Below are 57671 nucleotides of genomic sequence, written 5' to 3'. Positions count from 1 at the left end.
CGTCGCTGGTCGAGGCGTTCGGCGAGGACATCCTGCAATCGGACGGATCGCTGGATCGTCCGGCTTTAGCCGCCAAGGCATTTCGGGATGACGACGCCCGCAAGAAGCTGAACGGGATCGTCCACCCGCTGGTGGGTAAGCGCCGCGCCGAGATCATTGCGTCGGTGCCCGGGGATTCCGTTGTGGTCGAGGACATTCCGCTGCTGGTTGAATCCGGGATGGCGCCGCTGTTCCCGCTGGTCGTCGTGGTGCACGCCGACGCCGAGATGCGGGTGCGTCGGCTGGTCGAACAACGCGGCATGCCCGAGGAGGACGCCCGCGCCCGCATCGCCGCGCAGGCCTCCGACGAGCAGCGCCGCGCCGTCGCCGACATCTGGCTGGACAATTCGGGCAGCCCCGGCGAGTTGGAGCAGCGGGCACTTGACGTGTGGCACAACCGGATCCTGCCGTTCGCCCACAACCTGAGCGCGGGTGAGATCGCCCGGGCGCCGGCGCGGCTGGTGCCGCCCGATCCGAGTTGGCGCGACCAGGCGCGGCGGATCATCAACCGGATTCGGACCGCGTGCGGTCATAGGGCGTTGCGCGTCGACCACATCGGTTCGACCGCGGTGCCCGACTTCGCCGCCAAGGACGTCATCGACGTTCAGATCACCGTCGAGTCGCTCGCGGTCGCCGAAGCGCTCGCCGAGCCCCTGTTATCCGCCGGCTACCCCCGCATCGACCGCCTCACCGAAGACGTCCCCAAGCCCGATGCCCGCAGCACCGTGGAACGCTACAACCACAGTGACGATCCCTCATTGTGGCACAAGCGGATTCACGCCTCGGCCGATCCGGGACGGCCCACCAACGTGCACATCCGGGTGGACGGCTGGCCCAATCAGCAATTCGCGCTGCTGTTTGTCGACTGGCTGGCGGCCAACCCCACCGCCCGCGCCGACTACCTGGCCGTCAAGCGCGAGGCCGAACGGGGCGCGGACGGTGAGACCGCGGCCTATGTGGTCGTCAAGGAAGCTTGGTATCCCGACGCTTACCGGCGGGCGTGGGAGTGGGCCGACTCGACCGGCTGGAAGCCCGAGGGCGCGCTGTCACAATAGTCACACCAGCCGCCGCCCGATTCGGGTGGTCTTTTGTCCGCCTACGAGCGACAAATCCCTTGGGCAACTGCGTATGTCGCTGCTAGGCGGACAAAAACGTGTGGTGGTTGGAGCCAGTGGCAGCTGTGACGGATGTGATTCCACCGCTCGAGACACGCCTAGGGCAAGGGCGCTCCGCATTGCAGCGCACCGTTATTGGGATCGGAATTACCGAGCGCCGGCCTGACCATTTGGTCGGTTTGCGCGAAAACGTTGTCGTCGACGTCGATTTCGCAGTGCACGTTCGCCGCGTAAGGGAAACGAAGCACAATTCGGAGACCGGCCTGCTGCGGATCGGGCAACACGGTGTTGGCCTCGAACACGTTGCCCGGCATCGAAGGAAGGCCGGTGGTGTTCGTCTGCCCGCCGTTGATGATGAAGGTGGCCTGGCTGCCGGTGGTCACTGCGTCGACTCGGGCGCGGTAGGTGATGTTGTGGAGGTCCGCGCGCGCCGTGGCCGGGCTTAGCTGAGAGCCAGCCGCGAGGGCTATCGTGGCGGCGATCGGCATCCACGTGTGGTTGCTGGGACTCATGAGATCGAGATTACTCGTTTTGATTGCCCGGCTCCTCCACGCTCCGCCTGCGGACCGCATCGTCGTCGGGCTAAGTTTGATTGCCCGGCTCCTCCACGCTCCGCAGGCGGACCGCATCGTCGCCGAGCTAGCCCTGGCAGGACGGACACCACCACGACGTCCGGCCGCCCACCCGGGCCCGCGCGAGACGGGTGCCGCAGCGCGGGCAGTGCGGGTCGGGTTCGTCGCGCACCCCGGTGAGCCACCGCGGCAGGCCGGGCACCCGGCCGTGTCGCACCGAGGTGCGCAACACCTGGGTCATCGCGGTGTGCAGACGCTTGACGTCCTCGGCGCCCACGTCGGCGACCGGACGGGCCGGCGCAACCCGGGCGCGCCAGCAGATCTCGTCGGTGAGCAGGTTCCCCAGACCCGCAATCACCGACTGGTCCATCAGCGTGGGTTTCAGCCGGCCCCGGCGTCCCACCAGCACGCCGCGGAACTCCGGCAGGCCGAGGCCCAGCGCGTCGGGACCCTGCGGACCCGTCACGTGGGCGATGTCGTCGGCGGCGTCGGCCAGCCACACCCCGCGCAGCTTGCGGAGGTCGGCGTAGCGCAGTTCGCCTCGATCGAGCGACAGCACCAGCCGCTCATAGCCCAGCGGCTCGGCGCCGTCGGCGGCGTAGTACGGGTGGCCCGTCATGCCGCTGTGGATCAAAAGCGCCGGGCCGTCGGTGGGCAGGATCAGCCACTTGCCGTGCCGGCGCGGGGAACCGAAGCGCCGGCCTTCAAGCCGGCGCGCGAGCACTTGCGCGGTGGCGTTGCGCAGGATGCCGGCGTCGCGGACCTCCGCGCGCCGAATCCGCCTGCCGGGCAAGGGCACCGCCAAAGCGCGCCGAAACCCCTCAACGTCGGGCAGCTCAGGCACGAAGCTTCGCCAGGCGCCGCGCCGGGCCGGCCAGGGAGCGTGCGTGCCGATACATGTCGGCCCATGGATCCGGTTGTTTGGCAAGCCGTTTTGCGATGTCGCGGATGGTGAATCGGTCGGCCCGCAGCCCGCGCGTGTCCAGTTCGTCCCACTCCAGCGGGGTCGCCACCGGCGCGCCGCTACGGGCCCGGACCGCATAGGGGGCAACGGCGGTCTGCGCGTACGCGTTTCGCATGATGTCGAGATAGACCCGGCTGCCGCGTTTGTCCTTGCGTGCCTCCACCGTTCGGTGCGCGGCGTCGTCGGCCGCCACCACCTCGGCGACGTCGCGGGCGAATTGGCGGACGGTGTCGAAATCGGCGTCGCCGCGCAGCGGCGCCACCACGTGCAGCCCGCGCGACCCGGTGGTCTGCACGTAGCGCGCAAGCCCGAGGTCATCCAGCACCCCGGCCACCGCGCGGGCGGTCGCCCGGACCACGGCGAAGTCGCTGTCGGAGGGGTCGAGGTCGAAGACCAGTCGGTCGGGGTTGTGCAGCCGGCTTTTCCGCGACTGCCACACGTGCAGCGTGATGCAGTTCTGGTTGGCCAGCCAGCGCAACGCCTGCGGGCGTTCGGCCACCGGATGCACCACGGTACCGCCGGTCCCACCCTCCCTGGCGACCACTGCGCTGTCGATCCAGTCGGGCAGCGAATCGGCGAAATCCTGCTGCACGAACCCTTGTTCGCCGATGCCGCGCGGGAACCGTTGCACCGTGAGCGCCCGGCCCTTGAGGTGCGGCAGCATCGTGTCGGCCACCTCGCCGTAGTAGTCGACAACTTCGCCCTTGGTGATCCGCTTTGCAGGCGAGGGCCCGGGAAACATCACCCGCTCCGGGTGGGTGACCTCGACCTCGATGCGGGCCATCAGCGTGTCTCCCGCACGACCTCGCCGGGATCCTTGTCGGTGCGAAGGCCAAGGTAGCGCGGGTGGCGCAGCCTGCCGTCGCGGGTCCACTCGCTGAACCCGATCTGGACGACGAGCTCCGGACGCACCCAGCGGGCGCCGTTCTCGCGCACCAGGCCCCGGGTGAACGGGGCCTGGTCCTGCTCGATCGCCGCCAGCCGGGTGTGCAGGCGGCGCAGGGTGTCCTCGTCGAACCCGGTGCCCACCTTCCCGGCGTAGACCAGGTCGCGTCCGTCGTGGTAGCCGAGCAGCAACGCGCCCAACTCGATTCGGCTGCCCTTGGGGCCGGTGTAGCCGCCCACCACGAATTCCTGGTCGCGCACACATTTGAACTTCAGCCAATGCGGCGAGCGGCGACCGTCGTACGGCGAGTCGGCGAGCTTGGCGATCACCCCTTCGTCGCCGCGCTCGCATGCGGCCCGGTAGGCCGCGATGCCGTCCCGCAGCCGGTGGGTGGCGAAACGCAGCGGACCGCCGAACTGAATGGCCTTGCGCAGTAACCTCTTACGCCAGAGCAGCGGCACGTCGGTGGTGGATTTGCCGTCGAGGTGCAGCAGGTCGAAGACGTAGTAGAAAACGCGGACCGGCGACGCCCGCGCGACGTCGGGGTCGGTGATGCCCAGACGGCCCTGTAGGCGCTCGAAGCTGGTGCGCCGTCCCTCGAACGCCACCACCTCGCCGTCCACCACGAACCGGCTGGTGTGCTGGGCGGCGAGCGCGTCGACCAGCTCGGGATAGGTTCCATTGAGCGGCAGGCGATTTCGCGACAGCAGCCGCACCCGGTCGCCGTCGCGAAACGCCAGGCAACGCATCCCGTCGAATTTGCGCTCGAAGATCCAGTCCGGATCGGAAAACCGCTTCTCGGTGAGCGTGGCCAGCGTGGGGGCGCGCCAGTCCGGCACCGGCTCGTCGCGCAGCGCCGCGCGCACCGGCCCGGGCAGACCGGAAAAGTCCGTCACGGGAACCCGCACAGCTCGTCCTCGGTGCCGCCGTTCGGCACCTGTTCACCGCGCGCGGCGCCCTCGTCCTTGCGTTTGATCAGCAGCCACGTTTCGTCCTGACCTTCCCGGACCCGGGTGAGTGAGTAGCCGCCGCTCACCCGCTCGCCGCACAGGCGGAACGAAAGGTGACCGCCCCTGAGGCCGTCGGTCATCTCGTGGGTGGTCGCGTTGGTGTACGTGCCGCTGTCGCCGACGATGACGTCGTCCGGGACGCGGTCGAGCGGGCAGTCGTCGGTGCGGCGGACGATTCGGCTGCCCTCGCGGAGCGCCCAGCGCACCAGGACGCCACCGATCTCCAGGCCGAACTCGCAGTGGTCAGCGTCGGCAGCCGGGCGCTGGACGACGAAATGGGCGTCGCGGCCGCGCCGTCGGCGCCGGTACTCGCTCAAGCGCATTCCAAAGGGATACCCGCACGTCACGTGCGGAAACGCGGCTACGGGGCCCGCCGGGGAGCGCTACCCGCCGCGCCACGTCAGCTCCATCTGGTGGGTGGCCAGCCACCGCGACAGGTCATAGTCGTTGCGGGCCAGGCCGTCGATCGCCGCGACGGCGCGTCGCACCGCCCGCTCGGCGACCTCGGCGCCCAGCAGTCCGTCGCGCACTGCGTCCAGCAGCTCGTCGACGTCGGTCAGCGCCGCCCCGATGCCGGTGCGGACCACGATGTCCAGGTAGTGGTCTTCCGAATGCCACACCTTTGGGCCGGGTGCGTATTCGCCGACGTCGAGGTAGTAGTCCTGGTCGCGTTCGTGACCCGCATTGAAGTGAAAGACGGTGGCGCGCAAGCCCAGTGACGGCAGTAGCCACGATTCGAGGTAATGGAACTGGGCCCGGCCCGGGGTGGGGCGCGCGACGTAGAGCCCCCACGGTTGCACGACGTACTCGTCGACGGCCCGCACGATGCCCTTCGGGTCGGTGTTGGTGCGGGCGACCAGGTCGAACGTTTCGTGCTTGGGCGGATGGATGACGCCAGCCTATCGGCCCTTAACGTCGGAGCCGGATTCTCCACCGGACAAACCCGGCGTAGAACAGCGACAACGCGGCCAGCATGCCCATGTCCAGGAGCCAGACCTTCGATGTGTGCTGCCAGAACCGGTCCTGGGACAGCAGCGAATCGGGCACCAGGTGGCGCAGGTCGACCGTCGACGCCGCCGCGGCGTAACCCCAGCGCGCGGGCATCGCGAAGGACAGCTGATCGAGCCCGAGCCGGCCGGTCACCGGGACCATGCCGCCGCACAGCACCAGCTGCGCCATCACGGTGACCACGAACAGCGGCATGATCTGCTCGCTGGAGCGGACCAGCGACGAGATGGCCAGCCCGAGGATGGCCGAGGCGACACACGTCGCCGCGACGGTGGCGAACAGTTCGACGGTGGCCCCGAAGGTCGAATGGCCGAGCAGCACGGCGCCGCGGGTCGGCGCGCTCTTGCCGATCACCACGATCGCGGTGATGATCGCCGACTGCACGATGGCGAACCCGCAGTACACCGCGGTCTTCGCGAGCAGGTAGGCGGTGGTCGACAGCCCGACCGCCTGCTCGCGCTGAAAGATCGCCCGTTCGCCGACCAGGTCGCGGATCGTCAGCGCGGTGCCCATGAATGCCGCGGCGGGCATCAGCAGCGCCAGTATCTGCGCGGCCTCGTCGGGCGTGCCAGCGTTCGCGCCCGGCACCTGAAACCCATGGTTGCCCGGAACGGTCAGCGACAGCGAACCCAGGATGAACGGCAGCAGCGCCAGGAAGATGAAGTAGGCGCGGTCGGCGACGACCAGGCGGACCTGCCGGCGGGCGACGGTCGAGATCTGGCGCCGCACGCTGGTGTGGACCGGTTCACCCAGGTCGCCCGGCTCGTCGGTCTTGTCCGGCAGCAGTTTCTGGGGTCGCTTCTGCGCCTCGGCCTGCGCCAGGAACCGCCGGTTGGCCTCCTCGGGGTCGGCGCCCACCTTGGTGAAGATCTTGGCCCAGTTGCTGGTGCCCATCGCCTCACCGATCTGGTCGGGCGGGCCGCAGTAGGCCGTCTTGCCGCCCGGGGCCACCAGCAGCAGCTGGTCGCACACGTCGAGGTAGGAGAGCATGTGCGTCACGACGATCACCACGCGGCCGGCGTCGGCGAGCTGCCGCAGCATCGTCATGACCTGGTGGTCCAGCGCGGGGTCGAGGCCGGAGGTCGGCTCGTCGAGGATCAGCAGCGAGGGCCCGGTCAGCAGCTCCAGCGCGACCGAGGCGCGCTTGCGCTGGCCGCCGGACAGCTTGTCGACCCGGGTGTCGGCGTGCTTGGTCAGGTCGAGCTCGTCGAGCACCTGGCTGACCACCTTGGCGCGGTCGGCCTTGCTGGTGTCCGGCGGCAGCCGCAGCTCGGCGGCGTAACCCAGCGCCTGGTTGACCGTCAGCTGGCGGTGCACCACGTCGTCCTGCGGGACCATGCCGATCCGGCTGCGCAACGAGGCGTAGTCGGCGTGGATGTTGTGGCCCTCGAAGGTGACCGAGCCGGAGCTGGGGGTGGTGTAGCCGGCGATCAGCCTGGCCAGCGTGCTCTTTCCGGCGCCCGACCCGCCGATCACGGCGGTCAGTGTGCCGGGGCGGGCGGTCAGCGAGATGTTGTCCAGCAGCTGCTTGCCGTTGTCGACGACGTACTTGACGTTGCGCACCTCGAGGCCGCCGGTGCGCGTCGCGGCGTCGCCGCGCTCGATCAGCGTGCCGTCGCGGTACACCAGGTCGACGTTGCCGATGGTGACCACGTCGTCGTCGGTCAGGATCGCCGACCCGACCCGGGTGCCGTTGACGAACGTCCCGTTGACGCTGTTGTCCCTGATTTCGAGGCCCAGCGGCGTGGGGACCAAGGTGGCGTGGTGACGCGAGGCCAACACGTCGGGGACGACGATGTCGTTCTCGGCCGCGCGGCCAATGGTCTTGGCGCCGACGGTGCCGGCGGCCGACGATGCGCGCGGCGAGAGCAGCTTCACGAAGCGCGTCGCCAGGTTCGACACGTCGGCCGTCTTGGCGTCGATGACGGTGGACTCCGCCGGCGGTGTCGAGTCCACCCGGGCCGGCGCCCCGCCGTCGCCTACCTCGTCCAAGGCCGGCGGCGCCACCTTCGCCGCGTGGACCACCGTAAGCGGGTCGGGCGGCGGCGGCCGTAGCGGCGGCCGCGCTTGGCGAGGCTGCGAGACCGGCTGGCGGGGCGGCGGTGGGCCCGGCGGCCGCGCGGGCTGCCTGGGCGGTGCATTGGATGGCATGGGGCGCGGCGGCGCTGCATTTCTCGGCCGGCTGGGTGCCTGGCGGCGCGGCGGCGCGGTGGGATTCGTTTGCTCCGGTAGCGCGTTCCAGGCCAGGGTCGGCGGCCCGGAGTCGCGCTGCGGCCTCGGCTGCGCCGGCCGGCTGGCGTGGGCCTGCTGCGGTCCGATCGCGAAGGTCAGCCGCGGTCCCTGCGGGTTGCCGACGTTGATGCTCTGGCCGTCGTGGATGTCGATGACCGGCATCCGGTAGCCATTGACGTAGGTCCCGTTCAGCGAGCCGTTGTCGATTGCCAGCCAACGGCCCTGATCGAACCGCACGATCAGGTGCGCACGGGAGATCCGCGGGTCCGGGATGCGCAAGTCGGCGTTGACATCACGCCCGACGACCACCTCGTGGCCCGCGGCGAAGGAACGTTGGGACCCGTCGTGCCGGATTGTCAGGACAGGCGGGGCGGGTCGATTCACCACTCAAGTATCGGCCGCCGGTTTGAGTGCTCTCCATGGGACTCGCCTGTGATTTGTCTTTATTTCGATTTGGCGACTCATAGCTGCCTCATAGCCTGCGGAGACCAATCACCCACCGAGATCCGGCATGATTCGAGCGTGAGGGGAGGCCAGGCGACAGCGTCCCGATGCGAAACCGGCAGGTAATGCCGAAAAAACCAGGGGGCAAACGGTTGACGGACGACGAACACAAGGGGACAACCCGGCGCATTGACGCCGGGCGACGGCTGCTCAGCAACCCGCGGCTGGGGTTCCGCGCGGGCTTCCACTCGCTGCCCTCGGCGACCGTCGCGCACCTGTTTCGCCGCATTCCGCCGGTCAACTCGACGCCGAACGCGGAGCCGTCGCCGGTGGAGCAACCCGCCGAGGTCAGCGGATCGCGCCTCGCGTTGAGCAGTGGCGCGCCGTTTGCCGGCTACACGATCCTGCGGCAGCTCGGCGCCGGGGGCATGGCGGAGGTCTATCTGGCTCTGCATCCCCGGTTGCCGCGTCGCGACGTGATCAAGGTCCTCGCCGAGGCGGTCACCGCCGACCCGGAGTTCCGCGAGAGGTTCAACCGGGAGGCCGACCTCGCCGCCACCCTGTGGCACCCGCACATCGTCGGCGTCCACGATCGGGGCGAATTCAATGGCCAGCTCTGGATTTCCATGGACTACGTCGAGGGCACCGATGCCGCGCGACTGGTCAAAGAGCGCTACCAGGACGGGATGCCGATCGACGAGGTGTCCGACATCCTGCACGCCGTCGCGGGCGCGCTCGACTACGCGCACGACCGCGGGTTGCTGCACCGCGACGTCAAACCGGCCAACATCCTGCTCACCCACCCCGAGTACGGGGAACGCCGAATCCTGTTGGCCGACTTCGGCGTAGCGCGCCACCTCGCCAACATCAGCGGGATCACCGAGACCAACGTCGCCGTGGGAACGGTGGCTTACGCCGCACCCGAACAGCTGACGGGTTCCAACATCGACGGCCGTGCGGACCAATATGCGTTGGCCGCCAGCGCCTTTCATCTGCTTACCGGCGCGCCGCCGTTCCAGCACTCCAACCCGATCGCGGTCATCAGCCAGCACCTGCACGAGGATCCGCCGCGGCTCAGCGATCACCGCCCGGATTTGGCGCACCTCGACGACGTGTTCTTCAAGGCCCTTGCCAAGAAACCTTCGGACCGGTTCGACCGCTGCCGCACGTTCGCCGACGCCGTCAGCGAGCGGCTCGACGACGAGGTTCCCGACACCGCTGTGGTGACGCCGCCGCGGCCGCGCGGGGCCCGCGGCCTGGTCGCCGCGGTGAATCACCGGTTTTCGTCGCGCACCCGGTGGGCGACCGCGTTGGTCTGCGCGGTGCTGATGGCCGTGGCGGCGACGTGGTCGCTCCTGTACTCGTTTCAGCCGCAGAGCCCTTCGCCCAATGTCCCGGCGCTGGCGTCCAGGCCGTCCGTCCCGGCGCCCAGCGCCGCGCCGGTGAGACCGGGCGGTCCTGCGCTCAACGGCACCTACAAGTTGACCTACGACCGCAGCAAGCAGACGACCAACGGCATTCCGATCCGCCATGACGGCCCGGCCACCAGCTGGTGGGCGTTCCGCTCGGTGTGCACGACCAAGGGGTGCGCGGCGACCGGAACCCAGCTCGACGACGCCAACCACCAGGTCGCCAGCACCACCGATGGCGGTCACACGTACACGCTGCGCTTCATCGGTGGCTATTGGCAGGGCGGGTTCCAGCAGGAGCGCGCGGGCTGCACCCAGCCGAACGGACAAGTGACGGCCACCCAGCAGGAAAGCGTCGCGGGGTCATTGGCGCCGCAATCCGACGGAACGCTGCGCGGCACGGTGACGCAGACCGCTCTCTCCGATGAGTGCGGCGCGCAGGGAGCCGTGGTGCGGGTGCCGGTGGTGGCTACCCGGGTCGGCGACGCCCCGGCGTCCGTGCCCGTGGCCGATCCCGCCCAGGTGATCAGCGCCTCGACCACGCCGTCGCCGCCGTCGGCGCCGGTCCTGGGCGGGCCGTGCAGCGACATCGACAAGCTCGCCTACGACCCGACGAATAGCGAGCAGGTCGTCTGCGAGGGCAACACCTGGGCAAAGGCGCCCATCACGATGGGGGTGCATGCCACCGGTAGCTCGTGCAACCGGCCGAGCACCTCGGTGTACGCCATGTCCACGTCGAGCGACGGCTACCTGCTGGAATGCGATCCGGTCACGCGGACCTGGACCCGGCCGGGGGCGTAGTGGGCTTTCGTTGCCGCGAGCGTGCGCGTTGGTACGCCGACACGCCGTGTGGCGTGTCATTCTGCGCACGCTCGCGCACCACCGCTTGTCGGTGCGGGCCTCTACCCTGGTGGCATGGCTTTCGCCACTGAACATCCGGTAGTCGCACACTCGGAATACCGCGCCGTCGACGAGGTCGTGCGCGCCGGCGGCCGTTTCGAGGTCGTCAGCCCGCACGACCCAGCCGGCGACCAGCCCGCGGCCATCGAAGAACTGGAACGGCGCATCAGGGCGGGGGAGCGCGACGTCGTGCTGCTGGGCGCCACGGGCACCGGCAAGTCGGCCACCACCGCGTGGCTGATCGAGCGCCTGCAGCGGCCCACCCTGGTGATGGAGCCCAACAAGACGCTGGCCGCGCAGATCGCCAACGAGCTGCGAGAGATGTTGCCGCACAACGCCGTCGAGTACTTCGTGTCGTACTACGACTACTACCAGCCCGAGGCGTACATCGCGCAGACCGACACCTACATCGAGAAGGACAGCTCGATCAACGACGACGTGGAGCGGCTGCGGCACTCCGCCACGTCGTCGCTGCTGTCGCGCCGCGACGTGGTGGTGGTGGCCTCGGTATCGTGCATCTACGGCCTGGGCACGCCGCAGTCCTACCTGGACCGCTCCGTCGAACTGCGAGTCGGCATCGAGGTGCCCCGCGACGGGTTGCTGCGCCTGTTGGTCGACGTGCAATACACCCGCAACGACCTGTCCTTCACCCGCGGTTCGTTTCGGGTGCGCGGCGACACCGTGGAGATCATCCCGTCCTACGAAGAGCTGGCGGTGCGCATCGAGTTCTTCGGCGACGAGATCGAGGCGCTGTACTACCTGCACCCCCTGACCGGTGAGGTGATCCGCCAGGTCGACTCGCTGCGGATCTTCCCGGCGACCCACTATGTGGCCGGCCCCGAGCGGATGGCCCACGCGATCTCCACCATCGAGGAAGAGCTCGCCGAGCGGCTCGCCGAGTTCGAGCGCCAGGGCAAGCTGCTGGAGGCCCAGCGGCTGCGGATGCGCACCAACTACGACATCGAGATGATGCGTCAGGTCGGGTTCTGCTCCGGCATCGAGAACTACTCCCGGCACATCGACGGCCGGGGGCCCGGCTCGCCGCCGGCGACCCTGCTCGACTACTTCCCTGAGGACTTCCTGCTGGTCATCGACGAGTCGCACGTCACCGTGCCGCAGATCGGCGGCATGTACGAGGGCGACATGTCCCGCAAGCGCAACCTCGTCGACTACGGGTTCCGGCTGCCATCGGCGTGCGACAATCGCCCGCTGACCTGGGAAGAGTTCGCCAACCGGATCGGGCAGACGGTGTACCTGTCGGCTACCCCGGGCCCCTACGAACTCAGCCAGTCCGGCGGCGAGTTCGTCGAGCAGGTGATCCGCCCGACCGGCCTGGTTGACCCCAAGGTGGTGGTCAAGCCGACCAAGGGGCAGATCGACGACCTGATCGGCGAGATCCGCAAGCGCGCCGACGCCGACGAACGGGTGCTGGTGACGACGCTGACCAAGAAGATGGCGGAGGACCTCACCGACTACCTGCTGGAGATGGGCATCCGGGTGCGCTACCTGCACTCGGAGGTCGACACGCTGCGCCGGGTGGAGCTGCTGCGCCAGCTGCGGCTCGGCGAGTACGACGTGCTGGTCGGTATCAACCTGCTGCGCGAGGGCCTCGACTTGCCCGAGGTGTCGCTGGTGTCGATCCTCGACGCCGACAAGGAGGGCTTCCTGCGTTCGACCCGCAGCCTGATCCAGACCATCGGCCGCGCCGCCCGCAACGTGTCCGGCGAAGTGCACATGTACGCCGACTCGATGACCGACTCGATGAAGGAGGCCATCGACGAGACCGAGCGGCGCCGCGCGAAGCAGGTCGCCTACAACCAGGCCCACGGCATCGACCCCAAGCCGCTGCGCAAGAAGATCGCCGACATCCTCGACCAGGTCTATCGCGAGGCCGACGACAGCGAAACCGTCGAGATCGGCGGGTCGGGACGCAACGCCTCCCGCGGCCGGCGCGCCCAGGGCGAGCCCGGGCGTGCCGTCAGCGCGGGAGTGTTCGAGGGCCGCGACGTCACCAGCATGCCGCGCGCGGAGCTGGCCGACCTGATCAAGGACCTCACCGCGCAGATGATGGCCGCCGCGCGCGACTTGCAGTTCGAGCTGGCGGCGCGGTTCCGCGACGAGATCGCCGACCTCAAGAAGGAACTGCGGGGAATGGACGCCGCCGGCCTGAAGTGACGCACGCCGCCGCCACGACCGGCAGCTGGCGCGAGCTGCTGGGCGCCAAGTATCTGGGGACGTCGGTCGTGCTGGCCGGCGGCGTCGCGCTGTACGCCACCAATGAGTTCCTGACCATCAGCCTGCTGCCGAACACGGTCGCCGAGATCGGCGGCAGCCGCCTCTACGCCTGGGTGATGACGCTCTACCTGGTCGGGTCGGTGGTCGCGGCGACCATGGTCCATCCGCTGCTCGTCCGCGTCGGGGCCCGTTCGTCGTATCTGATTGGACTGGCTCTGTTCGGCGCCGCAACTTTGGCATGCGGGGTGGCTCCCAACATGCACACCCTGATCGCGGCGCGCGCTCTGCAAGGCGTCGGCGGCGGCCTGATCGCCGGCCTCGGCTATGCGGTCATCAACATGGCGCTGCCGCGCTCGCTGTGGACCAGGGCCTCGGCGCTGGTGTCCGCGATGTGGGGCGTCGCCACGGTGGTCGGACCGGCGACGGGTGGCCTGTTCGCGCAGTTCGGGTTGTGGCGATGGTCCTTCGTCGCGATGGCGATTCTGACCGCGCTGATGGCCGTCCTGGTGCCGATCGCGCTGCCCGCCGGCCGGGCCGACCCCGGTGCGGAGCCACCTGCGATGAAGGTGCCGGTCTGGTCACTGGTGCTGATCGGCGCCGCCACGCTGGCGGTCAGCATCGCCCAGATCCCGCACAACGGCCTGGCGACCGCCGGACTGCTGGCCGCCGGCATCGTCCTCCTCGGATTGTTCGCGGTGGTCGACTGGCGGATGCGCGCGGCGGTGTTGCCGCCCAGCGTGTTTGGTGCCGGGCCGCTGAAGTGGATTTATCTGACCATGGGCGTGTTGATGATCGGCGCGATGGTGGACACCTACGTCCCGCTGTTCGGTCAGCAGTTGGCGCACCTGACGCCGGTGGCGGCCGGGTTCCTGGGTGCGGCGCTGGCGGTCGGGTGGACGGTCTCCGAGATCGTCAGCGCGTCGCTGGAAAACCCCCGAGCGATCGGCCGGGTGATCGCGACGGCGCCGGTGGTGGTGGCATCGGGCCTGGCGCTGGGCGCGCTCACCCAGCGTGACAACGCCTCAGCCGGGATCGTCGCGCTGTGGGCGCTCGCGCTGCTGGTGGCCGGAATCGGGATCGGGATGGCCTGGCCCCATTTATCGGTGCGCGCAATGGATTCCGTCAACGACCCGGCCGAAGGCGGCGCGGCGGCCGCGGCGATCAACACCGTGCAGCTGATCTCCGCCGCGTTCGGCGCCGGTTTGGCCGGCGTCGTTGTCAACACGGCCCAGGGCGGCGGCGTGACGGCGGCCCGCTGGTTGTTCACCGTGTTCACCGCGTTGAGCGTGGCTGGTGTCGTGGCTTCGTACGGCGCGGTTCGCGGCGATCGCTGAGGTCAATCCGGTTCCTCGTCGGTCAGCGCGTCGACTTGAGGACCTGGGAGTAGTGGAATTGCCAGCGCTCCACGATGCGGAAGCCCAGGTAGCTCGGGAACCGGTACGCCGGGGCGCGACCGAAGGCGGTTCCCGGCGGCAACGATTGCCCCACTTGATGATCCGGCAGCGACTTGTCGTGATCGGTGATGGTCCAGATGGTCGTGCACTTGTTGATCGTGGCCGTCGTCAGCCACACGGCGACGTGGCCGTCCCACAGCCAACCGGCCTTGGGTCCGTAAGCGCCGCGTTCGACGTCGATCAGCGACCGGAACGCCCCGGGCCGCGTGGCCAGCACGGCGCGAATCGGTCCCGGTCGCCACGGCACGGTGTTGTCCACCATCAGGCAGTCACCGGGCGCCGCATGGGAGCTGATCAGGTCGGCGACCTGGCTGTAATCCCAACCCTCCTTGGCATACGGCCAGCGCTGGATGAAGAGGTAGTTCGGCAGCGCGGCAGCGGCGAACAGCAACACGACGCCGGCGACGGGCCACGGCTTGCGGGCGACGGTGACGATGCACACGGCCATGACGACGGCCACCGCGGGCGTGGTGAGGATCAGGTAGCGCGGGAAGTAGATCGGTTCGCTGACGGCCGAGTAGACGACGACGAGGGTGGTGGGGACGACGATCCACGCCGCGCAGCTGATCAACAGGCGGCGGGTGTCGCGCGCCGGGGCGCGCGCGCCCTTCAGCCGGGCAGCGACCGCCACGACGATCAGGACGGCGGTCAGGATCGCGAACGGGACGCTGTGGTCGAAATACTGCCGCAGGACGATATCGAAGGCGTAATGCCAGCTGACCGGGAAAATCCAGTTGACCTGCCACACCTGGCCGTGGGCGAACACGATGAACGGGGTCATGGCCGCGGCGGCGACGGCCGAGCTGATGGCCCACCGGACGACCGGAGACCTGCGTGCACCCGCCGGGGCCAGCAGCGGCAGCATCACGGCGTACACGACCACCAACAGGATGAGGTTGAGGCTCAGCAGGATCGACACCATCAACGCCAGCGCGTAGGACAGCCACCACCGCGGCCGGTTGCGCCGGACGGCCGTGACGAACAGCACGGTGAGCCAGATGGCCGCGGCGGCCGCGAAGGCATAGGAACGCGCTTCCATGCCCGCCCAGGTGGTCCGCGGCAGGATAGCGAAGACGGCGCCCGCGCACACCGCGGTGGTACGTCCCGCGACGAACTGCTTGGTGAACACCACGACGCCGCCCGCCGCCGCGCCGATCGCCAGCGCGCTGGGCGCCCGCGTCCAGAATTCGGTCGGCGGAAATAACGCGAACCAACCGTGCATGAGCAGGTAATACAGCCCGTGGACGGCGTCGATGTGGCCGAGCAGTTTCCACAGCTCGGGCAAGGTCCTGCTGGCCGAAGCCGAAATGGTGGCGCCCTCGTCGAACCACAACGACGGCCGGCAGGCCCAGGCGCCGCTGATGACGGCGGCGAGCACGGCGATAGCCCACGGATCGAGCAGCCCGCCACGCGGGCGCGCGGGTGCTGGCCCGGCGGCGACCCCGGCGGCCCGCTGTTCAACGGTGGGCATGGCCATAATGCTTGTCACTGTAGGGCGCGCCGGATGAACCGGCTCACCGGTCCGCGAAAAGGTTCGCGATGCAACGCTTTCCGCCGTGGGCGTCGGCATCCGACCGCATCCTCGGCCGGAAAATCGCACGTTGCCGCAGCGTGGCCGGGCAAATGCGGGTTGCGCCACGCCGCGGATGTGTGGTTAATCTGACGGATCTTTATCCGCCAAGGCGATAGTGTCTTGGGTTGGCAGCAACCGACACTGGGAGGGTAAAATGGGCGCCTATCGGACCGTGGTGGTCGGGACCGACGGCTCGGATTCGTCGTTTCGTGCGGTGGACCGGGCAGCGCAGATCGCCGGGGCCGACAGCAAGCTGATCATCGCATCGGCCTACCTGCCCCAGCACGAGGACACCCGGGCGGCCGACGCGCTGCGGGACGAAAGCTACAAGGTGTCGGGCACCGCGCCGATTTACGCGATCCTGCAGGACGCCAAGGAGCGGGCGCATAACGCGGGCGCCAAGAACGTGGAGGAGCGGTCGATCGTCGGCGCTCCCGTCGACGCGCTGGTCAAACTGGCCGAGGACGAAAAAGCCGACCTGCTGGTTGTCGGCAACGTCGGGCTGAGCACGATCGCGGGCCGGTTGCTGGGATCGGTGCCGGCCAACGTCTCACGTCGGGCCAAGGTCGACGTGCTGATCGTGCACACCACCAGCTAGCCCGCGCCTACCAGCCGCGCTCGCGCCATTCGCTCAGGTGGGGGCGCTCGGCGCCCAGTACGGTGTCGTCCCCGTGGCCGGGGTAGATCATGGTCGAGTCGTCGTAGACGTCGAACACCCGGGTGGTGACGTCGTCAATCAGCTGGGCGAAATGCCCTGGCTGCCAGGTTTTGCCGACGCCGCCCGGAAACAGGCAATCGCCGGTGAACAATTGCGTGACGCCGCCGGTCGCCGGCCCGTCGAGAGCCAGCGCGATCGACCCGGGAGTGTGCCCGCGCAGATGGATGACGTCGAAGTTCAGCTCGCCGATCTGCACGGTGTCGCCGCCCGCCAGCAAACGGTCCGGTTTGACGGGCAGCGGTTCGGCGTCGCTCTCGCTGGCGGCGGTCGGCGCGCCGGTGGCGGCGGCGACGGCTTCCAGCGCCTGCCAGTGGTCGAAGTGCTGATGGCTGGTCACGATCAGCGACAGCTTCGGCGCGTAACGCCGGATCAGGTCGACCAGGACGTCGGCGTCGTTGGCGGCGTCGATCAGCAACGTTTCTCCGGTCGCGGAACATGTCACCAGATAGGCGTTGTTGTCCATCGGGCCCACCGACGCCTTTAGAATCGTGGCGCCGGGTAGGGTCCGGCGGGCCGCGGTGCCAGGTTCGACATGTCCGGTGTAGTTGGCCAACCCGTCAGCGGGCGTATCCGATGCCGTCATAGCGGCCACGTTACTGGTCCGCAATTGCCTGTCGGTACGGGCACATAGCATGGAATGCGCGGTGCGCAACATCCGCTGCAAAACGTAAAGAATTCACCGAAAGAGGGCAGCGTGGCTGACCGCCTGATCGTCAAGGGCGCCCGCGAGCACAACCTGCGGGGCGTCGACCTCGACCTGCCGCGCGACTCGCTGATCGTCTTCACGGGGCTATCGGGGTCGGGCAAGTCGTCGCTGGCCTTCGACACGATCTTCGCCGAGGGGCAGCGTCGCTACGTGGAGTCGCTGTCGGCCTACGCCCGCCAATTCCTGGGGCAGATGGACAAGCCGGACGTCGACTTCATCGAGGGCCTGTCCCCGGCCGTGTCGATCGACCAGAAGTCGACCAACCGCAACCCGCGGTCGACCGTCGGGACCATCACCGAGGTGTACGACTATCTGCGGCTGCTCTACGCCCGCGCGGGCACGCCGCACTGCCCGGTCTGCGGTGAGCGGATCGCCCGCCAGACGCCGCAGCAAATCGTCGACCAGGTGCTGGCGATGCCCGAAGGCACCCGCTTCCTGGTGCTCGCCCCGGTGGTGCGCACCCGCAAGGGCGAGTTCGCCGACCTGTTCGAGAAGCTCAACGCGCAGGGTTACAGCCGGGTGCGGGTCGACGGCGTGGTGCATTCCCTGACGGACCCGCCGAAGCTGAAGAAGCAGGAGAAGCACGACATCGAGGTGGTGGTGGACCGCCTCACCGTCAAGGCCTCCGCCAAGCAGCGGCTCACCGACTCGGTGGAGACCGCGCTGAACCTGGCCGACGGCATCGTGGTGCTGGAGTTCCCGGATCACGGAGCTCATGAGCCCGATCATCACCGGGAGCAGCGGTTCTCCGAGAAGCTGGCCTGCCCCAACGGGCACGCGCTGGCCGTCGACGACCTGGAACCGCGGTCGTTCTCGTTCAACTCGCCCTACGGCGCGTGCCCCGAATGCACCGGCCTGGGCATCCGCAAGGAGGTCGACCCCGACCTGGTGGTGCCCGATCCGGAGCTCACGCTGGCCGAGGGGGCGGTGGCGCCGTGGTCGAACGGTCACACCGCGGAGTACTTCACCCGGATGATGGCAGGCCTCGGCGACGAGCTGGGATTCAATGTCGATACGCCGTGGCGGAAGCTGCCGGCCAAGGCGCGCAAGGCGATCCTCGAGGGATCCGACCATCAGGTGCATGTGCGGTACCGCAACCGGTACGGCCGCACCCGGTCCTACTACGCCGATTTCGAGGGCGTGCTGGCGTTCCTGCAGCGCAAGATGGCCCAGACCGAATCCGAGCAGATGAAGGAACGCTACGAGGGCTTCATGCGCGACGTGCCCTGCCCGGTGTGTGAGGGCACCCGGCTCAAGCCGGAGATCCTGGCCGTGACGCTGGCAGGGGGTTCTAAGGGGCAGCGCGGCGCGAAGTCCATTGCCGAAGTGTCGGAGCTGTCCATCGCGGACTGCTCGGATTTCCTGAACGCGCTCACACTGGGGCCGCGCGAGCAGGCGATCGCCGGGCAGGTGCTCAAGGAAATCCAGTCGCGGCTCGGCTTTTTGCTCGACGTGGGCCTGGACTACCTGTCGCTGTCGCGCGCCGCGGCCACGCTGTCCGGCGGTGAGGCCCAACGCATCCGGCTGGCCACCCAGATCGGGTCGGGCCTGGTGGGTGTGCTCTACGTGCTCGACGAGCCCTCCATCGGGCTACACCAGCGCGACAACCGTCGGCTCATCGAAACCCTCACCCGGCTAAGGGATTTGGGCAACACGCTGATCGTCGTCGAGCACGACGAGGACACCATCGCCCACGCCGACTGGATCGTCGACATCGGCCCGAGGGCCGGCGAGCACGGCGGCGAGATCGTGCACAGCGGCACCTACGCCGACCTGCTGGCCAACAAGGACTCGATCACCGGCGCCTACCTGTCGGGCAAGGAAAGCATCGAGCTCCCGGCGATCCGGCGCCCCGTCGACCGGCGCCGTCAGCTCACCGTCGTCGGCGCCCGCGAGCACAATCTGCGCGGCATCGACGTGTCGTTCCCGCTCGGCGTGCTGACCTCGGTGACGGGGGTGTCGGGCTCCGGCAAGTCGACGCTGGTGAACGACATCCTGGCCGCGGTGCTGGCCAACCGGCTCAATGGCGCCCGGCAGGTCCCGGGGCGGCACACCCGGGTCACCGGGCTGGACCACCTGGACAAGCTGGTGCGGGTCGACCAATCGCCGATCGGCCGCACGCCGCGGTCCAACCCGGCCACCTACACCGGGGTGTTCGACAAGATCCGCACCCTGTTCGCGGCCACCACCGAGGCCAAAGTCCGTGGCTACCAACCGGGTCGGTTCTCGTTCAACGTCAAGGGCGGTCGCTGCGAGGCGTGCACGGGCGACGGCACGATCAAGATCGAGATGAATTTCCTGCCCGACGTGTACGTGCCGTGCGAGGTCTGCCACGGCGACCGCTACAACCGGGAAACCCTCGAGGTCCACTACAAAGGCAAGACCATCGCCGAAGTGCTGGACATGTCGATCGAGGAGGCGGCGGAGTTCTTCGAGCCGATCACCGGCATTCACCGCTACCTGCGCACGCTCGTCGACGTGGGGCTGGGCTACGTCCGGCTGGGCCAGCCGGCGCCGACGCTGTCCGGCGGCGAGGCGCAGCGCGTCAAGCTGGCCGCCGAACTGCAGAAGCGCTCGACCGGGCGGACCATCTACATCCTCGACGAGCCCACCACCGGGCTGCATTTCGACGACATCCGCAAGCTGCTGAAGGTCATCAATGGCCTTGTCGACAAAGGCAATACGGTCATCGTCATCGAGCACAACCTGGACGTGATCAAGACCTCGGACTGGGTCGTCGACATGGGTCCGGAGGGCGGCGCCGAGGGCGGAACCATTGTCGCCGAAGGCACCCCGGAGGACATCGCCGCGGTGCCCGAGAGCTACACCGGGAAGTTCCTCGCCGAGGTCGTCGGTCGTGCCCCCGCGCCGCAGCGCCGGAACGGGCGGCGCAAAGTCACCGCCTGAGCGGCGCTTCGTCGCGACACATAAACCTGGCACACGACACGCCGAAATGCGGTGCAGCAGTTTATGTCTCGCGGTCCGCGCGCCCCGCGGCTTTCGACAGGGGAGAGGGGAAGCGGGGGCTGATCCGCACGCCGTCGAGCCACGAGGTGAGTTCGTCGGCTCGTCGCTGCAGGGCTCGCCGCCCGTCGCGGCCCGGATCTTCGAGCAGTCGCAGCCGGACGCGGGCGCCCTCGTCTTGGTACCAGCCACCCACAACGCGTCCGTTCCACCACGCCGTCGGGCCTGCGTTGCCGTTGCGGTCGAACACCTGGGCGCGATGGTCGCCGAGATACCACTCGCGCCCGAACCATCCCATCGTGGTGGCGTCCAGGCACGGCAGCAGCGCGCCCCACGGTGGCGCCTCGGGCTCGGGCTCGAGGTCGTCGGGCAGCGCATAGCCGGGGCCGCCGTGCAGGTCGACCGCCACCGCGCCGATGTCGGCCAGCGCGTTTCGGGCGGCTGTCAGCGTGGAGCCGAACCACCATTTGATATCGGCGGCGGTGGCGGGCCCGAACGTGGCCAGCCAGCGCCGGGTCAGCTCGGCCCGCGCTTCCCGTTCGGGGACCGGCTCACCCAGGTCGGTGAGCCAGTGCGCGGTGATGGCCCACCGCGGGCGCGACGTGGTCCAGGCTCCGTCGTTGGGACCGCGCACGATATCGCCGCGCGCCGAGAGCACCGTCAGGACCCGCGGGGCAACGGGAACGGCGCCGCCCCAAGGCTTTCCGGGTGCCGGATCGTAGCTGCCGGCCAGTTCGGGAAGCGCGGCCCGCAGTTCGGTGCTGGCGGCCGGGCCGGTGTCAGCCAGGTGGCGCAACACCGCGGAGCGGGCCCGCTTCAGCCAGCGGTCGCCGTCCGCGGCCACGCCGGCCTTCTGCACGTCGGCGGCCAGCCTGCGGTGTTCGTTGTCGGCAACCCGCTCGCTGGCCGCCGACTGAATCATCGGCATGTCGTCGGCGACCACCAGCCACAGCGTTCGCCGCATCGCCAGATGCCTGACCGCGGAGCGCTTCTCGTACAGCTCCAGCTCCAGCTCGGCGGTGGTAAATCCGGGACACCGCGCCCATAGCGACAGGTACGGGGTCGCGGGATCGGTCGCATGCAGCCCGACCAGGCCGGCGATGACCCGCGTTGTCGCCGGTGAGTCGGTCGCTGACAGAAAATGCCTGCGCCCCAAGCGGTTACGGCGCTCGGGGATCGTGAACGTGCGCACGGTTACGGATCGTCGGGGCGCATCGACTCCCGGATCTGCGCCAACCGCTCGGCCGCCCCGCGCTGGCGCTCTTCGTACTGCTCTTCGATGGAACGGCCCTCGGCCGTCTCGGATTCCAGCTCGGTCGCGCCCTGGGCCGTCGCGTACCGGGCTTCGATCTTGTCGCGGACCGATTCGAAGGTCGGCACACCGGCGCTGTCGTAACCTGGCTCGGGGGCTGATGGTTCGTCGGGCATGACGCCACGCTACTGCGGCCGGCGATCGACGTAGCGCACCATCTGCGACCAATACACCAGCGTCAAGGCCATCTGCGCCGCGGTCGCGATCGCCGCCGGCAGCGGTCGATGGCGGCGGGCGGCGACGGCGGCGGTCACCGCGGCCGCGGATGTCACCGCGCTGACGAGCATGGCGGCGTCCCGGGGGCGGCGGCTGATCCACAGCTCCTCGCCCAGCATCGCTCTGGTAGACCAGGCGTGTTCGTGCGCCGGCTTGCCGAAGACGAACGGATTCACGGCCAACCACAGCGCGACCAACGCCGCGTGGCTCCAGCGCCGGGTCCACACGGGCACCAGCGTCAGCGGCGTGCTCGCCCAGCGGGTCCACGCGCTCCACGGATTGCAGTGCCGCGCGAAGATTCCTCGCCGGACTCGCGCAGCGAATGAGTGCACCGGCCGGTGCGGCGCGGTCGAGTCTGCGATCATGACTTCCAGTCTGCGCCCACGCCTGGCTTTCGCGAAGTCGCCTCTCCGGCCGAAGAATCGATTCCACGCGGCAGGCTAAACACTGCTGCCGAATTGCATTCGGTGCCCACAATTCGGCACCGTCTCGGCGCAGCCGTGACTAGTTCGCCGATTTGTGCCAATCCAGTGCCGGAGCGGACGGAAAACGAGATCGCGCGGGCGGATGACAGCTAACTTCTCGGCGACCGTCCCCCGGTGCCTGGGCAAATCTGAGGTAGAATCCGGCGGCTTTGTCCGGTTAAATCATCTAAGTGAGAAGAGGCCTAGGTGCCTCGAACAGGCCTAATCGCTGTGTCCGCACCAACCCACGCGGACATATACCCGCAGGTGTAACCGGAATGGCGGCAGCGCCGCGATCACGGGCCACGATACCTAGGAAAGCGATGTGCACCGTTGCCGGCAAATTTTGTATTCATGGCCGTGATCAATGTGAACATAGATCGCTCGTAAAGTTACCGTGTCGTCGCCGCAACCGATGTCCAAGGGTGCAGTTGGTAGGTAATTTATTCGGCGGATAGAACGAAAATACTCCGATAAGCGCAGAAATAGTAGATCAGTACGGATCCGAAGTGAAAGGATACCTATGGAAGCGGCTCAGCTGCTACGCAGAGTGACCGACAGCTCGTGGCTTGGGGGCACGGCGGAGTGGCGGGATGAGGCGACGGGATGTCGGATTACCGCGTCCACCCCGGGGACGGAACCCGAGCTGTGGGAGCAATACCTGGAAGGCGCGCTGAACAGCTATCGCCGGCACGGGCTGGAATGGGTGCTCGACATCGACGCGGTCCGGGATGGCGCCGACACCGCGCTTTTCTTTGCTGCGGTCGATCCACAAGGCATGGTGGTCGGGGGCACACGTGTCGTGGGCCCCTTGCGTGCGCCCGAGGAGTCGCACGCGCTCGAGGAGTGGAATGGCAACCCGGGCCTGGCCGGGCTGCGCCATATGATTGCCAACCGGCTCCCGTTCGGCGTCGTGGAAGTCAAAAGCGCCTGGGCCAATTCCCACGATTACGGGAGCCGCGCGATCCCCAGGGTGTTGGCCCGCACCGCGCTGCCGATTATGACGCTAATGGGCGTTCAGTTCGTCATGGCCACCGCGGCGGCTCATGTCTTGGAGCAGTGGCGATCCTCCGGGGGTGTGGTGGCCTCGCGGATACCGGCGGCCGCCTATCCCAATGCGAACTACCAAACCAAAGTCATGTGGTGGGATCGCCGTACCATTGCCACGCATGCCGAACCCGAGCAATTCAAGCTGATGTGCGCCGAGGACTCCGAGATCCTCAGCCGTATCTCGGCATAAGAGAAATCACGAGTTGAGCTCACGGCCCCGCCCGCGCACCCTGGCGGGCTCTGGGGCCGACTCGTGTTCATGACCGAGCCCATGCGTGCCGTCACAACGTTGCCGTCGGCCCCGAAGAACCCCTTCACGATGGTCGCGGCGGCTCCGATCTGGGCGAAGATACGGCTACGTCACTGACCTTTCAGCGTGCGCACTACGTCCTCACGCTGTGCTGAACCTGATTCCCGCCGCGGCGTTTGGCGGCATACATGGCGGTGTCGGCGATGGTGATCAGCTCGTCGACCAGCCATGCGACGTCGGTCCCGGTGAGTAGGCGCAGTTCGGCGCTTGCTGTGCCGACGCTGGCTGTCACCCTAGGAGGGAGCTCGCCGAGGGCGGTGCAAAACTTCGTCGCCAGGGGCCCCACGTCTGACATCTCCGCGGTCAGCGCGACCAAGAATTCTTCGCCGCCGGCGCGGCAGATGACCGCGTCGGCGGGGGCGTGCTCACGCAGCAGGTCGGCCGCTGCCCGCAGGGCGAGGTCACCGGCCGAATGACCGTGGGTGTCATTGATGCGTTTGAAGTTGTCGAGATCGACCATCACCACCGCCAGATGGGTGTGCGTCGGGGGCGGATTCGCCAAGCGGTTACTGACCGCCTCGGTGAATGCCCGCCGGTTCAGCAGACCGGTGAGCGCATCCTCCTCGGAGCGAAGAGCATATGTGCCCATCGCCCGTGACATGCCCCAAATGCCGAGGGGTAGCCAGAAATTCAGGAATGCGTTGAGCCAGAACGCGGAGGCCGCCGCGGCCAGGTTGACCTCATGCGCCAGCCGCAGCACCGCAATAGTGGTGACCACGACGGCTACGACGCCGTTGAAGACCAGAAGTCTTGGGCTGTGGAAAAACGCGATGTAACAGCCGGGGATCGCCAGGGCGGTGCACGCCAGGGCGGCGAGGGCCGCCGTGGGCTGGACCAGGCTCCACCCGCCGACACACACCGCACCCAGCGCCACGCCGACCTGCGACTGTAGACGCGTGGGCCAGCGCGTCAGCCAGAGTACGGTCACGGCGAGCGTGAACGTCGCCGCGACCACGCCGATGATCACCTCGACGCGGCTGGGGTGATATTGGCTCGGCAGTACGGTCAGCGGCACTAACGCCGAGGATCCGGTGACACCAGCCAAAATCATCCGTGCCGAACGCAGCATTCCGCGTTGGCGCAGAAAAGTGGTGGCCCACTCGTAATGGTCTGGCTGGCTCCACCACGCTTTCAGCGGTGACATTCGTCAGCGAACCCTTTCTTTGCCGCGCTTTTCGTGCCAGCCGCGGCTCCCGACCCCAGTGAGTGCGAATGTTACTCCGGGGTAAGCGTTTGCCATCACAAATAATCCCCGGCCCTAGGACGTTGGACGGGGTCGGGGAGCGGCTCGTCGCCGCGAATGCCATCATTGCGGCTATGGCTTCCCGACACGCGAGGTTTCGGTTCTTCTACCGGGTCGGCTTCACGCCGTGGGAGGGCCATCCGATCGGGCAGGGTCTACGAGATCTGATCGAGCAGACCGCTGAGACGCCCTCGCTGCCAACTGGATCGGCCCTTGACGTCGGGTGCGGTACCGGAGATTGCTCAATCTACCTCGCTCAACGCGGGTGGAAGGTTACAGGAGTCGACTACGTCGCAAAGCCGCTCGATAAGGCGCGCGCCAAGGCCCGCGCCGCCGATGCTTCGGTCAACTTCGTCCGCGCGGACGTCACGCGGCTGAGCCAGGAGGGGATCGGTACAGACTTCCAGTTGATCGTCGACAACGGGTGCATCCACAACATGAGTGGCGGCGACCGTGAGGCGTACGTACGGGAAGTCGGCACCGTGGCGGCCCCCGACGCGCGGCTGTTCATTACGGCGTTCCCTCCCGGCGGTAGGTTCGGCGTTCCAGGCATCGATCACGCCGAGGTCGAGCGACGGTTCGCTTCCGGCTGGACGCTGTTGTCCACGGGCGACGAACGGGAACTCGATGACAAGACCCCGACGTACTACTACCTGTTGCAACGCCGCCCATAACGCGCCGCGAGAGGCCGCGCTTCCCGCGGGTCAAACCGCGTTCTTTTTCCCAGCTCCTTCATCCTGCGGCTCAACACCCGCGTCGGAGAAGTCCATTGGTATGACGCGTTTGGCGAGCAGCGACTCCATTGCCGCGCTATCCAGGGGACGGGACAGTAGAAAGCCTTGCGCGCGATTGCATCCCAGTCTGAGCAGCGTCTTGGCCGCTGCTACGGTTTCGACGCCTTCGGCGACAACGTCGAGCCCGAAGGCGTCCGCAAGGGCCATCGTCGAGCGCACGATCGCCAGATCGCCGGCGTCGGTATCGAGATTGCTGACAAACCCCTTGTCGATCTTGAGCGTATCGACGGGAAGGGATTTCAGATACGTGAGCACGCTGTAGCCGGTGCCGAAGTCGTCGATGGCGATCTGTACTCCGATTTCTTTCAATCTGAAGAGCGTTTTGCGTGTGGCGTCAATGTCTTGGACCACCACGCTTTCAGTGATCTCCAGACATACGGTGCTCGGATCGAGACCGAATTCGTCGAGGGTCGTCGCGACGGTGTCGACGATGCCATCCGTAACGAGCTGCACGGGCGATACATTGACCCGCAGTACGGCACCGCGCCCGATGTCGCGTGACTGCCAAAGCCCGAACTGCGCACAGGCCGAACGCATTACGAGACGGCCGAGTTTGGAGCCCAGGTTGATCGATTCGACCACTTGGATGAACGAATCAGGCATCAAGAGTCCAAGAGTCGGGTGTTGCCAACGGATTAGTGCCTCGGTACCGAGGATCTCACCGGTCCGCATGTCAAACTCCGGAAGGTAATGGAGCACCAGGGCGCCACTACCGCTATCGATCATCCCTTCCAGGTACAGTTCGATATCGTTGCGGATCATGTTGGTTCGCGACATCTCAGGGCTGAAAGTTGCGACCTTGTCGCCGCCGGAACTTTTCGCCGACCGGAGGGCCTGGTCGACCCGGCGTAGCACGTCCGAAGTGCTGTGCTGCCCCGGTATACCCGATGCGACGCCGACACTGACCGTGCGGGTAAGCATCTCACCGTCGATCACGACCTGCTGGTGAACCCGGTCGTGCAACCACTGACCAAACACTTCGGCGGATTCGATGTCCATCGGCGCCGCGGGCACGACGACGAACTCGTCGCCGCCGAAGCGGGCAATGGCCGAGGGCACATCAGTGGCCTCGCGCACCAGCCCGGCGAAGGCCTCGATGAACCGGTCGCCGGCGTTTTGGCCCAAGTGATCGTTGATGACCTTGAAGCGGTCCAGGGCAACGAATACTACCGAGACCGGGCCCGGTTCTCCGTCGGCCAGCCGTTTGTCCAGGTACTCGATCAGCGCCCTGCGGTTCAGCAAGCCGGTGAGGTCGTCGTGCTCGGCGAGATAGTGGAGTTGCTCTTCGGCGACGGTGCGGCCCTGCAGCTGAGCGAAGAGCGCGGCGATCGCCTGCAGCGCATTGAGCTCTTCTGGTAGCCATTCGCGGTCTCCGAGCTTGCCGAAGGCGAGCGTTCCTGTGGTGACGTCGCCGGACAGCAGCGGCACGGCGGCCAGGGAGACGGCGGGAGTGCCGGTGCCCTCTTCGATGTTGCGTTGATAGTCGGCGTTTGCCGGCCGGGGGCGCACCACCTCGGGCACTTTGAGGTGTTCCGTCTGCGCGAAGACGGAGTCGGCATCGGCGAAATACACCACACCGATCGGGTCGGGGTCGGCGTTGCGTGGCGGGAATTCGGCGATCAGGACCGTCGCGTGGATGGTGTGATCGTTGTGGCGCAGGAAACTGAAGTCCACGCCCAGGTCGCGAACCAAGTTGCCGAGCACGCGCTGACTGATCGCAGCAGAGTCAGCCGCGGTGGCCGCCATCAACTCGGCGGCAGCCGCGGTGACCAGATAGTCCAATGTGCCCGACATTGCCCTTACCGTAGCTGTCAATGGTGCGCCGGGGCGGTATTGCCTACGGCGTCACACTTCTATCCGTAAATCGGACCGGGAAATCCGTGCGTGGCGCGTCAGGGTTGGCCGCACTCAGTCGAGCAGCCGCGCCCGGTCAAGGCGGCGGCGGCTCGGTATCGATGCCGGTGGCCCGACGGCGAGCCGTAAGACCAGCATGACGGACTCCGGGCGAGACCGTGGAAGTCGCGCTGCAGTCTTGTTAGCTCATCGGCGAACTGGGTTGACAGCTGGTCGAATTCCGCCCAGTTGTGGGCGTTCAGGAAGACCGGCGAGACCGGCTGCACCACGAGCCTGTGACCTCGCTGCGCTTCATCGCCTTCGGGTTCTCCGCGGCTAGCGACGCGGTCGAACGCGGGCATGGATCGGACCACCGGCAATCATGGTGAAGTGCAATGCCAGCGGAAATTCGTCGTCGAGAGAGCGGATTTCCGCTCGGCGGATGAGTGTCGCTAACGCGAGTGTGACTTCGAGCATGGCGAAATGGTCGCCGATGCACGAGCGCGGTCCGCCGCCGAATGGCAGGTATTGCCACCGATCGAGAGCCTTGAAGTTCACCGGGTTGAACCGCTCAGGGTCGAATCGAAGTGGATCGTCCCAAAGTTGCGGATCGCGTTGTACCGCCATTCTGCCGACAATGAGCATGGTGCCTTTCCGCACCAGGTAGCCGCCCACCTCAACGTCCCGGCACGCCATGCGTGTCCCCGTGGGCGCTGGGGGGCACAGGCGTAGCGATTCCCGTATCACCTGCACCGTATACGTCAGCCGTGGAAGGTCGTCCGACGTCAGCGGCCGATCCGGCAGCGCTGCAACTTCTGCAGCGACGCGGTCCTGGCAATCGGGGTGGTGTCCCAGAGACCACAGGGCGTACGTCAACGCCGTCGCCGTGGTGTCGTGCCCAGCGAAGAGGAACATGACCAGCTCGTCGCAAATCTCCTCATCAGACAACCGTTTTCCGGTCTCTGGATCCGCGGCGGCGATGAGGGCGTGGACCAGTGGTGCGACTCGTGTCGGGTCGGCGCGACAGTCCCGCAATATCTCCTGCGTCAGAGCATGAAGTTTGGCGCTTGCCGCTCGCGCACGCTGACGCGCCGGTGTGGGCAACCAGCGAGGGGCGCGTAGTGGGCTCGTAGCGCGCCTGACCGCGTAGGCCAACGCGACCCGCAGTGGCTCGACCACCTCGTCGGCCCGCTGTTCCAGGTCAAGCCCGAGCACTGATCGGCCAAGCGCGCGCAGCGTGATCGTGCGGCATTCGGCGTCCAAATCGATCACGGCATCCTCACACCACCCGCCGCTAACCGATTGTGCCGCCTGCTCCATGTGACCGCCGAACTCGCTCACACGCTGTTTGGTGAACACCGGCTGTAGGGTGCGCCGACGCGACTTCCACGGCTCGAAGGGAAGGTCAGTCAGGCTGGCGCCGATGATGCGGCGCACCTGCTCGAAGACCGGGGTTGTCTTGTCGACGGAGTCGTCCTTGGTACTGAGGATGTCGCGAATAGCATCCGGAGACGTTGCCAACACCATTGGAGGCATCAGCCATCGCGGGCCTAAGGTGAAAAAGCTCACCCGCCCGCCGGCATCTCGCAGCCGCTCTGTCCCTGTGCTGAATTCCCTCACCGCCGCCAGGCGCTGACGAAAAGGCATTGGGTTCACCGGCGGCAGGGGTAGCGACTTGAGTCCGTCGCTCGCAAGGGCCTGTACCACGCCTACCTCCCGCGGATAACGCCTGCCTACGCCGATCAAACGGCGCACGCCAAAGCTTACCGATCCCCGCTGACCAGGCAAGTTTTCGGGACATCTCTTCGGGTATCGAAAGTCGACCGGCGGCCAGCGGAGACTCCTGAGTCCGATTGATAATCATAAGACAGGTTGGCTTGATTCCGAACTATTGTCAGAGCCTGACTCGAAATCGATGACGCGGAATCCATGAGAGGTTGAGGGTGAAGAGAATTCGGCCGCTATGGCGGGTACTTGGGATCGTTTTGCGCGAGCGGTCCTATCCAGCAGGGCGGGAGCGCATTCCTGAGCCGATGGTGGTGGACGATCCGGAGTCTGTTGCACAGTTTCACACCGGCGGCGCATCCAACCCGGGAATGCTCGCGGTGTACGACTTGTGCGCTCGCGCGCTTGATGCGCTGTTGCCACCCTGTGGTCACCTGCTGGATCTCGGCGTCGGCTCAGGCCGTGCGCTCAGCGCCGTCCTGCGCCGACGGCCCGATGTTCGGGCAACCGCTATTGATCTAGCCCCCAACATGCTGTCCACGGCACAAGAGCTATTCGACGCTGAAGGCCTGGGGGAACGTGTCGAACTGCTGCGGGCTGACATCACGGCGCTGCCAGAGCGGATTTCAACGGGTCGGTGGGACGCGATCTCCTGCATGTGGACCCTGCATCAGCTACCGGATTTCGACTTCTTGCGCGGCGCCCTCAGCCAGATAGCTGCTGTCCAACGGCGCAGCGGGGCCGCAGTGTGGATCTCGGATTTTCAGCGCCTGCGGGACCCGACAGCCGCCCCCAACATGCTGGAGGTCGCCGACCCCGCCTCGCCAGCTGTCCTGCGCCAAGATGCAATTGCAAGCGAGGCGGCGGCGTTCACCATCGCGGAGCTATCGAACGAGCTTGCCTCGGCCGGACTGGACGGAATGCATTGCGGTCATTCGACACCCGTGCCGTACCTGCAGGCGTACTGGATGTTCGGTGCGCGCGGCGAACCGAACGCGTTGAGCGGCACGCGTGACCCTCAGTTGCGCGGTCGGGCCCGCCGCGAGTCGGCATTGTTGCGCTGGGGATTCACGGCGAAACCGTTCTGAGGTGGTTATCGGCCTAACGGCCCGCGCCGACGCGGCATCACCGCCTGGCAGCGTCAGTTCAGAGGCGCTGAGAACGGACTCGGCTCAGACTGCGGCGACTTGTTACCGACGCTGGCGGTGCGGTGGTGAATCGCAAGACCAGCACGATAGATTCCTCGGGAGCGGTCGCGGTGAGGCGCACGAAATCGGTTTGCAAGTGCGCTAATTCGCTCGCAAAGCGAGCCGATAACTCATTGAGATCGGCAGAATCTCGAGCGTGCAAAAAGACCGGTGACAACGGCCGGACGGCGAGGCCTTCGCGCTGGGCCAGGATCCATACCGCCTCAACGGCTGACCCGCCGACGGCGTAATCGCTAAGACGCTCTCCGATCACGGTGATTACCGCCAGCGCGGAGCTGGAGAGGACCTGGTCGCGCATGCCGTCGCCCAGCGCGCTGCCGGCGTTCCATTCCGCAAGGTAAGCCATGACATCGGGCCGGCGCACGATATCGAATAATGCCAAGTCGCTGGCGTCGAGTTCGAGCGTGTGCACGTCGATACCGGTGTCGGGGTCGGGATCTCCGGGCCAGCGCAGTTCCGAGACCATCTCCTTGTGCAACTGCGGTGTCAAGTACCGGATGCGGTCGGCCGCGCCGAAAATCGTTGCGGCCCGCGAAAGGTCGTCTCGTCGGGTGAGTAGGTGCAGGCGCGCGCCTTCGCGCTCGGCCGTGGCGGTGAGTAACTTAATCGTCTGGTCGTCCAGTGATTGAGGCGTTCCGCCATGTCGGTTGGTCTCGCGCGCAAGCATCGGTTCATAGAGATCGGCAAGGGCGGGATCGTTGCCGTTTTCGAAGTGCATCGTGGCCCGTAGCGGAGATCCGTCTACGCCTTCGGAGATGCTCACCGGCCCGAGCATCCCACGGGCGGCGGCGGCGATTCTGACGTTATACATGGCTGCACCCAGCGCGACAGCGCTGCCTCGGAAGCCTACGTCCATCGTTGAAGTATGTTGTGAGTCAACGCTTATGGTGATTTTAGTCGGTTCCGCATCGACATACCATGGCTGGCTGTTTCCGCCCGAGGGAGCGCGCATAGCGGCGGCGACAATAGTGTCGTTGACTATCGAAGGGGCAGCGTTGTTTCGGTGCCCGTTTTCGGGGTCAGGGCGATGCTGGGCCATCTCGACTTCGTCGAGTTGATTGAGTGCCCAGCCAATGTCGATGCGGCACCGCCCGGATCTCAGCTCTTCACCGAGTCCGATTCTGCGTACAGCTTCGGCCAACGCTGAAGCGCCGACGACGACATCGGATGCCAACTGAGGCCAGGTCGACAGCGATCGGTCGATCTCAATGAGTGATGCAGCAGTGCGGGGCGATACGTGTTCGGCTTCGTCGTAACGCAGCATGTGCGGGATCTTTTCCCGGCTACTCATTCCCGGCAGTAGCTCGATGTCTAGCTGGCCCAGTAGTCCGTGCAGGATCGGACGTTCCGGTTCTCGATCGAAGCGTTCAACGTCGATTCTTCCGCGGTCGCTGGTTGCCATCAACACTGGGAGATGCCGGTCACGGGCTCCTACCCGCACGCCGACCTTCATTTCTAGCGAATCACACTCTTCGACGACGATGTCGAGTCCATCGAGGAACGCGTCAATGGTTTCCGCGGTGAGCCCGGTGTCGAACACCTCCACTGCTAGGTAGGGATCGAGCTCAGCGATCCTGCGCGCCGCCACGTGCGCTTTGTTTAAACCAAGATCAAGCAAGGTGGCTGGCACCCGATTCAGATTCGAAAGTTCCAAATGATCGAAATCAGCCAGCCGAAGACGGCCACACAGTCCCTGTACCGCCAGGGTGTGAGCGATGACATGGCCGACGCTAAGTCCGGCGACACCGATGGTCAGCGAGTTGAATCGGGCCTGTTCTTGAGTGGTGATGTTGTTTCTGTTGCGATCAAGTCGTAGCGTCCGAAACCCGCGCGGGCCAAGCACCGCAACGACCGTACGCCGCCACGGGTAGTACGCCCACCGGCCCGGCTCGGCGAGGATATCGCCGTCGGGCACCGGGCGAAGACCTCGCAGACCTGAAAGTTGTCCGTCGAGCTGGTCGATGACCTCGACGGTGGGATCGGCCTGTAGCCGCTGCAACACCAAAATGTCGTCGGTGTCCTCGGGGTCGAGAATCTGGGCGGTGTAGGCGGTTACGTCGGGCTCGTCCATGGTGTTTCGTGTATAGCACCTGGCCGGTCAGCCGGCCGCTTAAAGGCTGCGCTTTCGCTCGTTGCCGTTGAGGGCCGATCGGTCAGAATCGGTGACGTCCCGGTTGCCCGGGTTCCGTGTGGTCGAGGAATTGGCCGTGCCGTAGGAGGCTGGTGACCGCAGCGTCCCAGCGTCGTAACTGGGGCTCGGTGAAGAACGACTTGCCTAGGTAGAGCTCGATATACGGATGCAGAATGATGGCGCCGATGCGCAGGATAAGCGGGTTGAGGACTCCCCAATCGGGATCGAGGTCGGGTCGGAGGTTGCCGTGCTGACCGAACTGGTCGCCTTGGCCCGTACTGATCCCCAGGAGGCCGGTGAAGATGACCGACCCGAATGCGCCGCCTTCGGCGAGCGCGCGCCCCAGATAGGTCATCACGTCGGGTCGTTGGACCATTAGTGCGGTCAGTTGGCGTCCGGCTTCATGGAGCCCGTCGGATGGCGGTTCGGGCAATGTCGTGGGTTCCAAGGCCTCACCGACCACCTGCAGCACGTACTGATCGACGGCGGCGATTAGCGCGGCCTTGGTGCGGAAGTGGTGCTGCACGAGCCCAATTGACACCTCCGCGGTCTCGGCGACCGTGCGCAGCGAGGTGGCAGCGATGCCGCGAATAGCAAAGCATCGCATGGCTGCGTCGCGAATCCGCTCCTTGGGCGAAGGGCCGACCGGAGGCGGTGGGTCGTAGGGAAACAGTCGGCTGGGTCCCATGGCTTGACAATACATCCGCATCGTGCGCCGGTATGCGGCTATCGATTTACCATATGTACGTATTGTTTTGGTGACGGTGCACCGACCGGGTTTCCGCCGGCGTCGCTGTCCGGCAAGCGGATCGTCGCGTTCTTCGACAAGCGCCTCAGTTAACCGATGGCGGCTACTTGCCGGCTGTGCTGGAGTGCTCGGCCTTGACTACCGGGCCGTCAAGCGCGGACGGAGGGGACGCGGCGGGCGGCGCAGTGCGCGGCACACCTGGAGTGCCCAGCCGGCCGGCGAGCCACGGCAACGCGGCCGCGAAAGCCCGGTCCGCGAATGGCCAGTCGTGCTTGCCCGGCTGCGGGACGACCGCGCAGTCAATGCCGTTGGCCCGGCCGAGCCCGCACAGCGAATAGGCGGCCGCGGTCTGGTTACCGGGGTTGGCCGCGGCGTCACGACTCACCAGACGCATTGCGCCGGCGTCGGTTATCGCCAGATTGCGGCGTGGTGCCGGTGGACCGTCCGACGAGATGGCGAACCAGCCGGCCACGTCACGGTAGGGGCCGTGCCGGTTGATCACGGTGGTCGGGTCGAACGCCGCCCAGGCGTCGGCGTTCCCGCCGAACAGCCGGGCGATGGTTTGCGCCTTGGTGCCGGCGTTGGGGAAGAAGTCACCGGCGACATCGACGAACGCGCTGAACATCTCGGGATGCATGACGGTCAGATCCACCGCGCAGGTCCCACCCATGGACCAGCCCTCGGCACCCCAGTTGGACCGGGCGGGGCTGACGCCGAAGTGTGAAACCATATATGGGACAACGTCTTTGGTGAGGTGGTCGGCGGCGTTGCCGCGAACCCCGTTGACGCATTCGGTATCGTTGTTGAAAGCGCCCCCGGAGTCGACGAACACCAGCACCGGGGCCTTGCCGTCGTGCGTGGCGGCAAAGTCGTCGATCGTCTTGACCGCGTTGCCCGCCCGCGTCCAGTCCGCGGGCGTGTTGAACTGCCCGCCGATCATCATCACCGTCGGCAACGCCGGCGGTGGGCTGCTGGTAAACCATTCGGGCGGCAGGTACACGAGTTCGCCGCGGTGCTTGAAATGCGATGCGTCCGAAGGGATCACGACCGGTACGACGCTGCCGTGCGGCGGCCGGGCCCGCTTGGCGGCCATCGCGGTGAGGTTGGCCTGATCGGTCTGGTCGGGCAACGGGCCGGAGGTGAGCTGGTTCCACGCCGCCTGCACCGTCGGGAAGTAGCCTACCCACAGGTTGAGCGCCAGCGCCGCGCACACCAAGCACAGCGGCAGCGACACGACGGTCGCGCCACGGCGCCACGGGCGCGCGCCGCGCCAGCCGAGAACCAGCACCGCGGTTGCCATGCCGGTCAACGCGACCCACAGCCACAGCGCCGACGGCGCCGGCTCGTCCGACAGCCCGCGATCGACGATGTACCAGTGCGTCAGGTAGGCCGAGGCGGCGCCGAGCGCGGCGGCCGCCGGCAAGCAGATCGTTCGCCAGCGTCGCGAACGCCAGCCGACGGCCAGCGCCAGCACCGCCCCGGCGAGGGCCTGGGCCGTAACGGGCACCCAGCCATGCATCAGGGAGGTGTGAGCGCTTGCCAGCAACTGCGCTGCGGCAAGGGGCGGAGACGCTGTCACGTGATTCATTGTGATCTATCGTTAACCGCCCCGGAACATATTCACCCAAAGTTGGGCTTCGCGCCGACGGGGTGTTCCGGGCTGGCTAGTGCGGCTTGGCCAGCGGAAATGGCAGGGTCTCGCGGATGCTGCGGCCGGTTATGAGCATGACGAGCCGATCGACGCCCATACCGAGCCCGCCGGTGGGCGGCATCGCGTATTCCATGGCCTGCAGGAAGTCCTCGTCGAGCTCCATCGCCTCCGGATCGCCGCCGGCGGCCAGCAGCGACTGCTCCTGGAGCCGGCGCCGCTGCTCGACCGGGTCCGTGAGCTCGCTGTAGGCGGTCCCCAGCTCGACGCCCCACGCCACCAGGTCCCACCGCTCCGCGACGCCGGGTTGGCTGCGGTGCGGCCGGGTCAGCGGCGACACGGAGGTGGGGAAGTCGATGTAGAAGGTCGGCCGCTCGGTCCGGTGCTCGACGAGGTGTTCGTAGAGCTCCAGCACCACCGCGCCGGCGTCCCAATGTCGCCGGTACGGAATGTGCGCGGCGTCGGACAGCTTGCGCAGCATGGCCAGCGAGGTGTCGGGGTCGATGTGTTCTCCGAGCGCTTCGGACACCGCGTCGTACACCGTCTTCACCGGCCAGACGCCGGAGATGTCGACGGGTTCGAGGCGGCCGTCGGCGTCGCCGCGCGGCCGCAGCACGGTCTGCTCACCGTTGGCGGCCTGTGCGGCGTTCTGGATGAGTTCGCGGCAGCCGTCGATCCACACCTTGTAGTCGGCGTGTGCCTGGTAGGCCTCCAGCAAGGTGAACTCCGGGTTGTGGCTGAAGTCGACGCCCTCGTTGCGGAACGCCCGGCCCAGCTCGAACACCCGCTCCACACCACCGACGCACAACCGCTTCAGGTAGAGCTCCGGCGCGATGCGCAAGAACAGGTCCATGTCATAGGTGTTGATGTGGGTGACGAACGGCCGGGCGGTGGCCCCACCGTGGATCTGTTGCAGGATCGGCGTTTCGACCTCGATGAACCCCTTGGCGAACAGCGTTTCCCGGACCGAGCGCAACACGCTGCTGCGGGCCTTGATCAGCTCGCGCGATTCGGGATTGACCGCCAGGTCGACATAGCGGGTCCGCACCCGCGCCTCGGGGTCGGTCAGCCCCTTCCACTTGTTCGGCAGCGGACGCAGGCACTTACCGATCATCCGCCAGTCGCGCACCATCAACGACCGCGTTCCGTTCTTGGAAAAACCCATGCTCCCGGTCATCTCGACCAGGTCGCCGAGATCGATGGCGGCGGTGAAGTCCGCGGTGCGGCCGCCTCCCAAGTGTGAATTGTCAAGCAGCACTTGAATTTCGCCGGACCAGTCACGCAACTGAGCGAACAGCACGCCGCCGTAGTCGCGGATCCGCAATATCCGGCCGGCCACCGACACGGTTTCCTGGTCGTCCGCGTCGAGCGCGCGGGCGATCGTGTGGGTGGGCGGCGAGCCCACCGGATAGGCGTCAACACCGCTGCGCTGCAAGGTTTTCAGCTTGCTCAGCCGGACCCGCACCTGCTCGGGCAGGCGCGCCTTCGACTCCTCCGCGTCGGCGGCGGCCGCCCCGGCTTGCAGCCCGCTCACGTCGGGCGCGGACCCGTCATGGTGCAGCAGCCCGGATTCCGCCAGCCTGGCGGGCACGGCGGGGTGATGCCCGGTGTGCGTTTTGCGCCGGCTGAACGGGAACGTTAGGAATCCCTCGGCGAGGGCCGAGGCGACGCCGACGCGCGGGATCAGCCGGGCGTCCTCGTAGCACGCATAGCGGGGGACCCAATCGGGTTGGTATTTCATGTTGGAGCGGTACAGCGTCTCCAGCTGCCACCACCGCGAAAAGAACAGCAGGAAGCCGCGCCACAACCGCGCGATCGGGCCGGCGCCCAGTTGGGCGCCCTGCTCGAAGGCGGACCGGAACATAGCGAAGTTCAGTGAAATTCGGGTGATGCCAAGCGCTTCGCCGTTCAGCGCCAGCTCGCTGACCATGAGTTCGATCGTGCCGTTGGGGGATTGGGGGGCCCGGCGCATCAAATCCAGGGACACGCCGGTGTTTCCCCACGGCACCAGCGACAGCATCGCCGCCACCCGGCCGTCGCGGTCGATCGCTTCGACCAGCAGGCAGTCCCCGTCGGCCGGATCGCCGAGGCGGCCCAGCGCCATTGAAAAGCCGCGTTCGGTTTGGGTGTCGCGCCAGGCATCGGCGCGCGAAACGGTGTCGGCCATCTCGTCGTCGGAGATGTCGCGGTGTCGGCGGATGCGTACCGTCAGACCGGCCCGGCGGGCCCGTGTCACCGCCTGGCGCACGCCGCGCATGTCGGGGCCGGACAGCTTGAAATCGGAGGTCCGCAGGATCGCCTCGTCGCCCAGTTCGAGAGCGTTGAGGCCCGCCTCCCGGAAGACCTGGGCGCCTTGCGAACTGGCGCCCATGACACCGGGCGCCCAGCCGTAGGTCTGGCACAATCCCAGCCAGGCGTCGACGGCCTGCGGCCACGCCCTGGGGTCACCCACCGGGTCGCCGCTGGCCAGGCAGACGCCGACCTCGACGCGGTAGGTGATGGCGGCGCGGCCGCTGTGCGCGAACACCACCGACTTGTCGCGGCGGGTGGAGAAGTACCCCAGGGAGTCGTTCTTGCCGAACAGCTCGAGCAGCCCGCGGATGGCGGACTCGTCCTCACCGGTCAGCGCGTTGTCGGCGCGCTGGGACTGGAACAGCACGATCGCCGCCGCGATCAGCGCGAGCGCGCCGAAAAGTCCCATGAGCGCGTTGAGCAACACGTGCGGACGGCCGGTGAACGCGTCGGGGTCGACGAGGGAGAATCCGACCACCCGGTTGACCACGTACCAGAACCGCGAATCCGGCGCCAGGGTGCCCGGCCACATCTCGACCAGCCCCCAGGACGCCAGGATGCCGATCACGTCGCCGGCGACCAGCACCGCGGCCGCTTTGAACAGGGCGCCTTTGCGGACCTTCGCCCAGAACTGGCGATACGACAAGACCAGCAGGACGATCGCCATGATGTGCACGGCGAACCCGAGGTTCTCGCCGAACGACTCGGCCGCGGTGTTGTCGCCGGCGGCGATGTCGGCGGCGTTGAGCACGGCGGCCAGCACCATGTTGCCCAGCAACAGCAGCCAGGCGACGCGCTTGCGCGCCGTCAGCGCCGCGGCCAGCAGGGCCAGCACGAACGACCACGCGATGCTGGTGTCAGGGAAGTTGAACAGATAGTTGTTGATGAATTCCCGCGGGACCTTGATCAGCCAGCGGATGAGCGGCGAGACGCTGGCGACCAGTGACAGGGTGGCGATGATGCCGACCGTCCAGCCCGCTGTCGCCGGTACCCACCGATACCGCGAGTTCGGCTGGCTGCCCGAGCGAGGGCCAAAACGGGACGTAGCGAGTGTCACAGACCGCGAGGATATGCCCTTAAACCGTGAAATTCATGGCGAAGCGCCAAGAGCCACGAAGAGCGGTTAGCCGAGTTTGACGGACGGGTGTAACGCGCGCCGAACGCCGATCCGGCTGCGGAAGTGCTGGAAGACGCCCCATGGCTGCTAAACTATCGGCTGCGACCATCCCGGCGCAGGCCGGGGACAGTAAGTGGAGTCCCACTCCCACCGCTGGCCGAGCGAATTTCCAGGCTCAGCGGTCCGGTCACAGGCAAGCGCCTGTTCCGCGGGTAGCGCGGGCGGCTTGAGTATTCTCAAGCCACGATCGGTCGGCATTGGGCCCTGCTTGTGCAGGGCCTTTTTGCTGATGGTGTGGTGTTTCCACCGCTGACTCCGGACGGGCTTCATGGGACTGGCCGCGACTGCAGGACGAATAGAAGCCCAACAAGGGAGGCCCCATCAGCACTGAGACCCGCGTCAACGAGCGCATCCGCGTACCTGAAGTCCGATTGATAGGCCCAGGAGGCGAGCAGGTAGGCATAGTGCGCATCGAAGACGCACTGCGCGTCGCCGCGGACGCCGATCTCGACCTCGTCGAAGTTGCCCCGAACGCCAGACCGCCGGTCTGCAAGATCATGGACTACGGCAAGTTCAAATACGAGGCGGCGCAAAAGGCGCGCGAATCCCGCCGCAACCAACAGCAGACCGTCGTCAAAGAACAAAAGCTGCGACCAAAAATCGACGATCACGATTACGAGACCAAGAAGGGCCACGTGATCCGCTTCCTGGAGGCGGGATCGAAGGTCAAGGTCACCATCATGTTTCGCGGGCGTGAGCAGTCGCGGCCCGAACTGGGCTACCGATTGCTGCAGCGGTTGGGCGCCGACGTCGCCGACTACGGATTCGTGGAAACGTCCGCCAAGCAGGACGGCCGCAACATGACGATGGTGCTGGCACCGCACCGCGGCGCGAAGACCCGGGCCAGGGCGCGGCACCCCGAAGGGCCGGAGGGCGGCGCGGCGCCGGAGTCCGAGGCGGAGCCGGACGCGACACCGTCGTCCAACTGACCTGACAGCGAAGAACAGCAGAACTCGAGAAGCAGAGGAAACATGCCCAAGGCCAAGACCCACAGCGGGGCCTCGAAACGGTTCCGGCGCACCGGAACCGGCAAGATCGTCCGCCAGAAAACCAACCGGCGGCACTTGTTGGAGCACAAGCCGTCCACGCGTACGCGCCGGCTGGAAGGCCGCACGGAGGTGTCGGCCAACGACACCCGGCGTGTCAACAAACTGCTGAACGGCTGACCCTTAACAGATCGAGCGCCGGACCCAACCGGCCATCTGACCCATTTACTGCCTGAACGAGAGTAGGAACATCCATGGCACGCGTGAAGCGGGCAGTCAACGCCCACAAGAAGAGGCGCAGCGTCCTCAAGGCCTCGAAAGGCTATCGCGGCCAGCGATCCCGGCTCTACCGCAAAGCCAAAGAGCAGCAGCTGCATTCGCTGCAGTACGCGTACCGCGACCGCCGCGCGCGCAAGGGTGAGTTCCGCAAGTTGTGGATCTCGCGGATCAACGCGGCCGCGCGGGCCAACGACATCACCTACAACCGGCTGATCCAGGGCCTGAAGGCCGCCGGTGTGGAGGTGGACCGCAAGAACCTCGCCGACATCGCGATCACGGACCCGGCGGCTTTCACCGCGCTGGTCGACGTCGCGCGGGCGGCCCTGCCCGACGACGTCAACGCCCCGTCGGATTCCGGAGAGGCGGCTTAGCCCGGCGACGATGCCGGCCGCGCTCACCGAACGCTCGGCCCGGGTGGCCGCGGCGGTCAAATTGCATCGGCATGTCGGTCGCCGGCGGGCGGGCCGGTTTCTCGCCGAAGGCCCCAACCTGGTCGAGGCCGCATCGGCTCGCGGATTGGTGCGCGACCTGTTCGTCACCGACGCGGCGGCGCAGCGACACGCCCCGCTGCTGGCCGCCCAGCGATGCCCGATCCACGTGATCACCGAGCGGGCCGCAAAAGCGTTGTCCGACACCGTCACTCCGTCGGGATTGGTGGCGGTCTGCGACATGCCGGAGACCGGCCTGCGGGAGGTGCTGGCCGGCCCACCCCGGCTGGTCGCGGTAGCCGTCGAGGTCGGTGAGCCCGGCAACGCGGGCACGCTCATTCGCATCGCTCACGCGATGGGCGCCGGGGCGGTGATCCTGGCCGGGCACAGTGTCGATCCCTACAACGGCAAGTGCCTGCGCGCCTCGGCCGGCAGCATGTTCTCGATTCCGGTCGTCGCGGCGCCCGACGCCGACGCCGCGGTCGCCGCGCTGCGGGACGCCGGGCTGGCAGTGCTGGCCACCACCGTCGACGCCGATATGCGCCTCGACGAGGCCGACCTCGTGTCGCCGACGGCGTGGTTGTTCGGGGCCGAAGCGCACGGTCTGTCGGCCCGGCTCGCGCAGGCGGCGGATCACCGCGTGCGCATCCCGATGTCCGGCGGCGCCGAGAGCCTGAACGTGGCCGCCGCCGCGGCCATCTGCCTCTACCAGAGCGCCCAGGCGCTGGGCTGCTTGCGCTGAGCATCCTGGGCGCGCTTGTCACTATCGAGTGTCTGCGGTGAGTGATTCGACTTCGCGTGTAGCGCGGCCCGAAGCCGGGGATGGCGCGCTGAGCGCAGACTCGATGGGTGCCTGGACCCTTAAGCGGCCTTTCTGCCACGACCCCTCGCCGGCCGTCGGCCGGTAAGCGAGAGCGTGCCGTGCACCAGCGATCCCGCCCGCTCCATCAGGAATTTGGCCGGGTCCAGCGGAGAGCGGGGCCGCGGCGGGAAATAATGCATCGGCAGCCCGTGCCGGTCGCGCGGCGGCGCCACGAAAGCCGGCGCCTCGACCAACGGCGCGTCGCTGGGCAGGCGTCCCTCGGCGCGGCGGTAGGCGGCCAGGGCGCGGGGGTGCAGCCGGATTTCGTCGGGGACCGCCAGGAAAGCCAGCTCGACCGCCTTGCCGAACAGGCGCAGCAGCACCTCGTCGCCGGGCGTCCAGCGCATTCCGGCCTTCTCCCGGACCGCCGGCTCGAACAGTCCCGCCGCGATCCAGCGCTGGCCCGCGACCAGCGGCTTGAGCATCTGGTCCCAGATCGGCGTCGGCATCAGCACGAATTTCGGCTTGGGAATCCGGATCTGGAAGATGTCCAGTGTCGCCCGGTTGATCTCCAGCTCCTCGCGGCAGACCCGATCCCAGTACTCCTGGAACTCCTCCCACGACTTGGGCACGGGCCGCATGCTCATCCCGTACATCCGGTACCACTGCACGTGCTCGTCGAAGAGCTGCCGCTTCTCGGCCTCGGTCAGGCCCCCGCAGAAGTACTCGGCCACCTTGATCACCAACATGAAGAACGTGGCGTGCGCCCAGTAGAAGGTTTCCGGATTCAGCGCGTGGTAGCGCCGCCCCGCGGCGTCGACGCCCTTGATGGTGCGGTGGTAGCTCTTGATCTGCTGGCCGGTCTCGGGCGCGCGGTCACCGTCGTAGACGACGCCCATGATCGGGTACACCGACCGGGCCACCCGCTGCAATGGTTCGCGCAACACGATCGAATGCTCTTCGACGCCCGCGCCGAGCTCCGGGTACATGTTCTGGATGGCGCCGATCCAGATGCCCATCATCCCGGTCCGGAGGTCGCCGAAATATCTCCAAGTGAGCGATTCGGGCCCGAGCGGATGAGCGGATCTCGTTGCAATGGCAGTCATCTCGGCCTCCTGCGCGCCTCACTGCGCTCACGATAACTTTGACAACGCACGTTGTCTACGATTTCGCCGTGTGCCGCGACGGGGTGTTACCGAGTCTCGACAGCGCCGCCGCACGTGTGTGATCGGCCATGGGCCGGCCGCGACCGGGCTGCCCGCGCGTGTCGGCACCGCCTACCCTTGCCATGTGGATGTTGGACGTCGAGATACGGAGTCCGGCGAATCCGAAGAGGCGGTCGCCACGATTGCCCCGCCTGCCGAGGGGAGGCGGTCGCCGGCCCGGTGGCTGCGCACGACGAATCACAGCCCGAATGTGGTCGCGTTCATCCGGCGGGCGCGGCGGCTGCTGCCCGGCGATCCCGAGTTCGGGGACCCGCTCTCCACCGCGGGCGAGGGTGGCCCACGCGCCGCGGCGCGGGCCGCCGACCGGCTCCTGGGGGACCGGGAAGCGGCCTCGCGCGAGCTGAGCCTGGGTGTGCTGCAGGTGTGGCAGGCACTCACCGAGACGGTTTCCCGGCGGCCGGCGAACCCCGAGGTCACACTGGTTTTCACCGACCTGGTCGGCTTCTCGGATTGGTCGTTGCAGGCGGGTGACGAGGCGGCCCTGGCGCTGCTGCGTCAGGTCGCGCGCGCCATCGAACCGCCGCTCCTCGACGCCGGTGGCCAAATCGTCAAACGCATGGGTGACGGCCTGATGGCCGTGTTCCGCGATCCGACCGTGGCCCTGCGCGCGGTGCTGGCCGCCAAGGAGGCGCTGAAGTCCGTTGAGGTGGCGGGCCATACACCGCGTATGCGGGTCGGCATCCACACCGGCCGGCCGCAGCGGATGGCCGCGGACTGGCTGGGCGTCGACGTCAACGTCGCCGCCCGCGTCATGGAACGCGCCACCAAGGGCGGGATCATGGTGTCGAGTTCGTCACTGGATTTGATCCCCCAAAGCGAGCTGGACGCGCTGGGCGTCGACGCCAAACGCGCACGCAAACCGGTATTTGCGGCCAAAACCTCCGGCGTGCCCGCCGACCTGGCGATATATCGGCTGAGGACTCTTAGGGACTTGACAGCCTCCGATCACACTTCCGAAACGGATTAGTCGACATAATGGATGTCAATGTTTGGGGGCATCTTCTCCCGGCTTGCCCGGGTCCAGTTCACCGTGGGGTACGTGGCGGTCCTGCTCGCCATCAGCTGCGCCATCCTGGCGCTCGGCCCCCACGCGCACGACGTGCTCGTTGAGCGCGCCAGCACCAACCTGCACAACCTGGCGCACGGCCACATCGGGACCCTGCTGGGCAGCGCGCTGGTCGTCGATGCGGGCCCGCTCTACTTCTGGTTGCCGTTCCTGACCTGCCTGCTCGCGCTAGCGGAGCTGCATCTGCGGACTATCCGGCTGGTCGTGGCATTTGTCGTCGGCCACATCGGCGCCACGCTGGTGGTGGCGGCCGCCCTCGCAGCGGCCGTCGAGTTCGGCTGGCTGCCGATGTCGATCACCCGTGCCAGCGATGTCGGGATGAGCTACGGAGCCCTGGCGGTGCTCGGGGCGATGACGGCGGTGATTCCCGCCCGTTGGCGTGCGGCGTGGGTCGGCTGGTGGATGGCTGCGGGCCTGGCCGCGGCGATCATCGGTGGCGACTTCACCGACGCGGGTCACACCGTGGCCGTCGTCCTGGGCGTGCTCGTGTCGGCCCGCTTCCGGCAGCCGGTCCACTGGACCCCGGTGCGGCTGCTGATGCTGGTCGCCTCCTCGGGGTTCGGCTTCCTGGTGCTGGCGCACCACTGGGGGACGATGGCCGCCGCGCCGGCGTTCGGTGTGCTGGGCGCGCTGGCGGCGCACAAGATCGTCCAACTGGGCGCCGAGCGGGGCGTGCTGAGCGCACCGCAACCGGCCGCAGCCGGCTAGCGTCTCGGCGGCCGTCCGCGCAGCACGCGCCGAGCGGCGTGCACCGAATCCCCTATGATCGGCACTTGCGCTGGGCGACTTCAGCCCGTCCAATAGCCTCGTCAGCAAGGAGAGTGCCGCCGCGTGGGCGATCAACCCGTCGACCTGTCGCCGGAAGCGTTGACCGAGGCGGTCACCGCCGCCCAGCGGGCCATCGCACTTGCCGGCGACCTGGACGCGCTGGCGCGGGTCAAGACCGAGCACCTCGGTGACCGCTCGCCACTGGCCCTGGCCCGGCAAGCGCTGGGCAAAGTGCCCAAAGACGAGCGCGCCGACGCCGGCAAGCGGGTCAACGCCGTGCGCGGCGAGGTCCAACGCAGCTACGACGAACGGCTGGCGGCGCTGCGCGCCGAGCGCGACGTCGCGGTGCTTGTCGCCGAGGCCATCGACGTCACCCTGCCGTCGACCCGGCAACCGCCCGGTGCCCGGCACCCGATCACGATCTTGGCCGAGCACATCGCCGACACCTTCATCGCGATGGGATGGGAGCTGGCCGAGGGCCCGGAGGTGGAAACCGAGCAATTCAACTTCGACGCCCTCAACTTCCCCGCCGACCACCCCGCCCGCAGCGAGCAGGACACCTTCTATCTCGCGCCGGAGGACTCCAGGCAGCTGCTGCGCACCCACACCTCGCCCGTGCAGGTGCGCACCCTGCTGCAGCGCGAGCTGCCCGTCTACATCGTCTCGATCGGCCGCACGTTCCGCACCGACGAACTCGACGCCACCCATACCCCGGTGTTCCACCAGGTCGAGGGGCTCGCGGTCGACCGCGGTCTGTCCATGGCGCACCTGCGGGGAACGCTGGACGCGTTCGCCCGGGCCGAGTTCGGACCCACCGCGCGCACCCGGATCCGGCCGCACTTCTTCCCGTTCACCGAACCGTCCGCCGAGGTCGACGTCTGGTTCCCCAACAAGAAGGGCGGCGCCGACTGGGTCGAGTGGGGCGGCTGCGGAATGGTGCATCCAAACGTGTTGCGGGCCGCGGGAATTGACTCCGAGGTGTATTCCGGCTTCGCGTTCGGCATGGGCCTGGAGCGCACCCTGCAGTTCCGCAACGGGATCCCGGACATGCGCGACATGGTCGAGGGCGACGTCCGGTTTTCGTTGCCGTTCGGGGTGGGTGCCTGATGCGCCTTCCCTACAGCTGGCTGCGCGAAGTCGTCGCTGCCGGCGCGCCGGGCTGGGATGTCGCCCCCGCCGAGCTCGAGCAGACGCTGGTGCGCATCGGCCACGAGGTCGAAGAGGTGATCAACCTGGGCCCGGTCGACGGTCCGCTGACCGTCGGGCGGGTCACCGCCATCGAAGAACTCACCGATTTCAAAAAGCCGATCCGCGCCTGCCTGGTCGACGTCGGCGTGGGCGAGCCACGCGGGATCGTCTGCGGCGCGACGAACTTCACGGTCGGCGATCTGGTCGTGGTCGCGTTGCCGGGCACCACCCTGCCCGGGGGCTTCGCGATCACGGCCCGCAAGACCTACGGCCGCAACTCCGACGGGATGATCTGCTCGGCGGCCGAACTCGGCTTGGGCGCAGACCATTCCGGGATCTTGGTGCTGCCGCCCGGCACCGCGGCACCAGGAGCCGACGCTGCCGCGGTGCTGGGACTGGACGACGTGGTGTTCCACCTGGCGATCACCCCCGACCGCGGCTACTGCATGTCGGTGCGGGGCCTGGCCCTGGAGATCGCCTGCGCCTACGACCTGGACTTCGTCGACCCCGCCAGCAACGAGGTGGTCAAGCCCCTGCCCGCCGACGGGGAGGCGTGGCCGCTGACCGTGCAGGCCGAAACGGGTGTGCGCCGGTTCGCGCTGCGCCCGGTCACCGGGATCGACCCCGCCGCGGTGTCGCCGTGGTGGCTGCAGCGCAGGCTGCTGCTGTCCGGCATCCGCGCGACGTACCCGGCTGTGGACGTCACCAACTACGTGATGCTGGAACTCGGCCACCCCATGCACGCCCACGACCGCAACCGCGTCACCGGTGGCTTCGGTGTCCGGTTCGCCCGGGCCGGTGAGACCGTCGTCACGCTGGATGACGTTGAGCGGCGGCTGGATTCGGCGGACGTCCTGATCGTCGACGACGCGGCGACGGCGGCGATCGCCGGCGTCATGGGGGCGGCGACCACCGAGGTGCGCGACGATTCGACCGACGTGCTGCTTGAGGCGGCGGTGTGGGATCCGGCCGGGGTGTCGCGCACGCAGCGCAGATTGCACCTGCCGAGCGAGGCCGCGCGGCGTTATGAGCGCGCGGTCGATCCGGCCATTTCGGTGGCTGCGCTGGACCGCTGTGCCGCGCTGCTGGCCGAGATCGCCGGGGGAGCGGTGTCGCCGACGCTGACCGATTGGCGCGGGGAGCCGCCACGCGATGACTGGTCGCTGCCGCCGGTCCGGATCGCCGCCGACCTGCCGGACCGCTTCGCCGGGGTGGCTTATGCCCCCGGCACGACCACCCGCCGGCTGGGCCAAATCGGCGCCACCGTGGTCGCCGAGGGTGACGCGCTGACCGTGACGCCGCCGAGCTGGCGGCCGGACTTGGTGCAGCCGGCCGACCTCGTCGAGGAGGTCATGCGGCTGGAGGGTCTGGAGGTCATCCCGTCGGTGCTGCCCTCGGCTCCCGCGGGCCGTGGACTCAGCGCCGTGCAGAAGCGCCGCCGCGCGATCGGCAAGTCGCTGGCCCAGTCCGGTTACGTCGAAATCCTGCCGACGCCGTTCTTGCCAGCCGGTGTCTTCGACCTGTGGGGCCTGGCGCCCGACGACCCGCGGCGCACCACCACGCATGTGCTCAACCCGCTGGAAGCCGACCGCCCCGAGCTGGCCACCACACTGCTGCCCGCCCTGCTGGAAGCCTTGGCGCGCAACGTATCCCGTGGACTGGTCGATGCCGCGCTGTTCGCGCTGGCGCAGGTGGTTCAGCCGATCGAAACCACGCGCGGTGTCGAACTCATCCCGGTCCACCGCCGGCCCACCGACACCGAGATCGCCATGCTGGACGCGTCGTTGCCGCGGCAGCCACAGCACGTGGCCGCGGTGCTGACCGGCCTGCGTGAACCGCGGGGGCCCTGGGGCCCGGGCCGCCGGGTGGAGGCCGCCGACGCGTTCGAGGCAGTCCGGATTGTCGCGCGCGCCAGCGGTATTGACGTTCGGTTGCGGGCCGCCCAATATTTGCCCTGGCATCCGGGTCGCTGCGCCGAGGTGCTCGTGGGGGAGACCTGCGTCGGTCACGCGGGCCAGCTGCATCCCGCCGTGATCGAGCGCTCCGGGCTACCGAAGGGCACTTGCGCCATGGAGTTGGACCTCGACGCGATTCCCATCGTCGAGCTATTGCCGGCCCCGAGGGTGTCGCCGTTCCCGGCCGTGTTCCAGGACGTCAGCCTGGTGGTGTCCACGGACGTTCCCGCCCAGGCTGTGGCGGACGCCGTGCGCGAGGGGGCCGGCGAACTTCTGGAAGACCTTCAGCTGTTCGACGTGTTCACCGGTCCGCAGATCGGCGAGGACCGCAAATCTTTGACGTTCGCGCTGCGCTTCCGCGCGCCGGATCGCACGCTCACCGAAGACGACGCCAGCGCCGCCCGCGACGCCGCGGTGCGACACGCCGCGGAAGCGGTGGGCGCCGAACTTCGCGCCTAGCGGTATTAGCCCGCGCCCTGCTCCAACCCCGCGCGACGCGATCTACGACCCCCCGCGCCGTTTTCTACGCGCTCTGACCGATGGTCTTCGTCGACAACGCCGAAAAGATCTTACTTGCAAGTAAGAACTGATCATCGGGCAAAGGGAGATCGATATGTCGTTTGTCGTTGCGGCGCCGGAGCTGATCGAGGGGGCAGCCCAGGACTTGGCGGGCATTCATTCGTCGCTGGCGGAGGCCGCCGAAAGCGCGACGGGCCCGACGACTGGCATCGCGGCCGCGGCTGAAGATGAGGTATCCGTCGCGATCGCGTCGATGTTCGGCGACTTCGGCCGGCAGTTCCAAGCCGTGAGCGCGCAAGCGCAGGCGTTTCATGCGGAGTTCATGTCCTTGATGAACGCCGGCGCCGGCGCCTATGTGAGCGCTGAGGCGGCGAATGTCGAGCAAACTCTGCTGGGGGCCGCGAGCGCGCCCGCCGCCGCTCCCGCTGCGGCGCTTGACGTCGTGAACAGTTTCGGCGCCACCGTCGCCGCTCCGTATCAAACGCTGGTTTCCACCACGGCCAACAACTTGCAAAGCCTCGTAGGTGCGGTCGCGGCGAACCCGGCGCCGTTGCTGCACCAGTTCGTCACCAATCAGCTGACCTACGGCCAGGCCATCGCCACCGGGTTCCAAAGCGCCGTCCAGAACCTGCCCGCGGAGTTCGTCAACTTACCCGCGACCATTCAGGCGGGTGTTCAGGGAGTGTTCCCCACCATTCAGCAGTTCGTGAACAACCAGACCGGCTACGCACAGTTGATCGCCACGTCGCTGCAGAACGCCGGCAACGACGTCATGGCGGGCCTGAACGCGTTCCCGGTGAGCCTGCAGACGGGACTGCAGACCCTCATGAGCGGCGACATCACCGGCGGCGTGCTCCAGCTCGGCGGCGCCTTCTTGGCCCCGGTCTTCACCAACCTCAACGTCATCCAGGATCCGGTTAGCGGACTTCTCAACATCACGCCGGGCGGCGCGTTGGGAGATCTGTTGCCGATCCTCGGCATCCCCGGGCAAATGGCGCAGAACTTCACCAACCTGCTGCCGGCCGGTTCCGTCCCTGCCACGATGGCGCAACACGCGACCAATTTGCTGACGACGCTGACCGACCTGTCGCAGACGTTGGACCTGAACACCGGCAACCTGCATGTTGGGCTGCCGCTGGTACTCGCACTCGATGCGCTCGGTCCGCCGGTTGCCACGCTGCAGGCGGTGGGATCCAGCGCGAGCGCGTTCATCGGCGCGGCGCAAACCGGCGACGGGCTCGGGGCATTGGCCGCGCTGATCGATGCCCCTGCCGTCATCGCGAATGGTTTCCTCAACGGGCAGGCGGCGCTACCCCTGCCGGCGTTGCTCGGGGGGCCCGGCGGCATCGAAACGATCACCGCCATCCCGGTCGGCGGGATCCTCACGCCTCCGCAGTTTGCCTCGCTCAGCATCCCGGCGTTTGGGCCCGGATCTCTCACGCTCAGCGGCACATCCTTCGGGGGAATCCTTCCTGGGCTGCTGGTGTTCCTGCCCGAGCAACTAGCGCAGGCCATCGGCGCGCCGCTCGCGTAGGGGATTCACGTCGCGGGCTGCTCACTCCGCTCAACCTTCCCCAGGTCTTCGTTGACCTCGGTGGCGGCGATCTTGCGCCGCTCGAACTCTCGGGCAACCCGATCGGAGGCCTGATTCCTGGGTTGCTTGGTTTCCCTGCCCAGTTTGCGGCGGACATCGCTGCTGTTTTGTAGGCCGCTGGTCGGTGTCCTTCCCTCGGCCGTTTGGGCGAGTTGTCCGCAATCCGTCGAACCGTAACGAAAGCTGTGAAAACGCTCGTTGTATTTCTTCCCGGGCATCTGCGCTGGTTACGCTCACGTTCGTCTTGGTTACTGGGGGGTAACGACCCAAGAACGTGAGCCCGGGGGACCCCAGTACACCGACGCACCGAGGTCCTATTAGGCTCATGTCGAATATTGCATGACCAGTGGTCATCGCGTTTGTGAGCCGAGGAGAGGACTGACATGTCGTTTGTGATCGCAACGCCGGATCTGGTCGAAAGCGCGGCCCAGAATCTGGCGGGCATTCGTTCAGCGCTGGCCGAGGCCGCCGCGACCGCGGCCGGCCCCACGACTGGGATCGCGGCCGCTGCTCAGGACGAGGTATCGGTCACGATCGCTTCGATGTTCGGCGACTTCGGCCAGGAATTTCAGGCACTCAGCGCGCAGGCTCAGGCGTTCCATCAGCAGTTTGTCTCGTTGATGAATGCGGGCGCGGGCGCCTACGCCAGTGCGGAGGCCGCCAACGCCGCGCAGGGTCTGCTGGGTGGCGGCGTCGACGGCGGGATCCTTGGGGGCGTCAGCCAAAGCCTCGGCGGGGCGATGGCGGGCGGACAGGCGACCGTTGGACAGGTCGCCGCCAGCATCGGCGCTGGGCTGAACGGCGCCGTGACCACGCTGCCCAGCGGCACCATCGGCGCGATGGTCGGTGGTGAGATGCAGACTGGCGCGCAAGCTCTTTCGAATGCCATCGCCAACTCGCCGCTTGCGGCCGGCGCACTGCAGACGAGCGGGGCGGCCGGGCTCGTTAGCGGCCTGAACTCGTTCGGTGCCACGGTCGCCGCGCCGTACCAAGCGCTGGTTTCGAATACGTTCAACAACCTGCAAGCCATCGGAAGCACCTTCAGCGCCAATCCCTTCCCGTTCCTGCACCAGCTGGTCAATAACCAGATCGGCTACGCACAGACGATCGGTTCTTCGATCGCGACCGGCATCCAAAACCTGCCGGCCGAGTTGGTCAACCTGCCGACAACGATTCAGACCGGCATCCAGGGCTTGGCCACCTTCAACCCCGCCGGCCTGCTGCAGCAGGCCGTCAACAACCAGATCGGTTACGCCCAGACCATCGTCACCGGGCTACAGAATGCCGGCAATGACCTCGTTACCGGGTTGAGCGGATTGCCCGCGAGTTTCCAGGCGGCCGGTCAGGCCCTTGCGGCCGGTGACATGCAGGGCGCGTTCAACGCTGTCACACAGGGCCTGGAGAATGTCGTGCTTCCCGGCTTCCAGCAAGTCAGCTTCGACATCGCTGAGCTCGGGTCGCCGACGGCGACGCCCCTGGCGATCACTCCGCTCGGCCCGCTGGGAGATCTGGCGCCCATCTTCGCCATTCCGGGCCAGATGGCGCAGAACGTCACCAACCTTTTGCCCGCGGGTTCCATCCCCGCGCAGATGTCGCAGAACTTCACCAACCTGGTAGACACGTTCACGAACTTTGGGTCGACATTTAATCCGGGCGACCTCGGAATCACCTTCGGGTTGCCTTTGCAGGTCATTTTCGATGGGATCGGTGCGCCGGCCAACGCGCTGAGCTCACTCAATTCCAGCGCCGTGGCGTTCGTTACTGCGGTGCAAGCCGGAGACCCGTTGGGCGCCGCGGCAGCGCTGATCGACTCCCCGGCCAACGTCGCGAATGGCTTCCTCAACGGCCAGGCGTTCATAAGCCTGCCGCCGCTGACAACCACCGTGACGGCTGGTGGCATCCCGCTCCTGGATATCACCGCGACGGCCCAGATCCCGTTGGGCGGGTTACTTACCCCTCTGAGTCCGGTTGTTCTCGCTGGCGGCTTGGGGGCGGTTCCGGGCACCCCGATCGGTGGCTTGATTCCGGGCTTGCTGAGCTTCGGGTCTGAGCTCGCCGCCGCCATCGCGCCCATCGGCTAGTAGTTAAAGGGCCGGAGCGTCTGGTTGCCCGGCATCCTGCCCTGCATAAACGCGCACCCAAGCACCAATTTCCCCGCGCTGCGGCATGGCCTGTGACTAGGCTCACATTTGCCTAGCCGGCCATCTGGTGACCGTCGGGATGCGTCGATGGGGGACGGGGATGTCGTTTCGATTCTCGACGCCCGACGAGGTCCAGGCGGCGCCCCGCCCGGCCTGATGCCGGCGGCCTCGAGCAGCAGCGTGGCCACCATCGAGAGCCCGTATCAAACGCTCTTCGCCAATACCGCCGCCAACCTGCAGGCCCTCAACGCCATATGGTCCGCCAACCCGGCGCCCTTCCTGCACCAGTTGATCGACAATCAAATCGGCTACGCGCAGACAATCGCCGCGGGGCTACAGGCTTTCCTCCAGAACCTCCCCGAATTGGCCAATTTGCCGGCGAACATCCAATCCGCGTTGCAGGCCCTTCTGACCTTCAACCCGGTGCCTTATCTGCAGCAGTTCATCAACAACCAGATCGCCTACGCCCAATAATCTCGACGGCGCTTCAGAATGCCGCCCACGACTTCGGTACCGGTTTGTTCGCCTTGCCTGGCGCATTCCAGTCGGCCTTCCAGGCCCTCATGGCCGGCGACGTCAGCGGCGCGGCGAGCGACATTACGCACGGATTCGTCGATCTCATCTTCACGGGCTTCAACGTCCAACAAACCGGGTTGACGACCTTCGCAATCACGCCGACGGGCAGCTTGGCGGACCTCTTGCCGATCCTCGCCATTCCCGGACAAATGGCGCAGAACTTCACTGATCTGCTGCTCGCCGGCTCGGTCCCCGCGCCGATCTCACAGAACTTCACCGACATCATCAATACCGCCACCGACACGTCGGTAACCGCTCCGTCGGCGGTCAACATCGTCATCTTCCCGCCCTCCGTCAATGTCTCGCTGGCCAACACATTTGGTTTGCCGGTGGCACTTGGCCTGGACGCGGTGGGCGCGCCGATTGACACGCTGAACGCCGTCGACGTCAGCGCCACGGCGTTTGTCAATGCCGTTCAAACGGGAGACGGGCTGGGGGCGGCGGCCGCCATCCTCGACGCTCCCGCCGTCGTCGCGAACGGCTTCCTGAATGGTGAAGCGACGCTGCCGGTGGGTTTCACCCTCGGGGCGTTTCCGACGACGATCAACGTGCCGCTGAATGGAATTCTCGTTCCGCCTATCCCGTACATCGCCACGGTGGCTGGCGAATGAGTGTCACAAAAATGATAAACGTCTTCCGCGGGACACATTTGCCCCATTAACCTCATCCACACCAGGGCCACCACCGGTGGACGCGTTGCTGAGTTGATGGGAGATGGGCATGTCGTTTGTCATCGCGGCGCCGGAGATGGTTCAGGCGGCGGCCGAAAACCTGGCGGGAGTTCGTGCGACGCTGAGCGAGGCGAGTGCTGCCGCCGCCGGCCCGACAACGGCGATGGTGGCCGCGGCCGAAGACCAGGTGTCGGCCGGAGTCGCGGCCCTATTCGGCGCATTCGGTCAGGAGTATCAGGCCCTCAGTGCCCAAACCCGGGCCTTCCATGAGCAGTTCGTCAATCTGTTGAATGCGGGCGCGGGTGCCTACCTCGGCGCCGAGGCCGCCAACGTCGAGCAGACGGTGGCGAGCGCGGTGAATGCTCCGGTGGAGGCGATGCTCGGGAATGGCACCGCCCCGGGCGGTGCCGCCGCGACCATCGGCGGGGTCGTCGGCCCGTATCAAAGCCTGATCGCGAACACCGCTGCCAACCTGCAGGGCATCGCCAGGACGTGGACTGACGTCACCGCACCCGCCCTGCTGGAGGCGATCGCCACGCAGACCAACCCCCAGCTGATCCTCACGGCGCTGCAGAGCGGAAACCCACTGCCGGTCCTGACGGCGTCCGGACGGCTCGCGCAAGGCTATGCCAACCTTTTCCAGGATCTGATCGTCCCGGCGTCGGTGTCGGCAACCTCCTTGAACCCGCCATCCTTCGCCATCGGGTTCGGTCTGCCCCAGCTCCTGGCCATCGATGCCGTGGGGGCGCCGGTCAATGCGGCGCTGGCCGCGTCATCGAGTAGCACAACGCTTTTCAACGCTGTTCGAACCGGCGACCCGCTGGCGGCATTCACCGCGTTCGTCGGCGCTCCCGCCAACATCGCCAACGCTTTCCTCAACGGCGAACAGACATTGTCGGTGCCGCTACCGGTGCCGGGACTGACGGCCAACGTTACATTTAACGGGCTTCTCGTTCCGCTGCAACCGTTTACGACGACGGCTACGCTGGCCGGCAATCCGGTCACGATCACCGGGCCGCGCATCGGCGGTCTCGTTCCCGCCCTGCTGGAATATACGCCCGAACTCCTCGCGTCGGCATTCGGAAGCTAACCGTACGGGCGCATGTTCAACGCTTCACATTAAGCTTATTTCGCCTAGGCCATCGTGGGAGGGTCTTTGTCGGCGACGGGATAGCATCCGGGAATTACCACGGCGCGGGCAGGACGTGGCGCAGGGCGCCTTAGGTCTATTCATCAGCCGATTCGACACCAGCAATTTGTCCACTATCAAGGCGCTTATGCCCGGCGGACACTTTCCGCCCATCCTCGCCATCCCCGCACAGCAGGCGCAGAACTTCGCCAGCCTGTTACCGCCGGGTTCCATCCCTGCACAGATGGCGCACAATTACGCCAAAACGGTCACCTCGGTCACCAATGCAAATGTCTGAATGAGCATTACGACAACCCCCGTCACCGTTCTCCCGGTAACACTCGGCGCCAACTTTGGCTTGGCGTTGTCGCTCGCCTTTTCGATCCTCGGTCCGCCGGTCTCGACGATGGACTGATTCGCAACCCGTGCGACGGTGTTCGGGGCCGCGCTGCAGAGCGGCAACGGTGTGGCGGCTATCGGCGCTTCCTCAACGGCGAAAACATTGGGACGTGAGCATGCCGGTGAGCGTGGGTCCTGTCTCGGTGCCGATGACGGTGCACCCGCCCTTCGACGATTCGTCGCTCGCCAAAGCCCGAGACGCTCTGAGTCGCCGCGGAAACCCACCTCGGGCGGCGCGGGTGACGCGGGCCTCGGCCAGTGCCGCGTCTGTTACCTTTCGTGACGGTGGCCCGGATGGGTGCGTCCAGCGCCGATTAACGGCACAAAAACGCCGGGTTATGCAGCGCGGATCCATCTGCTTATTAAACTCGTGTTTAACTCGATTTTCCTCGGGTAATCCCTGTCGGCGGTCAGTCGAAGGGAGCGGATATGTCATTGGTGATTGCCGTGCCCGAGCTGGTACAGGCGGCAGCCCAAGATTTGGCGGGTTTACAAACGTCGCTGGCCGAGGCGGCCGCGTACGTTGTCGGCCCTACGACCGGGGTAGTGCCGGCGGCCGCCGACGAGGTGTCGGCTGCGATCTCGGCGATGTTCGGCAACTTCGGCCAGCAATTCCAGTCGCTCAGCGCGCAAGCCCGGGCGTTTCATGCCGAGTTCGTCAACCTGATGAATGCGGGCGCCGGCGCCTACCTCAGCACCGAGGTTGCCAATGTCGAGCAGGCCCTGGCGAACGCGGTCAGCGCTCCGGTGGAAACGCTGCTGGGCGGCGGGGCCGCGCCGGGTGCGGCTGCCGCCGGCAATGGCCTCTTGGGCCTCCTCGGTCTTGGTGGCACCACTACGACGGGTAGCGCCGCTTCGCTCCTCGGAATTGGTTCCGGCTCAGGGCTTTTGGGCACCGGCGGGCTCACCGGCGCCACGAGCCCCCTCAGTGGGCTGCTTGGTGGTCTGACCGGCGGTACGAGCCCGCTCAGTGGGTTGCTTGGTGGTCTGACCGGTGGCCCGAGCCCGCTGAGTGGGCTTCTCGGTGGCGTAGGGGGCCTGGGCTTGCCGGGAGGGGTCCTGGGCTCGCTGGGAAACCTAGGCTCGCTTGGAACCAATCTGGGTTCGCTTTTGACGACTGCCCTTCCCGGCTTGCCCACTACGCTTGCCGGCCTTGCGAATTCGTCGACTCCGATTGCGAATTCACTGCTTCCCGGGCTGCTGAACCTACAAGCGGGGTCGGGCCCCTTCTTCACCGGTATCGCCGGGCCCTACGACGCCCTCGTCTACAACACGTGGAACAACCTGCAAAGCCTCGTCGGCGGCTGGCTGGCGGACCCGTTCCCATTCCTTCGCCAGTTCGTCGCCAACCAGATGGTCTACGGCCAGACCATCGCGACAGCTCTCCAAACAGGGAACTTCCAACCGGTCTCGGCAATACCCGGCCAGATCGCGCAGAACTTCTTCAATGTGGTTCACACGCTTACCGATACGAGCGTCACGCCGTCGCTGGATGTGACCTCGCTCACGCCGCCCAGCGTGACTCTGGACAACGCCGTCGGGCTGCAACTGGTATTCGGCGCCAGCCTGATGGGGCCGCCCGCCGTCACTCTGGAGGCCGCCGGGTACAGCGCGTCCACCTTCGCCTCGGCCGTCCAGGCCGGCAACGCCTCCGCGGCGTTCGCCGCCCTCATCGATGCGCCGGCCGTCATCGCCAACGGCTTCCTCAACGGCGAGGCGACGTTCCCCTACGCGCTGAACCTGTCGAGCCTCACCGGCCCCGTGGTCGGCAACATCGCGAACCTCAGCGTGGCCGCCGACTTCCCGCTGGACGGAATTCTGCATCCTCCCGGCTACTACCCGGTGACGGCAACGGTCACGATATTGGACGGCAGTGTTCTGCCGCCGATCGACGTCAACGTCGGCACCGGCAGTACGCCTTTCAGCGGCCTCCTGCCATTCCTCATCAACTACGCGCCCCAGCAGCTCGCCCAGGCGATCGGCGCGCCCGCAGCACCGCCGCCACTGATCTCGATACCGCTCTTAACCTTCTAAATCGCGGTCCGCAAACACCGGCGTCGGCGGAAAGGCCTTGTCATCATCTCGTTTTCGGTACGCTAATACCAATTGGCGTGTTTACTTTTTATTCGGCACATGCCAAATGCGGTGACCTGCAGCGCATACTACGGCGTGGGACCGGTAGCGAACCGAAAGTCCATCGGACGCAGCCACTCTGTGACCCGGAGGATCGCAAGCTGCCGGTTTCCGATCCGCGAGTTTGCTTTTCGGGCGTTGCCGCTCGGGCCGCAAGTTGCGCAGACGCGCCAACGTATGTGAAAACATTCATTTTCGGACATGGCTATACGGCGCGTGATTACGCTCAGCTTGCCTCGAACATTCGGGCTTATAAACGGATACCGCCGTTCATTTGTGTGGGGAGATGAACATGTCTTTTGTGGTCGCAGTTCCCGATCTCGTCGAGGTAGCAGCGCAAGATTTAGCGGGCATCCGCTCCGCACTGGACGAGGTGGCCCAGGCCATCGTCGCACCGACGACAAGCTTGGCGCCCGCGGCGGCGGACGAGGTATCTACCGCCATCGCATCGCTGTTCGGCACCTTCGGGCAAGAGTTTCAAGCGCTTAACGCCGAGGTTGCGACGTTCCACAACGCGTTCGTGAGCGCGTTGAGTGGGGGTGCCGCCGCATATGCCACGGCTGAGGTCGCCAACGGCGCTGCGCTGCTGTCGGGTAGTGGAAACCTGGCAGCCGACCTGGGCGCTGCTCTTTCTGGGTTGGGCGCCGACATCAGCGCCTCCCTCTCGGCCGGCTTGTCCAGCAGCCTTGGGGCCGCGCTGGGCGGAACCGTGGAAACAGTCCTCGGCGCTGGGCTCGGCGGCCTCGCCTTCCAGACCGGTGGCCTTTTCCTGCAGAGCATCGGCAGTGGGATGGTCCAGGCCGGTAACGCCATCGTGCAGGCTGGGCTCGCGCTCGAAAACAGTGGTGCGGCCTTGTCGGCTACGGGTGCGCAGCTGATCGCCCAGGCCAACACCGCCCTGCAGGCGCTTTTGAACGCGTCCTTCGGTGTTGACCTCAGCGCGGCATTGAACGCGAGCGTGGGCGGCAGCATTAACGGGTTGCTTCAAGCCGGTGGGAATCTTGGGGCCGGGCTGGGCAGCCTCGGCGCGAGCATCAACGCCGCGATCCAGACCGGCGAAACGTTGGCGGCCAACTTCTTTGCGGCTCTACCGCCATTGGCGTTGCCGCCGTTTGCGTTGCCGCCGTTTGCGTTGCCGCCGTTCACGTTGCCGCCGTTCACCCTGCCGAACTTGGGTGCGGACATTAGTGCGGGGTTGAACGCGTTGTTGTCGGGCAGCTTGGCGTTGCCGGGGTTGCCGCCGATTTCGTTGACGTTGCCGCCGTTTGCGTTGCCGCCGTTCACGTTGCCGCCGTTCACCCTGCCGAACTTGGGTGCGGACATTAGTGCGGGGTTGAACGCGTTGTTGTCGGGGAGCTTGGCGTTGCCGGGGTTGCCGCCGATTTCGTTGACGTTGCCGCCGTTTGCGTTGCCGCCGTTCACGTTGCCGCC

46 protein-coding genes (1 of these 46 running past the window's edge) are annotated in these 57671 nt (G+C 67.1%); 25 read left to right on the top strand and 21 right to left on the bottom strand.

All coding sequences use genetic code 11. The features are described from left to right. A protein-coding gene (coaE, locus tag A5764_RS10590) for a dephospho-CoA kinase (protein WP_067112740.1) crosses the window boundary here: on the top strand, positions 1-1094 show its 3' portion. 139 nt of this gene lie to the left of the window's left edge; only the last 1094 of its 1233 coding nucleotides appear in the window; the start codon falls outside the window, past its left edge; it ends in the stop codon at positions 1092-1094. A 158-nt stretch (positions 1095-1252) separates the two neighbouring features. Here the strand turns inward: coaE and A5764_RS10585 are convergent, their stop codons facing one another. The 7 genes from A5764_RS10585 to A5764_RS10555 all read right to left on the bottom strand — a co-directional run bounded on the left by A5764_RS10585 (position 1253) and on the right by A5764_RS10555 (position 8213). Continuing rightward, positions 1253-1666 carry a hypothetical protein gene (locus A5764_RS10585; protein ID WP_067112738.1) on the bottom strand — a complete coding sequence of 138 codons (414 nt, stop codon included), beginning with the start codon at positions 1664-1666 and terminating at the stop codon, positions 1253-1255. Between the two features lie 127 nt (positions 1667-1793). Beyond that, a complete protein-coding gene (locus tag A5764_RS10580) occupies positions 1794-2570 on the bottom strand; it encodes an Fpg/Nei family DNA glycosylase (RefSeq protein WP_067112737.1) in 777 nt (258 codons plus the stop codon). Continuing rightward, positions 2563-3474, bottom strand: a complete 912-nt coding sequence (gene ligD, locus A5764_RS10575) for a non-homologous end-joining DNA ligase (RefSeq protein WP_067112734.1) — start codon at positions 3472-3474, stop codon at positions 2563-2565. The genes A5764_RS10580 and ligD (A5764_RS10575) overlap by 8 nt, the downstream gene beginning before the upstream one ends. Beyond that, positions 3474-4472, bottom strand: coding sequence for a non-homologous end-joining DNA ligase (ligD, locus tag A5764_RS10570; RefSeq protein ID WP_067112793.1), 999 nt, complete (start codon positions 4470-4472; stop codon positions 3474-3476). The genes ligD (A5764_RS10575) and ligD (A5764_RS10570) overlap by 1 nt, the downstream gene beginning before the upstream one ends. Continuing rightward, positions 4469-4909: a hypothetical protein gene (locus A5764_RS10565; protein ID WP_067112732.1), complete on the bottom strand. Its 441-nt coding sequence runs from the start codon at positions 4907-4909 to the stop codon at positions 4469-4471. The genes ligD (A5764_RS10570) and A5764_RS10565 overlap by 4 nt, the downstream gene beginning before the upstream one ends. A gap of 60 nt (positions 4910-4969) precedes the next feature. Next, entirely contained in the window at positions 4970-5410 is a 441-nt protein-coding gene (locus A5764_RS10560; protein ID WP_067112729.1) for a DUF402 domain-containing protein, read from the bottom strand. A gap of 85 nt (positions 5411-5495) precedes the next feature. Next, on the bottom strand, positions 5496-8213 hold the full coding sequence (locus tag A5764_RS10555; protein ID WP_082951638.1) for an FHA domain-containing protein: 2718 nt from the start codon (positions 8211-8213) through the stop codon (positions 5496-5498). Positions 8214-8422: 209 nt separating this feature from the next. Between A5764_RS10555 and A5764_RS10550 the strand changes: the two genes are divergently transcribed. The 3 genes from A5764_RS10550 (at position 8423) to A5764_RS10540 (ending at position 14148) form a co-directional block, all read left to right on the top strand. Further along, positions 8423-10480, top strand: a complete 2058-nt coding sequence (locus A5764_RS10550; RefSeq protein WP_231989672.1) for a serine/threonine-protein kinase — start codon at positions 8423-8425, stop codon at positions 10478-10480. A gap of 114 nt (positions 10481-10594) precedes the next feature. Next, positions 10595-12754: an excinuclease ABC subunit UvrB gene (gene uvrB / locus A5764_RS10545; RefSeq protein WP_067112721.1), complete on the top strand. Its 2160-nt coding sequence runs from the start codon at positions 10595-10597 to the stop codon at positions 12752-12754. Next, on the top strand, positions 12751-14148 hold the full coding sequence (locus A5764_RS10540) for an MFS transporter (RefSeq protein ID WP_067112718.1): 1398 nt from the start codon (positions 12751-12753) through the stop codon (positions 14146-14148). The genes uvrB and A5764_RS10540 overlap by 4 nt, the downstream gene beginning before the upstream one ends. Before the next feature lie 22 nt (positions 14149-14170). On the opposite strand, the gene A5764_RS10535 is transcribed toward A5764_RS10540, so the two are convergent. After that, on the bottom strand, positions 14171-15745 hold the full coding sequence (locus A5764_RS10535) for a glycosyltransferase family 39 protein (protein ID WP_082951637.1): 1575 nt from the start codon (positions 15743-15745) through the stop codon (positions 14171-14173). 250 nt (positions 15746-15995) lie between these two features. On the opposite strand from A5764_RS10535, the gene A5764_RS10530 reads away from it, so the two are divergent. Beyond that, positions 15996-16439 carry a universal stress protein gene (locus tag A5764_RS10530; RefSeq protein WP_067112712.1) on the top strand — a complete coding sequence of 148 codons (444 nt, stop codon included), beginning with the start codon at positions 15996-15998 and terminating at the stop codon, positions 16437-16439. Positions 16440-16446: 7 nt separating this feature from the next. Here A5764_RS10530 and A5764_RS10525 read toward each other — a convergent pair whose 3' ends face one another. Next, positions 16447-17142 (bottom strand): MBL fold metallo-hydrolase, encoded by a 696-nt coding sequence (locus A5764_RS10525; RefSeq protein ID WP_067112709.1) that lies wholly within the window; start codon positions 17140-17142, stop codon positions 16447-16449. 111 nt (positions 17143-17253) lie between these two features. Here A5764_RS10525 and uvrA point away from each other — a divergent pair, with 111 nt between their 5' ends. Continuing rightward, positions 17254-20172 carry an excinuclease ABC subunit UvrA gene (uvrA, locus tag A5764_RS10520; RefSeq protein WP_067112790.1) on the top strand — a complete coding sequence of 973 codons (2919 nt, stop codon included), beginning with the start codon at positions 17254-17256 and terminating at the stop codon, positions 20170-20172. Positions 20173-20233: 61 nt separating this feature from the next. Here uvrA and A5764_RS10515 read toward each other — a convergent pair whose 3' ends face one another. Genes A5764_RS10515 through A5764_RS10505 form a run of 3 tightly spaced genes read right to left on the bottom strand, consistent with a single transcriptional unit; the run spans position 20234 to position 22122 of the window. Beyond that, a complete protein-coding gene (locus A5764_RS10515; RefSeq protein WP_067112707.1) occupies positions 20234-21421 on the bottom strand; it encodes a winged helix DNA-binding domain-containing protein in 1188 nt (395 codons plus the stop codon). 2 nt (positions 21422-21423) lie between these two features. Then, positions 21424-21657: a PspA/IM30 family protein gene (locus tag A5764_RS10510; RefSeq protein WP_067112704.1), complete on the bottom strand. Its 234-nt coding sequence runs from the start codon at positions 21655-21657 to the stop codon at positions 21424-21426. A gap of 9 nt (positions 21658-21666) precedes the next feature. Further along, positions 21667-22122, bottom strand: coding sequence for a DUF6653 family protein (locus A5764_RS10505; protein WP_067112701.1), 456 nt, complete (start codon positions 22120-22122; stop codon positions 21667-21669). Positions 22123-22744: 622 nt separating this feature from the next. Between A5764_RS10505 and A5764_RS10500 the strand changes: the two genes are divergently transcribed. Further along, the gene (locus A5764_RS10500) at positions 22745-23461 is read left to right on the top strand and encodes a hypothetical protein (protein ID WP_067112698.1); all 717 of its coding nucleotides are present in this window, start codon (positions 22745-22747) and stop codon (positions 23459-23461) included. Between the two features lie 193 nt (positions 23462-23654). Here A5764_RS10500 and A5764_RS10495 read toward each other — a convergent pair whose 3' ends face one another. Continuing rightward, a complete protein-coding gene (locus A5764_RS10495) occupies positions 23655-24725 on the bottom strand; it encodes a GGDEF domain-containing protein (RefSeq protein ID WP_067112695.1) in 1071 nt (356 codons plus the stop codon). A gap of 173 nt (positions 24726-24898) precedes the next feature. On the opposite strand from A5764_RS10495, the gene A5764_RS10490 reads away from it, so the two are divergent. After that, positions 24899-25498 (top strand): bifunctional 2-polyprenyl-6-hydroxyphenol methylase/3-demethylubiquinol 3-O-methyltransferase UbiG, encoded by a 600-nt coding sequence (locus A5764_RS10490; protein ID WP_067112787.1) that lies wholly within the window; start codon positions 24899-24901, stop codon positions 25496-25498. Between the two features lie 30 nt (positions 25499-25528). Here A5764_RS10490 and A5764_RS10485 read toward each other — a convergent pair whose 3' ends face one another. Both A5764_RS10485 and A5764_RS10475 read right to left on the bottom strand, forming a co-directional pair. Further along, entirely contained in the window at positions 25529-27412 is a 1884-nt protein-coding gene (locus A5764_RS10485) for a bifunctional diguanylate cyclase/phosphodiesterase (RefSeq protein WP_067112693.1), read from the bottom strand. A 375-nt stretch (positions 27413-27787) separates the two neighbouring features. Next, on the bottom strand, positions 27788-29158 hold the full coding sequence (locus tag A5764_RS10475; RefSeq protein WP_067112687.1) for a cytochrome P450: 1371 nt from the start codon (positions 29156-29158) through the stop codon (positions 27788-27790). Positions 29159-29436: 278 nt separating this feature from the next. Here A5764_RS10475 and A5764_RS10470 point away from each other — a divergent pair, with 278 nt between their 5' ends. Further along, entirely contained in the window at positions 29437-30264 is an 828-nt protein-coding gene (locus A5764_RS10470) for a class I SAM-dependent methyltransferase (protein ID WP_231989671.1), read from the top strand. 58 nt (positions 30265-30322) lie between these two features. On the opposite strand, the gene A5764_RS10465 is transcribed toward A5764_RS10470, so the two are convergent. From A5764_RS10465 to lysX, 4 genes are all read right to left on the bottom strand, one after another. Continuing rightward, a complete protein-coding gene (locus tag A5764_RS10465) occupies positions 30323-32455 on the bottom strand; it encodes an Rv1355c family protein (protein ID WP_067112681.1) in 2133 nt (710 codons plus the stop codon). 82 nt (positions 32456-32537) lie between these two features. After that, on the bottom strand, positions 32538-33203 hold the full coding sequence (locus A5764_RS10460) for a TetR/AcrR family transcriptional regulator (protein WP_067112785.1): 666 nt from the start codon (positions 33201-33203) through the stop codon (positions 32538-32540). 163 nt (positions 33204-33366) lie between these two features. Beyond that, the gene (locus tag A5764_RS10455; RefSeq protein WP_197501299.1) at positions 33367-34851 is read right to left on the bottom strand and encodes an alpha/beta hydrolase family protein; all 1485 of its coding nucleotides are present in this window, start codon (positions 34849-34851) and stop codon (positions 33367-33369) included. A 76-nt stretch (positions 34852-34927) separates the two neighbouring features. Beyond that, on the bottom strand, positions 34928-38260 hold the full coding sequence (lysX, locus tag A5764_RS10450) for a bifunctional lysylphosphatidylglycerol synthetase/lysine--tRNA ligase LysX (protein WP_197501296.1): 3333 nt from the start codon (positions 38258-38260) through the stop codon (positions 34928-34930). Positions 38261-38700: 440 nt separating this feature from the next. Between lysX and infC the strand changes: the two genes are divergently transcribed. The 4 genes from infC (at position 38701) to A5764_RS10430 (ending at position 40815) form a co-directional block, all read left to right on the top strand. Further along, complete coding sequence (infC, locus tag A5764_RS10445) at positions 38701-39309, top strand: translation initiation factor IF-3 (RefSeq protein WP_082951635.1); 609 nt, start codon at positions 38701-38703, stop codon at positions 39307-39309. 42 nt (positions 39310-39351) lie between these two features. Further along, positions 39352-39546, top strand: a complete 195-nt coding sequence (rpmI, locus tag A5764_RS10440) for a 50S ribosomal protein L35 (RefSeq protein WP_067112672.1) — start codon at positions 39352-39354, stop codon at positions 39544-39546. 74 nt (positions 39547-39620) lie between these two features. Then, positions 39621-40016 carry a 50S ribosomal protein L20 gene (gene rplT, locus A5764_RS10435; protein WP_067112669.1) on the top strand — a complete coding sequence of 132 codons (396 nt, stop codon included), beginning with the start codon at positions 39621-39623 and terminating at the stop codon, positions 40014-40016. A gap of 10 nt (positions 40017-40026) precedes the next feature. Continuing rightward, positions 40027-40815: an RNA methyltransferase gene (locus A5764_RS10430; RefSeq protein WP_067112666.1), complete on the top strand. Its 789-nt coding sequence runs from the start codon at positions 40027-40029 to the stop codon at positions 40813-40815. A 119-nt stretch (positions 40816-40934) separates the two neighbouring features. Here the strand turns inward: A5764_RS10430 and A5764_RS10425 are convergent, their stop codons facing one another. Further along, entirely contained in the window at positions 40935-41981 is a 1047-nt protein-coding gene (locus A5764_RS10425; protein WP_067112662.1) for an oxygenase MpaB family protein, read from the bottom strand. Positions 41982-42222: 241 nt separating this feature from the next. Between A5764_RS10425 and A5764_RS10420 the strand changes: the two genes are divergently transcribed. The 5 genes from A5764_RS10420 to A5764_RS10400 all read left to right on the top strand — a co-directional run bounded on the left by A5764_RS10420 (position 42223) and on the right by A5764_RS10400 (position 49131). After that, on the top strand, positions 42223-43068 hold the full coding sequence (locus A5764_RS10420) for an adenylate/guanylate cyclase domain-containing protein (protein WP_369807301.1): 846 nt from the start codon (positions 42223-42225) through the stop codon (positions 43066-43068). An 18-nt stretch (positions 43069-43086) separates the two neighbouring features. After that, positions 43087-43875: a rhomboid-like protein gene (locus A5764_RS10415; RefSeq protein WP_067112659.1), complete on the top strand. Its 789-nt coding sequence runs from the start codon at positions 43087-43089 to the stop codon at positions 43873-43875. 123 nt (positions 43876-43998) lie between these two features. Further along, positions 43999-45042, top strand: coding sequence for a phenylalanine--tRNA ligase subunit alpha (gene pheS / locus A5764_RS10410; protein WP_067112656.1), 1044 nt, complete (start codon positions 43999-44001; stop codon positions 45040-45042). After that, positions 45042-47537: a phenylalanine--tRNA ligase subunit beta gene (gene pheT / locus A5764_RS10405; RefSeq protein WP_067112653.1), complete on the top strand. Its 2496-nt coding sequence runs from the start codon at positions 45042-45044 to the stop codon at positions 47535-47537. Before pheS ends, pheT begins: the two co-directional genes overlap by 1 nt. 154 nt (positions 47538-47691) lie before the next feature. After that, a complete protein-coding gene (locus A5764_RS10400; RefSeq protein ID WP_067112649.1) occupies positions 47692-49131 on the top strand; it encodes a PE family protein in 1440 nt (479 codons plus the stop codon). Positions 49132-49136: 5 nt separating this feature from the next. Here A5764_RS10400 and A5764_RS10395 read toward each other — a convergent pair whose 3' ends face one another. Then, positions 49137-49409, bottom strand: coding sequence for a hypothetical protein (locus A5764_RS10395; RefSeq protein ID WP_067112648.1), 273 nt, complete (start codon positions 49407-49409; stop codon positions 49137-49139). Between the two features lie 165 nt (positions 49410-49574). Between A5764_RS10395 and A5764_RS29835 the strand changes: the two genes are divergently transcribed. The 7 genes from A5764_RS29835 to A5764_RS10365 form a co-directional block, all read left to right on the top strand. Then, positions 49575-51272, top strand: coding sequence for a PE family protein (locus A5764_RS29835; RefSeq protein ID WP_067112644.1), 1698 nt, complete (start codon positions 49575-49577; stop codon positions 51270-51272). A gap of 147 nt (positions 51273-51419) precedes the next feature. Beyond that, complete coding sequence (locus A5764_RS10385) at positions 51420-51806, top strand: hypothetical protein (RefSeq protein ID WP_156664609.1); 387 nt, start codon at positions 51420-51422, stop codon at positions 51804-51806. Between the two features lie 44 nt (positions 51807-51850). Further along, the gene (locus A5764_RS10380) at positions 51851-52519 is read left to right on the top strand and encodes a hypothetical protein (protein WP_156664608.1); all 669 of its coding nucleotides are present in this window, start codon (positions 51851-51853) and stop codon (positions 52517-52519) included. Between the two features lie 109 nt (positions 52520-52628). Continuing rightward, complete coding sequence (locus A5764_RS29830) at positions 52629-53669, top strand: PE family protein (protein WP_067112777.1); 1041 nt, start codon at positions 52629-52631, stop codon at positions 53667-53669. A 115-nt stretch (positions 53670-53784) separates the two neighbouring features. Beyond that, positions 53785-54006, top strand: a complete 222-nt coding sequence (locus A5764_RS28215; RefSeq protein ID WP_156664607.1) for a hypothetical protein — start codon at positions 53785-53787, stop codon at positions 54004-54006. A 530-nt stretch (positions 54007-54536) separates the two neighbouring features. Further along, positions 54537-56141 carry a PE family protein gene (locus A5764_RS10370; protein WP_067112635.1) on the top strand — a complete coding sequence of 535 codons (1605 nt, stop codon included), beginning with the start codon at positions 54537-54539 and terminating at the stop codon, positions 56139-56141. Between the two features lie 391 nt (positions 56142-56532). Then, on the top strand, positions 56533-57671 hold a 1139-nt coding region (locus A5764_RS10365), incomplete at its 3' end, for a PE family protein (RefSeq protein WP_156664606.1).

This window comes from Mycobacterium sp. 852002-51057_SCH5723018, from assembly GCF_001667035.1.
Classification (GTDB): domain Bacteria; phylum Actinomycetota; class Actinomycetes; order Mycobacteriales; family Mycobacteriaceae; genus Mycobacterium.
The sequence above is the reverse complement of the archived record's forward strand: the minus strand, read 5'-3'. Positions and strand labels throughout refer to the sequence as shown.

Excerpts from the sequence above, each read along its gene's own strand:
- A5764_RS10490 (WP_067112787.1), top strand. The coding sequence starts at position 24,899 with ATGGCTTCCCGACACGCGAGGTTTCGGTTCTTCTACCGGGTCGGCTTC.
- A5764_RS10425 (WP_067112662.1), bottom strand. The coding sequence starts at position 41,981 with ATGACTGCCATTGCAACGAGATCCGCTCATCCGCTCGGGCCCGAATCG.
- A5764_RS10385 (WP_156664609.1), top strand. The coding sequence starts at position 51,420 with ATGGGGGACGGGGATGTCGTTTCGATTCTCGACGCCCGACGAGGTCCA.
- A5764_RS10535 (WP_082951637.1), bottom strand. The coding sequence starts at position 15,745 with ATGGCCATGCCCACCGTTGAACAGCGGGCCGCCGGGGTCGCCGCCGGG.
- rpmI (WP_067112672.1), top strand. The coding sequence starts at position 39,352 with ATGCCCAAGGCCAAGACCCACAGCGGGGCCTCGAAACGGTTCCGGCGC.
- A5764_RS29830 (WP_067112777.1), top strand. The coding sequence starts at position 52,629 with ATGTCGTTTGTCATCGCGGCGCCGGAGATGGTTCAGGCGGCGGCCGAA.
- A5764_RS10485 (WP_067112693.1), bottom strand. The coding sequence starts at position 27,412 with ATGTCGGGCACATTGGACTATCTGGTCACCGCGGCTGCCGCCGAGTTG.
- A5764_RS10460 (WP_067112785.1), bottom strand. The coding sequence starts at position 33,203 with ATGGGACCCAGCCGACTGTTTCCCTACGACCCACCGCCTCCGGTCGGC.
- pheT (WP_067112653.1), top strand. The coding sequence starts at position 45,042 with ATGCGCCTTCCCTACAGCTGGCTGCGCGAAGTCGTCGCTGCCGGCGCG.
- A5764_RS10415 (WP_067112659.1), top strand. The coding sequence starts at position 43,087 with ATGTTTGGGGGCATCTTCTCCCGGCTTGCCCGGGTCCAGTTCACCGTG.
- A5764_RS10585 (WP_067112738.1), bottom strand. The coding sequence starts at position 1,666 with ATGAGTCCCAGCAACCACACGTGGATGCCGATCGCCGCCACGATAGCC.
- A5764_RS10370 (WP_067112635.1), top strand. The coding sequence starts at position 54,537 with ATGTCATTGGTGATTGCCGTGCCCGAGCTGGTACAGGCGGCAGCCCAA.
- A5764_RS10530 (WP_067112712.1), top strand. The coding sequence starts at position 15,996 with ATGGGCGCCTATCGGACCGTGGTGGTCGGGACCGACGGCTCGGATTCG.
- A5764_RS10525 (WP_067112709.1), bottom strand. The coding sequence starts at position 17,142 with ATGACGGCATCGGATACGCCCGCTGACGGGTTGGCCAACTACACCGGA.
- A5764_RS10455 (WP_197501299.1), bottom strand. The coding sequence starts at position 34,851 with ATGAATCACGTGACAGCGTCTCCGCCCCTTGCCGCAGCGCAGTTGCTG.
- A5764_RS10495 (WP_067112695.1), bottom strand. The coding sequence starts at position 24,725 with ATGTCACCGCTGAAAGCGTGGTGGAGCCAGCCAGACCATTACGAGTGG.
- A5764_RS10505 (WP_067112701.1), bottom strand. The coding sequence starts at position 22,122 with ATGATCGCAGACTCGACCGCGCCGCACCGGCCGGTGCACTCATTCGCT.
- A5764_RS10500 (WP_067112698.1), top strand. The coding sequence starts at position 22,745 with ATGGAAGCGGCTCAGCTGCTACGCAGAGTGACCGACAGCTCGTGGCTT.
- A5764_RS10430 (WP_067112666.1), top strand. The coding sequence starts at position 40,027 with ATGCCGGCCGCGCTCACCGAACGCTCGGCCCGGGTGGCCGCGGCGGTC.
- A5764_RS10565 (WP_067112732.1), bottom strand. The coding sequence starts at position 4,909 with ATGCGCTTGAGCGAGTACCGGCGCCGACGGCGCGGCCGCGACGCCCAT.
- A5764_RS10395 (WP_067112648.1), bottom strand. The coding sequence starts at position 49,409 with ATGCCCGGGAAGAAATACAACGAGCGTTTTCACAGCTTTCGTTACGGT.
- A5764_RS10465 (WP_067112681.1), bottom strand. The coding sequence starts at position 32,455 with ATGGACGAGCCCGACGTAACCGCCTACACCGCCCAGATTCTCGACCCC.
- A5764_RS10510 (WP_067112704.1), bottom strand. The coding sequence starts at position 21,657 with ATGCCCGACGAACCATCAGCCCCCGAGCCAGGTTACGACAGCGCCGGT.
- A5764_RS10400 (WP_067112649.1), top strand. The coding sequence starts at position 47,692 with ATGTCGTTTGTCGTTGCGGCGCCGGAGCTGATCGAGGGGGCAGCCCAG.
- rplT (WP_067112669.1), top strand. The coding sequence starts at position 39,621 with ATGGCACGCGTGAAGCGGGCAGTCAACGCCCACAAGAAGAGGCGCAGC.
- A5764_RS29835 (WP_067112644.1), top strand. The coding sequence starts at position 49,575 with ATGTCGTTTGTGATCGCAACGCCGGATCTGGTCGAAAGCGCGGCCCAG.
- uvrB (WP_067112721.1), top strand. The coding sequence starts at position 10,595 with ATGGCTTTCGCCACTGAACATCCGGTAGTCGCACACTCGGAATACCGC.
- ligD (WP_067112734.1), bottom strand. The coding sequence starts at position 3,474 with ATGGCCCGCATCGAGGTCGAGGTCACCCACCCGGAGCGGGTGATGTTT.